This is a genomic window from Acinetobacter sp. V116_7, from assembly GCF_056735735.1.
Genome location: NZ_JBWZIF010000019.1, coordinates 1 through 49150, shown reverse-complemented (window position 1 = coordinate 49150; position 49150 = coordinate 1). Strand labels below are relative to the sequence as shown.

Annotated in this window: 44 protein-coding genes and 1 pseudogene; 26 read left to right on the top strand and 19 right to left on the bottom strand. The window is 38.3% G+C overall.

All coding sequences use genetic code 11. The annotated features are described in order from the left end of the window. Positions 1–321 precede the first annotated feature (321 nt). Both AC1PJP_RS08475 and AC1PJP_RS08470 read right to left on the bottom strand, forming a co-directional pair. On the bottom strand, positions 322–873 hold the full coding sequence (locus tag AC1PJP_RS08475; RefSeq protein ID WP_216070975.1) for a peptidylprolyl isomerase: 552 nt from the start codon (positions 871–873) through the stop codon (positions 322–324). Between the two features lie 149 nt (positions 874–1022). Continuing rightward, positions 1023–2093, bottom strand: coding sequence for an alpha/beta hydrolase (locus AC1PJP_RS08470; RefSeq protein WP_192835192.1), 1071 nt, complete (start codon positions 2091–2093; stop codon positions 1023–1025). A gap of 211 nt (positions 2094–2304) precedes the next feature. Between AC1PJP_RS08470 and AC1PJP_RS08465 the strand changes: the two genes are divergently transcribed. Further along, positions 2305–2673 carry a hypothetical protein gene (locus AC1PJP_RS08465; RefSeq protein WP_322905010.1) on the top strand — a complete coding sequence of 123 codons (369 nt, stop codon included), beginning with the start codon at positions 2305–2307 and terminating at the stop codon, positions 2671–2673. Between the two features lie 166 nt (positions 2674–2839). On the opposite strand, the gene AC1PJP_RS08460 is transcribed toward AC1PJP_RS08465, so the two are convergent. Both AC1PJP_RS08460 and AC1PJP_RS08455 read right to left on the bottom strand, forming a co-directional pair. Continuing rightward, complete coding sequence (locus AC1PJP_RS08460; RefSeq protein WP_000733015.1) at positions 2840–3070, bottom strand: hypothetical protein; 231 nt, start codon at positions 3068–3070, stop codon at positions 2840–2842. A gap of 392 nt (positions 3071–3462) precedes the next feature. Then, complete coding sequence (locus tag AC1PJP_RS08455) at positions 3463–4329, bottom strand: MBL fold metallo-hydrolase (protein WP_479766811.1); 867 nt, start codon at positions 4327–4329, stop codon at positions 3463–3465. Positions 4330–4436: 107 nt separating this feature from the next. Between AC1PJP_RS08455 and AC1PJP_RS08450 the strand changes: the two genes are divergently transcribed. From AC1PJP_RS08450 to AC1PJP_RS08425, 6 genes and pseudogenes are all read left to right on the top strand, one after another. Then, the gene (locus AC1PJP_RS08450; RefSeq protein WP_250629496.1) at positions 4437–5330 is read left to right on the top strand and encodes a LysR family transcriptional regulator; all 894 of its coding nucleotides are present in this window, start codon (positions 4437–4439) and stop codon (positions 5328–5330) included. A gap of 162 nt (positions 5331–5492) precedes the next feature. Then, positions 5493–6047, top strand: coding sequence for a nucleotide exchange factor GrpE (grpE, locus tag AC1PJP_RS08445; RefSeq protein WP_004795539.1), 555 nt, complete (start codon positions 5493–5495; stop codon positions 6045–6047). A 118-nt stretch (positions 6048–6165) separates the two neighbouring features. Beyond that, the gene (gene dnaK, locus AC1PJP_RS08440) at positions 6166–8106 is read left to right on the top strand and encodes a molecular chaperone DnaK (RefSeq protein WP_004795542.1); all 1941 of its coding nucleotides are present in this window, start codon (positions 6166–6168) and stop codon (positions 8104–8106) included. A gap of 331 nt (positions 8107–8437) precedes the next feature. Beyond that, a complete protein-coding gene (locus AC1PJP_RS08435) occupies positions 8438–9355 on the top strand; it encodes a matrixin family metalloprotease (RefSeq protein WP_479766810.1) in 918 nt (305 codons plus the stop codon). Positions 9356–9467: 112 nt separating this feature from the next. Further along, positions 9468–10448 (top strand): annotated as a pseudogene (locus AC1PJP_RS08430) (M57 family metalloprotease). 101 nt (positions 10449–10549) lie between these two features. After that, entirely contained in the window at positions 10550–10924 is a 375-nt protein-coding gene (locus AC1PJP_RS08425; protein ID WP_003656007.1) for a hypothetical protein, read from the top strand. A gap of 61 nt (positions 10925–10985) precedes the next feature. Here AC1PJP_RS08425 and AC1PJP_RS08420 read toward each other — a convergent pair whose 3' ends face one another. From AC1PJP_RS08420 to AC1PJP_RS08405, 4 genes are all read right to left on the bottom strand, one after another. Further along, entirely contained in the window at positions 10986–12278 is a 1293-nt protein-coding gene (locus AC1PJP_RS08420) for a lytic murein transglycosylase (protein WP_479766809.1), read from the bottom strand. A 702-nt stretch (positions 12279–12980) separates the two neighbouring features. Continuing rightward, on the bottom strand, positions 12981–14102 hold the full coding sequence (locus AC1PJP_RS08415) for a 5-(carboxyamino)imidazole ribonucleotide synthase (protein ID WP_032005992.1): 1122 nt from the start codon (positions 14100–14102) through the stop codon (positions 12981–12983). A 9-nt stretch (positions 14103–14111) separates the two neighbouring features. Further along, on the bottom strand, positions 14112–14627 hold the full coding sequence (purE, locus tag AC1PJP_RS08410; protein WP_002115451.1) for a 5-(carboxyamino)imidazole ribonucleotide mutase: 516 nt from the start codon (positions 14625–14627) through the stop codon (positions 14112–14114). A gap of 286 nt (positions 14628–14913) precedes the next feature. Beyond that, positions 14914–15276: a DMT family protein gene (locus tag AC1PJP_RS08405; RefSeq protein WP_014207671.1), complete on the bottom strand. Its 363-nt coding sequence runs from the start codon at positions 15274–15276 to the stop codon at positions 14914–14916. A 240-nt stretch (positions 15277–15516) separates the two neighbouring features. Between AC1PJP_RS08405 and mpl the strand changes: the two genes are divergently transcribed. After that, on the top strand, positions 15517–16890 hold the full coding sequence (gene mpl, locus AC1PJP_RS08400) for a UDP-N-acetylmuramate:L-alanyl-gamma-D-glutamyl-meso-diaminopimelate ligase (RefSeq protein ID WP_323739817.1): 1374 nt from the start codon (positions 15517–15519) through the stop codon (positions 16888–16890). Between the two features lie 70 nt (positions 16891–16960). Here the strand turns inward: mpl and AC1PJP_RS08395 are convergent, their stop codons facing one another. Next, the gene (locus AC1PJP_RS08395; protein ID WP_282496476.1) at positions 16961–18211 is read right to left on the bottom strand and encodes a low temperature requirement protein A; all 1251 of its coding nucleotides are present in this window, start codon (positions 18209–18211) and stop codon (positions 16961–16963) included. A 135-nt stretch (positions 18212–18346) separates the two neighbouring features. On the opposite strand from AC1PJP_RS08395, the gene AC1PJP_RS08390 reads away from it, so the two are divergent. The 6 genes from AC1PJP_RS08390 to AC1PJP_RS08365 all read left to right on the top strand — a co-directional run bounded on the left by AC1PJP_RS08390 (position 18347) and on the right by AC1PJP_RS08365 (position 24120). Next, positions 18347–18943 (top strand): phosphatase PAP2 family protein, encoded by a 597-nt coding sequence (locus AC1PJP_RS08390; RefSeq protein WP_005308403.1) that lies wholly within the window; start codon positions 18347–18349, stop codon positions 18941–18943. A 320-nt stretch (positions 18944–19263) separates the two neighbouring features. Next, the gene (locus AC1PJP_RS08385; protein WP_479766808.1) at positions 19264–20220 is read left to right on the top strand and encodes a TerC family protein; all 957 of its coding nucleotides are present in this window, start codon (positions 19264–19266) and stop codon (positions 20218–20220) included. A 297-nt stretch (positions 20221–20517) separates the two neighbouring features. Then, on the top strand, positions 20518–21573 hold the full coding sequence (locus AC1PJP_RS08380; protein ID WP_151989444.1) for an aromatic ring-hydroxylating oxygenase subunit alpha: 1056 nt from the start codon (positions 20518–20520) through the stop codon (positions 21571–21573). Between the two features lie 56 nt (positions 21574–21629). Beyond that, positions 21630–22952 (top strand): guanine deaminase, encoded by a 1323-nt coding sequence (gene guaD / locus AC1PJP_RS08375; RefSeq protein WP_151989445.1) that lies wholly within the window; start codon positions 21630–21632, stop codon positions 22950–22952. Positions 22953–23168: 216 nt separating this feature from the next. Beyond that, the gene (hpt, locus tag AC1PJP_RS08370; RefSeq protein WP_004795560.1) at positions 23169–23696 is read left to right on the top strand and encodes a hypoxanthine phosphoribosyltransferase; all 528 of its coding nucleotides are present in this window, start codon (positions 23169–23171) and stop codon (positions 23694–23696) included. Positions 23697–23868: 172 nt separating this feature from the next. Then, complete coding sequence (locus AC1PJP_RS08365) at positions 23869–24120, top strand: GlsB/YeaQ/YmgE family stress response membrane protein (protein ID WP_000269732.1); 252 nt, start codon at positions 23869–23871, stop codon at positions 24118–24120. Between the two features lie 50 nt (positions 24121–24170). Here the strand turns inward: AC1PJP_RS08365 and AC1PJP_RS08360 are convergent, their stop codons facing one another. Together AC1PJP_RS08360 and dmeF are read right to left on the bottom strand one after the other, a co-directional pair. Beyond that, complete coding sequence (locus tag AC1PJP_RS08360; RefSeq protein ID WP_479766807.1) at positions 24171–24869, bottom strand: DsbC family protein; 699 nt, start codon at positions 24867–24869, stop codon at positions 24171–24173. 95 nt (positions 24870–24964) lie between these two features. Next, entirely contained in the window at positions 24965–25930 is a 966-nt protein-coding gene (gene dmeF, locus AC1PJP_RS08355; protein WP_479766806.1) for a CDF family Co(II)/Ni(II) efflux transporter DmeF, read from the bottom strand. A 42-nt stretch (positions 25931–25972) separates the two neighbouring features. On the opposite strand from dmeF, the gene AC1PJP_RS08350 reads away from it, so the two are divergent. After that, complete coding sequence (locus AC1PJP_RS08350; protein ID WP_004795563.1) at positions 25973–26236, top strand: metal/formaldehyde-sensitive transcriptional repressor; 264 nt, start codon at positions 25973–25975, stop codon at positions 26234–26236. 49 nt (positions 26237–26285) lie between these two features. Here the strand turns inward: AC1PJP_RS08350 and mnmE are convergent, their stop codons facing one another. The 5 genes from mnmE to rpmH all read right to left on the bottom strand — a co-directional run bounded on the left by mnmE (position 26286) and on the right by rpmH (position 30385). Then, positions 26286–27641 carry a tRNA uridine-5-carboxymethylaminomethyl(34) synthesis GTPase MnmE gene (gene mnmE / locus AC1PJP_RS08345; protein ID WP_049838387.1) on the bottom strand — a complete coding sequence of 452 codons (1356 nt, stop codon included), beginning with the start codon at positions 27639–27641 and terminating at the stop codon, positions 26286–26288. 90 nt (positions 27642–27731) lie between these two features. After that, positions 27732–29492 (bottom strand): membrane protein insertase YidC, encoded by a 1761-nt coding sequence (yidC, locus tag AC1PJP_RS08340; protein WP_004795565.1) that lies wholly within the window; start codon positions 29490–29492, stop codon positions 27732–27734. Between the two features lie 5 nt (positions 29493–29497). Beyond that, positions 29498–29818, bottom strand: coding sequence for a membrane protein insertion efficiency factor YidD (gene yidD / locus AC1PJP_RS08335; RefSeq protein WP_003656027.1), 321 nt, complete (start codon positions 29816–29818; stop codon positions 29498–29500). A 10-nt stretch (positions 29819–29828) separates the two neighbouring features. Further along, positions 29829–30221, bottom strand: coding sequence for a ribonuclease P protein component (gene rnpA, locus AC1PJP_RS08330; protein ID WP_005308375.1), 393 nt, complete (start codon positions 30219–30221; stop codon positions 29829–29831). 29 nt (positions 30222–30250) lie between these two features. Continuing rightward, positions 30251–30385, bottom strand: coding sequence for a 50S ribosomal protein L34 (rpmH, locus tag AC1PJP_RS08325; RefSeq protein WP_000831329.1), 135 nt, complete (start codon positions 30383–30385; stop codon positions 30251–30253). 681 nt (positions 30386–31066) lie between these two features. Between rpmH and dnaA the strand changes: the two genes are divergently transcribed. From dnaA to AC1PJP_RS08295, 6 genes are all read left to right on the top strand, one after another. Then, positions 31067–32473 (top strand): chromosomal replication initiator protein DnaA, encoded by a 1407-nt coding sequence (dnaA, locus tag AC1PJP_RS08320; protein ID WP_005308372.1) that lies wholly within the window; start codon positions 31067–31069, stop codon positions 32471–32473. Between the two features lie 97 nt (positions 32474–32570). Further along, the gene (gene dnaN / locus AC1PJP_RS08315; protein WP_005308370.1) at positions 32571–33719 is read left to right on the top strand and encodes a DNA polymerase III subunit beta; all 1149 of its coding nucleotides are present in this window, start codon (positions 32571–32573) and stop codon (positions 33717–33719) included. Positions 33720–33733: 14 nt separating this feature from the next. Continuing rightward, the gene (gene recF / locus AC1PJP_RS08310) at positions 33734–34816 is read left to right on the top strand and encodes a DNA replication/repair protein RecF (RefSeq protein ID WP_199988171.1); all 1083 of its coding nucleotides are present in this window, start codon (positions 33734–33736) and stop codon (positions 34814–34816) included. 52 nt (positions 34817–34868) lie between these two features. Beyond that, complete coding sequence (gene gyrB, locus AC1PJP_RS08305) at positions 34869–37337, top strand: DNA topoisomerase (ATP-hydrolyzing) subunit B (protein WP_004795574.1); 2469 nt, start codon at positions 34869–34871, stop codon at positions 37335–37337. Positions 37338–37374: 37 nt separating this feature from the next. After that, positions 37375–37767, top strand: a complete 393-nt coding sequence (cybC, locus tag AC1PJP_RS08300; protein ID WP_005308364.1) for a cytochrome b562 — start codon at positions 37375–37377, stop codon at positions 37765–37767. A 135-nt stretch (positions 37768–37902) separates the two neighbouring features. Beyond that, the gene (locus AC1PJP_RS08295) at positions 37903–38829 is read left to right on the top strand and encodes a TolB-like translocation protein (protein WP_199988169.1); all 927 of its coding nucleotides are present in this window, start codon (positions 37903–37905) and stop codon (positions 38827–38829) included. Between the two features lie 50 nt (positions 38830–38879). Here AC1PJP_RS08295 and AC1PJP_RS08290 read toward each other — a convergent pair whose 3' ends face one another. Next, a complete protein-coding gene (locus tag AC1PJP_RS08290; RefSeq protein ID WP_479766805.1) occupies positions 38880–40811 on the bottom strand; it encodes an ATP-binding cassette domain-containing protein in 1932 nt (643 codons plus the stop codon). Between the two features lie 253 nt (positions 40812–41064). Here AC1PJP_RS08290 and AC1PJP_RS08285 point away from each other — a divergent pair, with 253 nt between their 5' ends. The 4 genes from AC1PJP_RS08285 (at position 41065) to erpA (ending at position 45149) form a co-directional block, all read left to right on the top strand. Beyond that, positions 41065–42069: a putative solute-binding protein gene (locus AC1PJP_RS08285; protein WP_199945741.1), complete on the top strand. Its 1005-nt coding sequence runs from the start codon at positions 41065–41067 to the stop codon at positions 42067–42069. A 255-nt stretch (positions 42070–42324) separates the two neighbouring features. Continuing rightward, positions 42325–43332, top strand: coding sequence for a putative solute-binding protein (locus tag AC1PJP_RS08280; protein WP_003656045.1), 1008 nt, complete (start codon positions 42325–42327; stop codon positions 43330–43332). A 352-nt stretch (positions 43333–43684) separates the two neighbouring features. After that, on the top strand, positions 43685–44689 hold the full coding sequence (locus tag AC1PJP_RS08275; RefSeq protein WP_013196508.1) for a putative solute-binding protein: 1005 nt from the start codon (positions 43685–43687) through the stop codon (positions 44687–44689). Between the two features lie 124 nt (positions 44690–44813). After that, positions 44814–45149: an iron-sulfur cluster insertion protein ErpA gene (gene erpA / locus AC1PJP_RS08270; RefSeq protein WP_003656048.1), complete on the top strand. Its 336-nt coding sequence runs from the start codon at positions 44814–44816 to the stop codon at positions 45147–45149. A gap of 59 nt (positions 45150–45208) precedes the next feature. On the opposite strand, the gene AC1PJP_RS08265 is transcribed toward erpA, so the two are convergent. Together AC1PJP_RS08265 and AC1PJP_RS08260 are read right to left on the bottom strand one after the other, a co-directional pair. Then, positions 45209–46051, bottom strand: coding sequence for an alpha/beta fold hydrolase (locus AC1PJP_RS08265; RefSeq protein ID WP_479766804.1), 843 nt, complete (start codon positions 46049–46051; stop codon positions 45209–45211). A gap of 127 nt (positions 46052–46178) precedes the next feature. Then, a complete protein-coding gene (locus AC1PJP_RS08260) occupies positions 46179–47306 on the bottom strand; it encodes an anhydro-N-acetylmuramic acid kinase (RefSeq protein WP_151768711.1) in 1128 nt (375 codons plus the stop codon). Between the two features lie 61 nt (positions 47307–47367). Here AC1PJP_RS08260 and tyrS point away from each other — a divergent pair, with 61 nt between their 5' ends. Further along, complete coding sequence (gene tyrS, locus AC1PJP_RS08255) at positions 47368–48600, top strand: tyrosine--tRNA ligase (protein WP_013196511.1); 1233 nt, start codon at positions 47368–47370, stop codon at positions 48598–48600. Positions 48601–49150 lie beyond the last annotated feature (550 nt).

Genomic DNA, 49150 nt, shown 5'->3' with positions numbered 1-49150 from the left:
CAATCAATCAATGATAATATTTCGATCAATCAATCAGTAAAAATCCACACAAGTTGTTCTTCAATTCTCTTAATGATTTTTCTGCTCTTCGTCAGAGACAGAATTCAACGCAATACTAAGTTTCATCTTAACCCTGTAAGCTAAGATATTCTCGTGTATCGCGTCGGGATGAGTGCATTATAGGGAAAAAAAACTGGTACGCAAGCACTTTTCTAAATATATGTGTTTGACCGACTCTTTTTTACCCAACCAAAAATCTAAAAAGCCAAAATTATTAGCTAACTTATTAATAATTAACAATAAATATTAAATCATTTATTTTCATTCTTTTTTGATTTTCACTTCTAGTATCTTAATAGGTTGTTTAGGAACGTTCTGATGCATGCCATCATTGGTTGTAGGTACCTTTACAATACGGTCAACCACATCCATTCCTTTAATTACTTTTCCGAAAACTGCATAACCTGGGTTACCAGCCGAGCGATTTAGAAAACTGTTATCTGCGACATTAATAAAGAATTGACTAGTAGCAGAGTCTGGATTTGCAGTACGAGCCATTGCTAAAGTTCCGCGGGTGTTAGCAATTCCATTTCCAGCTTCGTTTTTGATTGGTGCTCGGGTTGTCTTTTCCTGCATATTTGCAGTAAGTCCACCGCCCTGCACCATGAAACCAGGAATTACGCGATGGAAGATCGTATCTTTATAAAAGTTCGACTTTATATAGGTTTTAAAATTCTTTACGCTGATTGGGGCTTTCTCGTCATAAAGTTGTATTTCTATGTTGCCTAAATTTGTTTGCATTTCAACTAAAGTGTCAGCCCAAACTGAATGACTGCTTAGTCCTAAGCAACATAGCATTAATAATTTTTTCATATCTTCCTACAGTAAAATGCAAAACTTAATAGAGGTTAAATTTAATCGTCTATATAAAAGAATTCTAGTGAGTATTTATTATCTTTTATTTAAGGCCTAATATTTTGGATGTGTCCATGTTCCACGTGAAACATGGACCAAACTTTTATTTAGCTATTTTTATCCCAAAATTTTCTAAAGTTTTTACTGAACTCAATGGTGTACCGTTTGGCTTTTTTGGAAATAGGCGTCAAATTTATAAAACCATGAGTTTGATCTGAATATTCTTCATAATGCATTTTGACACCATTTTGGCGTAGCTTATAGCTATAGATTTTTCCTTCATCATGCAATACATCATGCCCAGCAGTAATCACAAAAGCCGGAGGATTCTTCTTCAAATTGCCGTAGGTTGGAGAAATAATTGGATCATCTAGTTCTACGTTATGCTCGGTTGCATAATATTGAGTGACATTATTGATATCATTATCCGTCAAAACCAATCCTTCGTTATATGCATAGAAGGAAGGATGTCGACTCTTGAAATCGACGGCAGGATAAATAAGAAGTTGGGCCTGAGGAGCATAAGGTTTATTTACTGATCTTTGAGCCACGACTGTACTAATGTTTCCACCAGCACTATCCCCCGCTACCGCAATTCGACCTTTTAATATTTTTAACTGTCTACGATTTTGATATACCCAAGCTAAAGCATCTTCACAAGATTGGATTAAATGCTGAGGAGAAACCTCAGGCGCTAGAGGGTAATCGATACTGAGGACTTGTACTTTTGCATATTTTGCCAATATACGACAAACCTCATCATGAGTATCTAAACCACCAACAACAAATCCTCCTCCATGATAGAAAACAATAAGAGGTAGTTTTTTATTAGGTGCTGGATGATAGTGTCTCGCAAAAACGGTTCCACTTTGGAGAGGTAAACGAATATCTTCTACTAAGTCTATTTCTGTTGACTTGTGGCGTATAGCCAGCATTTGCGTATCGAACTGCCTTCTAGATTCAATTGGGTCTGAACCAATGAAACCGATACGACCCTGTTTAATTTGTACAGCCATCATACATTTAGTAAATGAGTCGAGATCTGGATATTGGTAAGAATATCCAAGAATTTTAGCAAGTGATTCTTGAGCTAATCGAGGTAACTTATCAAGAGCTCGAGCAGCAGGCCCTTGGCCCTTATCTAGCAATGTTTGAATTTTTTGATTAAATGCTGTCATGCCTATCTCCATGAATCCCTCTTATCCTTCATATTTTCTACAGAATTCTGTTGTTATTTGACTATATTCGCATACAACTCATGTAATCAAGATACAAAGGTAAAACCCAAATTACGCTAATCTGATTTCAAGCAAATGTCATTAACAAATCTGTCACTTAAAACAGGACTTTTTTGCCAATTATTGTTAACAGACAAAAAGAGGTACGATTATGTCAACAAAACTAGTTGTTACTTTATTAGCAACCAGTCTTTTAACTGTAGGCTGTGTGGCTTATACGGACGACCCTTCTTATCGTGGTGGTTATGGTTACCATGATCATGATAGTAATCGCTATGATCGCAATGATGGACGTCGATATAACGATTGGGAACGGAAACGTTGGGAAGAACGTCAAAGAATATATGAACAACAACGAAGAGTTGCTCGCGAACAGGATCGAAATCGTCATGAATGGGATAAAAGACGCCATGACGAGGATAAGAAACGCTGGGATGACGATAAAAGACGCCACGAGTGGGATAAAAAACGGGTAGAAGATCGTGATCATAATCGTCGAGATTCTCGTCATGATGACTAAATTCATTACTATATAAAAAGCCCCAATAAGCTACGTCTTTTGGGGCTTTTTTGAGAATTCTAAACTCTCTTAATTATAGAGTAATGAGTAGCAGCTCACTTCATACATAAATCGGCATCTTAAATATATGACTCTATAATCTTTTAACTATTCTTATCACTAAGAATTACTGAGCTGTTGCAGAACCAGAAACAGAACCAGAAGCGCCAGCATCAACTTGACCTGGTTGTGCTTGGCCAGAAACGCCCGCATCAACACCTACACCAGCTTGTACGCCAGATGGGCTAGCACTTGTTTGAGCAGAACCTGATGCGTTTAAACCAGCTTCAGATGCACAACCAACAGCTGTAAAAGCAACACCAGCAAGTACTACAGAGATAAGACCTAATTTTTTCATAATCGCTTTCCTTTCATTACGACAAACACTTAAATGCAAAGATCATCTTCGCGCTGCCTATAATTCACAATTTTTTTTTCTGGCGTGCGTATCATTGGTTGTCTTTTGTAGTAATAGAAGTACAAATTGTGCAATTTTTTATTAAATTCGCTTCCTTACTCTTAGCTCTATCTTTTATATAAAACTAGCAACTTAAGCTTTTGTTTAATTTTATCAATTTTTAATTTTTATCTTAGCCTTTTGCTCTACTCAAAAAAATTCTCTTTATAGAAACGCTATATAAGGTGCGTAGAATGTTACAGAGGTTTTTTGCTTAAAAATTCCTCTTCCCATTAAAAAAAGCCGGGTTTAAACCACGGCTTCTCTAAAAATTTACGATATTTCGATTTAAATTACGGCCACTGCATCTCGCCTTTTACAACTTTTGCACCCAGCTCTAGGCTATCCACACTTTTTAATGTTAGATATTGTTTTTGCATGAGCTGACTTAGCTCACTCGCATTTTTACTTACTTTAACGGCTTTCTCATAGCTCTTGAGATAGTCAATCGAAAAGTTAACCGCATCCAAACCTTGTGGAGCTCCCTCAACCATATGGGCAGGAACAACCGTCTGAGGTTGAAGTGCTTTAATGTTTTCTAGCGTTTGAATTACTTCATTACGGTCTTTAACTTTTGGTGTATCTGCCATCCATAAATGAATGCCTGAAGATACAGGAATACCACCTACTACTGCCTTAGAAGAAGGAATCCATAAATAAGTGAGTTCTTTCTTACCTTTAATCTCGATTGACTCATTCTCTAGCTTTAAAGTTTTAGCAGTATAAGCTTGAGGCACAATAATTTGGCTAGGCGCATTTGCACCCATTTGTGGACCCCAATACTTCACTTTGAGCGCTTGAGTATCTTGAATATGTTTAACAGTTTCCGGTGTTGCGATGATTTGTACATTTGGGAAGTATTGTTTAAATACGTCTAAGCCAAAGTAATAATCTGGATCGCCATAGCTTACGAAAATTGTTTTTAGCGTTTTACCGCTATCGATAATGTCGGCAGCAATACGTAATGCTTCAGATTTTGAGAATTGCGCATTAACCAATAGAACTTCTTTATCGCCTTCAATTAAAGTAGACGTCACGCCAAAATGTTCGGGTTTAGCCAGAAAACTTTGGATTTTTAGATCTTGTGCAAAAGCTGAGGAAGCCATTGTCAAAGCTGTGGCAGTTGCTAGGGCTGAAGCAGTTAATTTAAAAAATTTCATTATGTATTCTCCAATTTCATGAGAAATACTTTAAATTGCAATTTCTGTAAGGTAAATGCACTAAATTAAGATAAACTGTTGCATATATTGTAACAATGATAATGCATATGGACACATTAAAAGCCATACAAGTCTTTGTTTCTATTGCTCAGCATGGCAATTTAACCAAAGCCGCAGAACACCTGAATTATTCCCGGGCAATGGTTTCTCGTTATCTTGAGCATCTTGAACACACATTCTCGACTCGACTATTTCAAAGAAATACACGAAAAATATCTCTCACGCCAGCAGGTGAAAAAGCCCTCCTCTACTGCGAAAATATTTTACAACAACAGCAACTTCTGCAAGAGTTAGCCGCACCCGAGCAACATAACGGTACGATTCGCTTTACCTGCGGTTTGTTTTTATTTCAATTAGGGGTTGGAGAATGTATTCGCCAATTTAAACAGCAACATCCACATATTCAATTTGATGTATATCTGACTGAAAATACGATGGACTTAATTGATGCTCAGGTCGATCTAGCTTTACGTATAACCCAAAAAGTTGCAGATGGTTTAATTGCACGACCTGTTTGCCAAATCGAGTCCGTTTTCTGTGCACATCCTGATTATTTAAAACAGCACAGCCCCCTCTCCCATCCAAGGCAACTTATTCAACATGAATGTTTAGCTCACCATAGCCAACATCAATTTTGGACACTTTTTGATGAAGAGCAACAACCCCAGAATTATCCTTTAAACGTGACCTTTAAAAGTAATGATGTAAATGCTGTTTATGACATGTGTGTACATGCTCAAGGTGTGGCAATGTTGCCCTCACTATTAGTTAAAAAAGATTTAAAAGAAAAAAGACTAGTTCCTTTATTTAAAAACTTTTCAGCTCCGGAATTAAGTTTGTCAGTGGTATATGCATCGAGGCAACATTTACCCAAAATAACGCAGGAATTTATTGCTTTTATGATCGAAAATTTAGATTTTTACTTAAAACCGCAAAATTAAAAGTTTTAAATTGCCGTGTACGCTTGAATTTTTAGGCAATGCCCATACTTCATCCCTATTAATGAATTACAGCATATGCATGGCAGTTCAGGTTTTACCCAGTAAATGCTGATGCCAAAAGGACTGTACATGTTTAAAAACCCATTTAAACGGAGATCATCAATGGCTAATGAGCAAAACGAGCAAGCTCAAGACATTCAACACGAGCAAGCAGAGCAATCTAATGAGCAAACTCAGGCTGAAGGTGTAGAGCAAGCAAACGACGTTACCGTTGAATCTTTACAAGCGCAAATCACCAAATTAGAAGAAAGCCTGAAACTTGAAAAGGCACGTACAGCAAATGCTGTTTACGAAGCACAAAAAAGTGTAGAGCGTATTCAACGTGAGTCTGATAAGCATAAAGAAACTGTGCTTGAAAAATTTGCAAAAGAACTACTTGATTCTGTAGACAATCTAGAGCGTGCAATTCAAGCAGCGGGTGATGAAGAAACCCCAGTACTTGAAGGTATCAAATTAACCTTAAAGTCACTGTTAACTGCGCTTGAGAAATTTGGCGTTGTAGAAGCTGATACTAAAAATGGTTTCAATGCAGATTTACATCAAGCAGTAGGTATTGATCCTAACGCTAAAGCAAATGAAATCGGTACTGTTTTACAAAAAGGCTATACGTTAAATGGCCGCTTATTGCGCCCTGCTATGGTTATGGTTGGTCAATAAGTAAATTTTTGAGAGTTTTTAGATTTTTTTTAGCTAAAACGCTTGAAAAAAATAGATTCACTCTCATATCGGATAACAAGCAAAAACATTGCAAAAGAATTTTTGAGGAAAACGTCACATGGCAAAAATTATTGGTATTGACTTAGGTACTACCAACTCATGCGTTGCTGTACTTGAAGGCGATAAAGTAAAAGTAATCGAAAACGCTGAAGGCGCACGTACAACTCCATCGATCATCGCTTATAAAGATGGCGAGATCTTAGTAGGTCAAAGTGCTAAGCGTCAGGCAGTAACTAACCCGAAAAATACATTATTCGCTATTAAGCGTTTAATTGGTCGTCGTTATGAAGACCAAGCGGTACAAAAAGATATCGGTCTTGTACCTTACAAAATCATCAAAGCTGACAATGGTGATGCTTGGGTTGAAGTAAACGACAAAAAATTAGCACCTCAACAGATCTCTGCTGAAATCTTGAAAAAGATGAAAAAAACTGCAGAAGACTATTTAGGTGAAACAGTTACAGAAGCAGTTATTACCGTTCCTGCTTACTTTAACGATGCTCAACGTCAAGCAACTAAAGATGCTGGTAAAATCGCTGGCTTAGACGTTAAACGTATCATTAACGAACCAACTGCTGCTGCACTTGCGTTCGGTATGGACAAAAAAGAAGGCGATCGTAAAGTTGCAGTTTACGACTTAGGTGGTGGTACTTTTGACGTATCAATCATTGAAATCGCAGACCTTGATGGTGACCAACAAATCGAAGTGTTATCAACAAACGGTGATACTTTCCTTGGTGGTGAAGACTTTGATAACGCATTGATTGAATTCTTGGTTGAAGAATTTAAGAAAGAACAAAGTGTGAACTTGAAAAATGATCCACTTGCGTTACAACGTTTGAAAGAAGCTGCTGAAAAAGCAAAAATTGAGCTTTCTTCATCAAATGCAACTGAAATTAACCTTCCATATATCACTGCCGATGCAACTGGTCCTAAACACTTAGTGATCAATGTAACACGTGCAAAACTTGAAGGTTTAGTTGCTGATTTAGTTGCTCGTACAATTGAGCCTTGCCGTATCGCGCTTAAAGATGCTGGTCTTTCGACTTCTGACATCTCTGACGTAATCTTGGTTGGTGGTCAGTCTCGTATGCCACTTGTACAACAAAAAGTACAAGAATTCTTTGGTAAAGAGCCACGTAAAGACGTGAACCCTGACGAAGCAGTTGCAATCGGTGCTGCGATTCAAGGTGCAGTATTGTCTGGTGACAAAACTGACGTTCTTTTATTAGACGTAACACCATTAACTTTAGGTATTGAAACAATGGGTGGTGTATTAACACCAATCATTGAGAAAAACACGACGATTCCTGCGAAGAAATCACAAGTGTTCTCTACTGCTGCTGACAACCAGCCTGCTGTAGATATTTCTGTTTACCAAGGTGAACGTAAGATGGCTCAACAAAACAAATTGTTGGGTAACTTCCAATTAGGTGACATTCCGCCTGCTCCACGCGGTGTGCCACAAATTGAAGTATCTTTCGACATCAATGCTGATGGTATCTTGAAAGTATCTGCTAAAGATAAGAGCACTGGTAAAGAGCAATCGATCCAGATTAAAGCAAACTCAGGTTTGTCTGATGCTGAAATCGAAGCAATGATTAAAGATGCAGAAGCGAATGCTGAAGAAGATCGTAAGTTTGAAGAACTTGCAAAAGCTCGTAACGAAGCTGATGCATTAATTTCAAGCTCGAACAAAGCAGTTAAAGATCTTGGTGACAAAGTTACTGAAGATGAAAAAACAGCTGTAAGCACTGCCGTTTCTGAACTTGAAGCAGCAACAAAAGAAAATGATGTTGAAGATATCAAAGCTAAAACTGAAGCTTTACAAAACATCTTGATGCCTATCACTCAACGTGCTTATGAACAAGCGCAACAAGCTGGTGGCGCAGAAGGCTTTGATCCAAATGCATTCCAAGGTGGCGATGCTGGTCAACAAAAAGCTGATGATGGCGTTGTAGATGCTGAGTTCACTGAAGTTAAAGATGACAAAAAATAATTTGTTTCTTTAATAAAAAAACCGCGCTTAGGCGCGGTTTTTTATTATTTACAAAAAATAACAATGTGTTTTTTCATATATTTTTAAATTATTTAATGTCAAAAAGGTCAACTATAAAAACTAATGTATTCATTATAAAAAAGATTTTCTAAACTAAAATCCATTGTTACTTATTACATTAATTATTCCATTATTGCCAAGTCTAAAAACATCTTTTTAAATTTTTCTACCAAGATCACAAAGCTCGCCCACTCTCCTGTACTTTTTATCATTTTGACGAATTAAATTAAGTAGCTAACAATAAGATTTTATTTATATTTTTTATTTTGCCATGAAAACATTTCTATGGTGGGGATTGAGCTTATATTTATGCATAGGCTTTCAAACGACAAGCTTTGCTCAAAATAATCTAGCAATGGGTTCCTCTAATCAACCTTTAAAGTATCGAATTGCTTTTATTGATCCACGATTTCAATTAACTCGTGAAAAATTTATTGAGGTTAGCCAACAAGCTGCTGAAATCTGGCACAAAGAGACTGGAAAAACCTATTTTATCTATGATTCAGAAGCTCAGTTGGCAATTAACTTAATTTATGATGATCATCAACTCATGAAAAGCGAGCAACAGGAAAATTTGAATGCACTTTTGCAAAAGCAGGAAGTATGGCGCCTTAAAAATGAAGAAATTATTTTAAATAAACAAGAGATTAATCAGCTATCGTCTGATTTAAACAAAAGAAAGATCAATCTGAAAGCTGAGTTTGAGCAATATCAACAAGACGTAATACGCTTTAACCAAGGAGAACATCAATACTATCGTGCTGATGAGCTAAAAGAGCAGCAAAATCAACTCCAACAAAAATCTGGAAATCTACAAAACGAATCAAATAGTTTAAATTATAAAATTCAACTACTTAATCTAAAAATTAGGGAGCTCAATCAAGAGCAAAATGATTTAAGCTCTCTAAAAACACGATTCAAACTTGAACAAAAAGCCAGTATTCAACCCTTCCATAAAGGCTTATTCAGCCAAAACCAAATTCAAATTTACGGTTACGCTTCTTTAAATGATTTACGTTTAACCCTTGCTCATGAGTTTGGCCATGCATTAGGACTAAAACATACTACTGATCCTAAATCATTAATGTATCCACGATTAAAAGAGCAAGATATCCATAATTTCAAATTAACAGATTCAGATTTAGAGTTATTAGGCTCAATTTATAGTTCAATTAAGGAAAATCATTAAAGTTAAATAATTAAAAAAACTAAATAAAACCAAACTAAATGAATTTTTTCTAAAAAATAATTTGGCATTTGGTAAAAAAATAACGAGACTAAAGTCTCATTTATTTATTTGAATCGTACGTTTTTTGATTGATTTTTCACTTTATATTCTTATAATACGTTTTTTTTAAAATCTCCCCCCTTCAATTATGCGTTTAACATCTTTGTTATTAGGCGTAGCCTTTGCTTTTTCTAATTTTCAGGCTAATGCTAATCTTGCTACTCCAGCTCACACTCAAATTCAGCAAAAAGCAGGTCAACATTTGACTTACAAAATTGCTGATATTGATCCACGTTTTGGTTTAAGCCAAGACCAATTAATTCAAATTAGCCAACAAGCTGCGGACATTTGGAAGCAAGGTACTGGACAGGATTATTTTACTTATGATCCAAATGCAAAGTTAGAAATTCGTTTAGTTTACGATAATAGCCAGAGTCGTTCTGAACAGCGTCAAAAAATTGCTGCTCAGTTTCAGCAAGAACAGCAACGTGTAATTGATGAACAGCAACAAATTAAGCAATTGAAACAAACTCTTGGCCAAACTCAATCTGACCTTGAAAATAAGAAGCAGATTTTGAATGGCAAATTGAAAAATCTTGACGAGCAAATGATGCAGCTTAACCAAGGCAAATTAGCACCTGAATACAGTGCTAAATCTTTGGCTAAAACTCAGAAAGATTTGCAAAAACAAACTGTTGCTTTAAAGAAAGAAATTGCTGCATATAATGAGCAAGCTAAAGATTTAAATGTCAAAGTTACTCACTTTAATCAGATTAACAATGAGTTCAACAATTCATTGACCCAATTTAAGCAAAATGCCCAAGCTGATGTCTTTAAAAAAGGTATCTATAATGGCAAGCAAATTGTGATTTATGAGTTTAAGTCTATTGATGATTTACGTTTAACAATTGCTCATGAGTTAGGACATGCGCTTGGTTTAAAACATAGCGATCAACCAAATGCATTAATGTACTCAGTACGTAAAGATGGTGATAGAAAAGTCACTGGTCTTACAGATGCTGATCGTGATCTATTAAGTGCTTTACCTCAATAATTAAGGACTTCATATAAAATGATGTATCTATTTCTAGGTAGATACATCGAAATTCATATCAAAGTCATGTTATTGTGGTCATAAGAGCTAACTAAAATAGAATGGAGATCAAGATGAGTTACTATCATATCCTGATTGAAGTAAATGATCATATCAGCACAATTGAACAAACACGTGATATTGAACTGTTTGATATTATTGAAATTAAACCATACCTCCATTCTATTCTAATTCCCTTTTTCAATGAGCATGAAATCGAGCTTGAAGATGAAAATATCGAATATAAAGATATTCTACATCTTGAAGTGAAACAGACTCTGTTACCGATTGAACATTTAATTGAAGAAGAACAAAAACAATTACCAAGTGATACAGATGTTACGATCACTGCGTATGAAATCTTTAATGATCGAGATTTAAGCCAAGATGTCACTTCAGTTATTTTTGATATTTTGGAAGCGGTAAAATTAGATTAGCAATCTAATACAAGTACTTATAAAAAAGGTCTGCATGTGCAGACCTTTTTATTATTTCAGTTTATTGCATCATTTTTTGGGCTTGTTCTTGGCGAAATGCGCGTAAGATTTGTTGCCCTGCCCGTCCTGTTGGATTTAAACCTAAACGAGTTTGCTCCTGACGAATAGCTACACGGGTTTTATCCCCAATAAGACCATCAACTGCACCAATATCGTAGCCGCGATTAATCAAAAACTGTTGAATTTCACGACGTTCCGCGCGTGAAGTTCCTGGATCATCAGTTGGCCAAGATGTTGCAAAAGGACGAGCGCCTTTTAAACGATCAGATAGATGGGCAATTGCCAGACCATAACTTTCCGCTGCGTTATAACTATAGATAGCATCAAAGTTCTTAAATACTAAAAATACTGGACCATTTACACCTGCTGGTGCCATTAAACCTGCTGAAGTACTGCCAGATAAAGCCCCTTGAACAAGTGGAGAGCCGTCAATTCGAGTTACACCTCGTGCACTCCAGCTACTTAATGCTTTCTTTGAGCGTCGCCCTTCTCCATCAATTGACATGCCTTGAGGAACTTTTACTTCAAAACCCCATGGCATTCCTGTTTGCCATCCAGCTTTATTCAAGAAATTAGCCGTTGATGCTAATGCATCTGCAGTACTTGATACCAAATCGCGACGACCATCTCCATCAAAATCAACAGCTAAACGTTCATAGGTCGATGGCATAAATTGCGTATGTCCAAATGCCCCAGCCCATGAACCTTTCAGTTGATCTTCGGTTAAGTCACCACGCTGCAAAATACGCATGGTGGCAAAAAATTCAGTACGGAAATAACTTTGTCGGCGACCTTCACAACTTAAAGTTCCGAGCGCTTGTAATAAAGGATATTTTCCAGAAATATCACCAAAATTACTTTCTACACCCCACACTGCCACAATTGTTTCTGGTGGCACGCCGTAGGTTTGAGAAGCTCGATTTAAAACATCGCGATATTGCGCCAGTTTTTGTTTTCCAAGCTCAACACGCTCTTCGTCGACTAAGCCAGAAAGATAATCCCAAATTGGTGTCGAAAATTCTGGTTGATAGTTTAATTTATCAATAACTGAATAATCTGGAGTTAAGTTTTGAGTATAACGGTCATAAGTTGTTCCCGAGACTCCCGCAGCAACTGCTTGAGAACGTAAATTTGCCAAACAACTTTGGAAATTATTATTAGGCATATAATCTTCGCTAGTTACTACTGGAACAGTAGCATTGCTAGATATTGTAGAACCATTAATTACGAGCTCTGCTTGAGCCTGAGTCATTGCTAAAAATACAGAGCCAACAATACAAGAAAAACGTCGCATATTATCCCAGTTTCAATTTTTGAATTTAAATTTTTAAGTACCATACCATTATGAGTCTAAAATTTCAGAGAGAAAACGTAAATTTGAATTCATAATCTCTTCTTTAAATTCATTTTCAGTGTTTTAAATTCAAATTTCCCACTTTATTTTAAATTTAAAACTTCCCCGATGTGCATCACCAGTTTTGAATTCAAAACAATAGCGCATAGTTTAAATTCAAAAGCCTTACTTTAAATTTAAACTATAACGCAGGCGTTTCTGTGGATAAACTTATCCACAATCAAGCAAAAACAGCACTATTTATTGATTCCATTCTATATTTCATTATTCTTGATGACACGAAAAATCCAATCACCCAAACAATCTATATTTTTAAATTCAAAAATCGCGCAATAATTTAAATTCAAACTTACCGCATTATTTTAAATTTAAAACACTTAAACAAACACCATTAATTTTTGAATTCAAAAACCATGAGATCTATCGTCAGCTACAAATCAAACGCTCTTGTGGATAACTAAATTTAAATTCAAAACAATTAAGCTTCACTTTTTAAATTTAAAAATATCATCAATATTTAAATTCAAAAATTTCTACAAAAAGTTATCCACAAACAAGAAATTACTCAGGATTTATTATTTTTTAAATTTAAAAGATAAAAAAAGCGATCCGAAGATCGCTTTTTAGAGAATTAGAAATGCTTTAGAGCGTCATATCTGCTGTTAAAGCGAGTGGTTCTGGCAAAATTTCTGCTAATTGACGGCATAAATTCGTCAATTCATTACTATCCACAGGCATTAAAGTGATATGGCCTAACTTACGGCCAGCACGTTCAGACTTATTATAAAGATGTAGATGAGCACCATTTAAGGCAAGTACATCTTCAGTTTTAGGATGCTGACCAATAATATTGATCATAACCGTTGGGCGAACAACTTCTGTTGAACCCAATGGTAGACCTGCAACAGCTCGAATGTGGTTTTCAAACTGAGAACAAACAGCGCCTTCAATCGACCAGTGACCTGAGTTATGCACTCGCGGTGCCATCTCATTTGCACATAAGCCTTGTTCTGTCACAAATAGCTCTAGAGTTAACACACCTACATAGTTGAGATGATTCAACAAACGAGTAATGTAGTCTTGAGCCACAGGTTGCAAAGCTTCGCTATTCGGTGCTGGAACAATTGAATGCGATAAAATGCCATTATGATGGTGATTTTCAGCCAGTGGCCAAGTTTTTACTTCACCATTTTGGCCGCGCACCGCAATAATTGAAACTTCACGAGAGAATTTAACAAAGCTTTCGGCAACTAAACTTTTTGCAGGACCAAGTTCAGCCCACGCCGTATCAATCTGGTCTTCTGAACGAAGTACAAACTGACCTTTACCGTCATATCCACCAGTTGCAGTCTTAAGCACAATCGGTAAACCAAGCTCAGCAACAGCCTTTTTCAAGCTTTCTAGACTATCTACAGCACGATACGGCGCAACAGGAATAGTAAGCTCATCAAACAGTGCTTTTTCTGACAAACGATTTTGCGCAGTTGCTAAAGCAACACGGGGAGGGTGCAATGCTTTGGTTTGTGTTAAAACATCTACATCTTCAACGGGCGTATTTTCAAACTCAAGACTAAAAACATCAGCACTTTCAATAAACTGCTTTAAGCCTTGCTCATCTTGGCTAGAAAAGACTTGGCCTAAAACACCTGCTGGACAATCTGTATTTGCTTCAAAAAAAGTACACTGAATATTTAATGGTAACGCCGCTTGAGCCATCATTCGACCCAGTTGCCCACCACCAAAAATACCGATAGTTTTATCCATCTCAGCCTCTTAAACCTGACCCGGAATATTTTTGCTTGCAACTTTATCAGTTTGCGCAGCGCGGAAATCAGCAACATTTTTTGCGATTTCAGGACGAGTTAAACCTAAGATTTGTGCCGCCATAATTGCAGCATTCGTCGCACCTGCTGGACCAATCGCTAAAGTACCTACTGCGATACCAGCTGGCATTTGTACGATTGAAAGCAAAGAATCTACGCCATTTAAAATTGATGATTTCACTGGCACACCCAAAACTGGTAAATCAGTTTTTGCGGCACACATTCCAGGTAAATGCGCTGCACCACCTGCACCAGCAATAATCACTTGAATGCCGCGATCACGCGCAGTTTCTGCGTATTCAAATAAACGGTCTGGAGTACGATGAGCAGATACCACTTCCGCTTCAAATGGGACACCAAGCTGTTTAAGCATATTGGCTGTGTTTTCGAGAGTTGCCCAATCAGATTGAGAACCCATAATAATTCCAACGAGAGGTTGAGCGTCTTGTGCTGCGGCCGCATTCATTGCTAATGTTCCAGAGACAAAAGTAAAAGAAGATAAATCTCGACGAGAGCCAAGTTTTAAATGGTTCGGAAGCCCATTATTATAGACTGATTTTTCATCTCACGAAAATTTAACTGACCAGCTCTGCGAATATTTTTAATATCATCAAAAAATGTCATGGTTTAACAATGACACATTCTCAAATTTTATTAATATTATTTAAACATCCTGCAAGATAAACAGGCATTTGGAAGAGCAATAGCTTATTGCAAAGTAGAATAAATCATTCAATGCAAGCCATTGCAGCTTACTGGCTTCTAAATACGAAGTAGACACAGCCAAATAAACATACCATCGCCCACAAATAATCCAGTTTAAATGGTTGTTTAAACAAGAAAAGCATAAACGGTACAAACACAATCAGTGTGACCACTTCCTGCGTAATTTTCATTTCACCAAGTAACCAGCCTTGCGCACTCAGCATACGAGTTGCTGGAATCATAAAACTATATTCAAGTAGGGCTATAATCCAACCAAATAAAATCGCTTGCCAAAGTGGAGCATGATGCAAAAATTTAAGATGCCCATACCATGCAAGTGTCATAAAGCAGTTAGAAATAATTAATAGCGTAAAAGCTAAAACCGTTGGGCTCAAAGGCACATCCTTCATCTTTACGATGATTTAAGTATTTTAAAGATACAAAACATTATAAAAGATAAAACTGTAATTCAGCTTAAATCGAAAAAATAAAGATGCGCTTTTGTTAGGGCCTCAAACACATAGAACAACAACGATTTTTGACTATCTTTTCGAGTTTAGCCTTGCTATCGTTGCTGGCAAATTTATCAATAATGCACACACAGTCATTCATACGAATATTGTGTACAAAAGCAGTGGAGAAGGCGAGCAATGCATCTGCATATCTTGGGTATTTGTGGCACTTTTATGGGCTCTTTAGCACTTTTAGCTCGTGATTTAGGACATAAGGTAACCGGTTCCGATTCAAACGTTTACCCACCAATGTCTACCCAGTTAGAAAACGCAGGCATTACCCTCATGCAAGGCTACGATCGTAGTCATTTACAGCCTCACCCAGATTTAGTCATTGTCGGAAATGCAATGAAACGTGGTATTGATGCCGTGGAATATATGCTGAACGAAGGCCTGCCATATATTTCTGGTCCTCAGTTCCTTGCCGATCACGTTTTACAAGGTAAACATGTGCTTGGTGTAGCAGGAACTCATGGTAAAACCACGACTACCACCATGCTGGCTTGGGTACTTGATCAGGCTGGTTTAAATCCAGGCTTTTTAATTGGTGGTGTTCCACTTGGTTTTAGTGAAAGCGCTCGTTTAGGTGGTGGAAAATACTTCTGCGTTGAAGCTGACGAATATGACTCTGCTTTCTTTGATAAACGTTCTAAGTTTGTTCATTATCATCCAAAAACGGCGATTTTAAATAACCTTGAATTTGACCATGCTGATATTTTTGATGACCTAGCAGCAATTCAAAAGCAATTCCATCATCTTGTTCGTACCATTCCAAGTGAAGGTCGTATTATTGCGCCAATTACTGAAACTCATATTGATGAAGTGCTTGAAATGGGTTGCTGGACACCAGTGATTCGCACAAGTTTAGAAGCGAATGAAAAAGCTGCTTTATCTGCTGAATTAATCTCAATTGATGGCAGCCATTTTAAAGTACTCGAAAATGGCAATGCCGTTGGTGAAGTTAAATGGACCATGACCGGGCAACATAGCGTAGCGAATGCTTTGGCAACCATTGCAGCCGCTCAACATGTAGGCGTTACACTTGAACAAGCTTGTGAAGCTTTGTCTAACTTTGGCGGCGTAAAACGTCGTATGGAGTTACTCGGTACGGTGAATGGTATTGAGGTTTATGATGACTTCGCTCACCATCCAACAGCAATTGACACCACTTTAGATGGTGCACGTAAACGCTTAGGTGAACGCCGTTTATGGGCCATTATTGAACCACGTTCAAATACAATGCGTATGGGCAGTCATAAAGATGGCTTGGCACATTCAGCACGCTTAGCAGACGATGTCATCTGGTACCAGCCAGAAGGTTTAGATTGGGATTTACAACCCGTGATTGCAGCTGCTTCTAACCATGCTCAAGTGAGCCGCTCTCTTGATGAAATTATTGAGCGTATTGTCAATGAAGCAGGTGAGGGCGATGCCGTTGTGATTATGTCTAACGGTGGCTTTGGTGGCTTACATCAAAAACTCATGAGCGCATTAAAAGCAAAAGCTGCTTAACTTCCGCTTTAGATGATTCAATAAAAAAACGGGTTTCAAATTGAAACCCGTTTTTTTATATCAATTGTTTTTAAACTTTTTCTGGCTCTATATTGGCCATAAATTTATTAGAAACCATCAAACGTAAACTATAGACAATACCCATCGCAAAAACGCTATATCCCACGTTATTACAAATAAATGGAATACATAAAATAATGAGCGCGGTAATCGGGTAAAACCATTTCGTGATTCCAGATAAACATTGGAACTCGTAAAGTATCCAAATACAGGTGGTATAGAGCACCACACTCACTGCAACCACTATTCCCATATATAAATCAGAAATATGTGCGTGATGGGTTGTGACATCCACTGCGGCAGCAAGCGCTGCACCCACCGCAGCAATACTGACAAAAACAAAATAATGGCCGTATCCCCAAACAAATGGGCGTACACCTTTAACATGATGATGTTGTTCACTACGATCAAAATAAGCCCACCACATTGCGAACATCAACATCAATCCACCGATCATTAAGAAAACGGCTGGGATATTCATTGACTGAGCGGCTAAGGCATCACGTATGGCATTAAAACTACCGACGATTGATTCACCCAGAACAATAATCGTGAGTAACGCATAGCGTTCTACAATGTGATGAGGATGCCACGGCGTTGGTGAATATTTTTCTGCATAGATAGGAATAAATAACTCCATCGCAACCAGAAATAAAAATAAAGGAACTGAAAGTATGTGCGCAAAATTAGCAACGAGCCAACCCACCTGAACCAAGACAATACCGATCGCATAGCGGTAAGCGGTAATTCGCCGCTCTGGATCATGTTTTGCTGCACGTAACCACTGGGTAACCAGTGCCATGCGCATAATCACATAACCAATAATGATGATGTCAAAATCCTGACTACGAAATACATCAGGAATACCGGCGGCCATCACCAATGACCCCACAATCTGTACAAAGGTAAGGCATCGATACAATGCATCATCGTTATCGTAGGCTGAAGCAAACCACGAAAAATTCATCCATGCCCACCACAGCGCAAAAAATACCATCAGGTAGCTTGGTAATGCATGCCAGAGGTGATTTTCAATAATCGCGTGATGTAACTGCTGACCTGCTGTTGCAATCGCGACTACAAAAATTAAATCGAACAATAATTCGAGTGGAGTTGCTGCTCTATGCGGCTGTTTTGGATCTCTTGGAGATAAAGGCCTCAAACTTAATTTTTTCTGTTTTTCTTGAGTAGTCATAAAATAACGTTCTCGAATAAAGTGCCAACACGTTAACACTTTAATATTAACGCCCAGAACACGCATTAAAAAATATCTAGACCTGCTGTTTAATCTTTACTCACAAACAAACTATATTTCATTTTTGTGACAATTCTTTATCAAGACAATAGGCTTAATTCTTTATCATAGCCCACGTTTTTGTTCTTGTTTGGAATATGAATGTCTTTAGAAACACTCAACCTTAGCTTATTCCATGTGATTAATGGGGCTCAGGATGCGAGTCAATTTATCATTCGTCTTGCTATCTTTTTTGCTAATGATCTCCTCTATATTCTTTTATTCATCCTTACATTTTTATGGTTCTATGGTGATCAAGATTTAAAAAATAGAGTCATTAAATCTGTCTTTTTAACCTGCATATCCCTTTTAGTAGGTTACGTTATTTCTCTGTTTTATCATCACGCAAGACCGTTTGTCATGGGTGTTGGCACCACGTTTATTGAGCATGCGCCAACAGCATCTTTTCCAAGTAATCATATGCTGATTTTCAGTACCATTGCTCTGTCTTATTTGTTTGCTCAGCGCAAAATGATTGGAATCATTCTTTTATTCTTATCATTTGTGGTGGCATGGTCACGTATTTATTTAGGTGTGCATTTCCCGTTAGACATGTTGGGGGCTTTTATTGTTGCGCTACTGGTCAATACGGCAGGTTATTACTTCTGGAATGCTTACGGTACAAGTTTGACCGCATTCTTTATTCACCTTTACCAAATTATATGCAAACCGCTTTTAGACCGCGGTTTGATTAAATAATCCGTAGATCTTTTTTTATATTAAAACCACGAGATTAAGTTCAGTTGCGTAATATATAAAAATCTGCCATTCTATGTGAAATTGGATATGTTTTATCCAAAACAGAATTTAGTTTGACAAGGGGAGTAGCCTCCTCCAAACATAACAGCAATGTTATGTGTCAGATATCGTCAATACACTTTTATTAAAAAGTCGGTATCTGAGCATCGTGAAATTCATGATGTAGGCAAGACCTTGATCATGTTGATACAGATGTTTTAATTCATCTGGCAACTGGTCGAGGTTTTTTTATGCCCAATTGCCGGATGTGAGGAGGATTTATGGAAACAATCGGCAATCTATGGCTGTACATAGCATTCTTTGGCATTGTTATTGTCATGCTTTTAGTGGACTTTTTAGGCTTTAAGCAAAAGCAAGGTCAGGATGTCTCAATTAAGCAAGCTGCTTACTGGAGTGGGGCTTGGGTAAGCGTCGCGGTCTTATTTGGTGGTGGTTTATGGCTATATCTACAGCAAACGGCTGGTGTGACCTTAGCAAATCAAAAAACCATGGAATACTTCGCAGGTTACTTACTTGAAAAGTCCCTCGCAATTGATAACGTTTTCGTCTGGTTAATGATTTTTGCGGCATTTGCTATTCCAGCTGCACTACAACGTAAAATTTTACTATACGGCGTATTAGGCGCAATCGTATTACGTACTCTGTTTATCTTTATTGGCGCATGGTTTGTTCAAGAGTTTTCATGGGTGCTTTATATCTTTGGTGCATTCTTGGTATATACAGGCTTCAAATTCTTAAAGGGCCAAGAAGAAGAAACCAATATTGAAGATATCAAAGCTCTAAAATGGTTACGTAAGCACATGCGTATTACGCCACAGCTTGAAGGTGACAAATTCTTTGTACGTCAAAATGGTTTATTGTGGGCAACGCCGTTATTTCTAGTTTTGATTTTGGTTGAAGCTTCAGACGTGATTTTCGCGGTAGACTCTATTCCTGCTATTTTCGCGGTAACCAGCGATCCGTTTATTGTTTTAACAGCAAACTTAATGGCAATTTTAGGTTTACGCGCAATGTTCTTCTTACTCGCTGGCGCTGCTTCTAAACTGCATTACTTACAATATGGTTTAGGCATCATCTTATTGTTCATTGGCGCGAAAATGTTGTTGCTTGATGTATTCCACATGCCAATCTGGATCTCCTTAAGCTTTATCGTAATAGTGTTGGCAATTACCGCTTATCTCTCTTTACGACACAACAAAAAGCAATTGCAGTCTTAATTCATCCTATAAAGGGATCTACATAAAAAAGCACTTTAAAAGTGCTTTTTTATTGGGTCTTGCTTGCGATCAATCAGTGCATTTTAAGTATATAACGAATAATAAAATTTCCTTTTCAAAGCTAAATTAGAACAAAAATTCAAAAATACAATTTAATAAGTCTATATATTTTAATAACTTTACTCTTATTTTCCTCATTAAAAATCAATATTGGCAAGCTCTTTGCATTTCCTAAAAAGAAAAAAGCCTAGATTTTAAGGGCTCGCGAGAGCCCTGATTTTTTTAAGGAGTGATGCCATGAATGCGATTCCAACTTTAACGCCCCTTGCAATGCCGTGTAACAGCAGTTTTGAAGCAAAAGATTGGGAAATTTTATCTACTCACTGGTATCCGGTTGCCCGTATTCAAGATGTCTCTACTGCACCACAAAGAGTGACGTTATTAGATGTGAATATGGCCCTATATAAGACAGAAAGTGGCGAAATTCACTTAGTTCGAGACATTTGCCCACATCGTGGTGTGCCTTTAACCAAAGGGTGGGTAGATGGTGAAGAAATTGTGTGTCCCTATCATGGTCTACGCTATAACACCGAAGGGAAATGTACCCAAATACCAGCTCAACCTGAGTTAACCAAAATTTCTGATCGTTTTTCTCTAACCAAATTTCCAGTTGTTGAACAATATGGCCTGATTTGGACCAGTATTCACAGTCGGGATGTTACTCAAGCCAATATTCCAGTATTAGATACTTGGGAGCATGCCGAACATCAATCAATTTTACCGCCTTTTGTCGATATTGGCGGTTCTAGCGGACGTCAACTCGAAGGATTTATTGATGTCGCACATTTTGCATGGGTACATCACAATGCCTTTGCGGATCGAGAGAACCCTGTTGTACCCAAATATCATACTGAACGCACCAGCTACGGCCTAAAAACAGTCTATATCAGCAATGTCAGTAACTATCCACACGAACTAAAACATCTCGAACCAGTAGGCTTTTTGTGGAAGCGTACCTTTGATGTCTATCCACCTTTTTCAGCAGTACTTACGGTCGATTTTCCAGAAGGTGGGGTTTTAAAAATTTTAAATGTCTGTTGTCCTGTTTCAAGCAATAAGACCCGTTTATTTGTTCCACTCACCCGTAACTTTGACCAAACTGGCGATTTAGAAAAGGTATATGCATTTAATGCGCAAATTTTTGCTGAAGACCAGGACATGGTCGAATCACAAAAGCCAGAAGACCTTCCGCTTGATTTAATGATGGAAGCACATTTTGAAGCAGACCGTTCATCAACGACTTATCGACGGATTTTGGCAGAATGGGGACTAAGTAAACGTTATACCGTTTAAATCTTGGCTAAGTGGGGTACAATCAATCGAAAAAAGTGAAAATATAAAGGCTTTCCATGTCATTGATCGCAAATACCACCGTTGTGCGTGGTCGTTTTTTAGATATTCAACAAACTGTCTCTGAGCCAACTGATATTCCAAATCAAGTGCGTTATTTAGAAGATGGCGTATTGATTAGTGAACATGGAAAAATCAAATGGTTTGGTGCATGGGAAGAAGCTCAACAGCATCTTCCTACTGGAGTTGAGGTTCAACATTACCCTGAACAATTGATTGTACCTGGCTTTATTGATACCCATATTCATTTTCCGCAAACCGAAATGGTGGGAGCTTACGGTGAACAACTTTTAAGCTGGCTCAATACCTATACTTTTCCAACTGAAATCCAATTTCAAGACAAAGCATATGCAAATGAAATTGCCCAGTTCTTTGTTCACGAACTCTTAAAACACGGTACAACCACGGCCCTCGTTTTCTGTACGGTTCATCCTGAGTCTGTTGATGCCTTATTTGAAGCCGCAGAACGCGTTCAGATGCGTTTAATCGCTGGTAAGGTACTCATGGACCGCAATGCCCCTGAAGCGCTTTGTGATACCCCAGAAACGGCTTACAGTGACACTAAGGCACTCATTGAAAAATGGCATGGCAAGGGTCGTGCTCTGTATGCGATTACACCACGTTTCGCACCAACCTCTACACCTGAACAATTAGAAAGAGCAGGGCAGTTAAAACAAGAATTTCCAGATGTTTATGTACATACCCATTTAAGCGAAAACAAAGATGAAATTGCTTGGGTGAAATCTTTATTTCCAGAACAAGCGGGCTATTTAGATGTTTATCAACATTATGGCCTAACTGGTAAACGTTCTGTTTTTGCTCATTGTGTTCACTTAGAAGATGAAGAATGGCAATGTATGCATGATACGCAGTCGGCTATCGCATTTTGTCCAACGTCGAACCTGTTCTTAGGTAGTGGTTTATTCCCATTGAAAAAAACTTGGGAAAAACAAGTGAAAGTAGGTTTAGGGACAGATATCGGTGCTGGTACATCGTTTAGTTTGCTTCAAACTGTTAACGAGGCTTATAAGGTTCAACAGTTACAAGGCGATAAACTTTCAGCTTATGAAGCGCTCTATCACGCGACGTTAGGCGGAGCAAAAGCGCTTGATTTGCAGGACAAGTTAGGCAATTTCAACATCGGTAAAGAAGCAGACTTTGTGGTACTCAACCTTAAGCCAACTGCACTACAGCAACTTCGCCAGTCTAAATCTAAATCTGTTGAAGATTCGTTGTTTGCATTATTCACTTTAGGTGATGACCGTAATATTGAGGCGACTTATATTTATGGAAACCGTGCTTATCAAAAAGAAACAGCCTAATAAAAATCGGGCCGTTAAGTTTTTGTTATTATTTGGAATATGTGTTCTTGTATTAAAGCGGGATCGACATATTGCTCAAAATGATAAAACTTCAGAGTCATCAAAGGGTGCATGAAACATCATTTTGCTTTAAAATTTTACCATTAACTCAGATTTTAGAGGTGTTGCAGGTCAACACCTTTTTTATTTTTCTTTTATATCTTGTAGGAATCTGACATGACTGTTGCAATGAGCATCATGATTTCAACCGAAGAAATTCAAGCAAAAGTCAAAGAGCTCGGCGAGCAAATTAACGCTCACTATGCAAATAGCGACAAAGAGTTAGTCCTGATTGGGCTACTGCGTGGTTCTGTTATTTTCATGGCAGACTTGTGCCGAACGATTACCAAACCGCATGAACTCGACTTTATGACAGTGTCTAGCTACGGCGGCGGTACGACTTCAAGTCGAGATGTTAAAATCTTAAAAGATCTTGATGGTGAAATTCGCGGTAAAGATGTACTGGTCGTTGAAGATATTATCGACTCAGGTAATACCTTAAGCAAAGTTATGGAAATGCTGCAAACTCGCGAACCAAATTCGATTCAATTGTGTACGTTAGTGAGTAAACCATCTCGCCGTGAAATTGATCTCGAAGTGAAATTCTTAGGTTTTGAAGTTGAAGACAAGTTTATTGTGGGTTATGGATTAGACTACGATCAAAAATATCGCCACTTACCATTTATTGGCGAAATTGGTTTATAAATTTCAAAAAAATAGCACCGCGAGGTGCTATTTTTTTATATAAAACTTTAGCTTCGAACAAAAAAGACACAAAAAGTCGCAATCTGCTACAGACAAAATAGATGACTCTGCCGCACGATAGAATATGAAGCAAAATCATTAACTTCATCAAAAAAACAACTGGAGAACAAATATGTGGTCACTCATTGTCGCTATTGTAGTTGGTTTCTTTGCTGGCTTAATCGCTCGTGCCTTACATCCAGGGGATGATAAAGCAGGTTTCATCGTAACTACCCTAATTGGTATTGCAGGTTCACTTCTCGCCACTTATGGTGGACGTTTACTTGGCCTTTATGGAGAAAATTCAGCTGCGGGCTTTATCGCATCTGTAATTGGTGCAGTTATTATTCTCTTTATTTACAATTTAATTGCACGAAAAAGTTAATGACTTTTAGGCAATAAAAAAGCACCTGATGGTGCTTTTTTTAATTCATTTTATAGACCTAATTCTTTCCAAACGGCTTGAATTTCTTCAGCAGATCGAGCGCCTACCAGTTTAAATCCATTTGCAAAAATTAAGGTAGGAGTACCATTAAAACCTAGTTTCTTTCCAAGCTCTAAGTTACGGTCAATTGGATTAGCACAGCTTGCCACTGTTGGTTTAACACCTTGTTGAATCAGTTTTTTCCATGAATAGGATTGATTTGGTGCACACCACACCTGTCTAGAAACAACAATCGACTGGGGTTTTAGAGGATAAATGAACGTGTAAATAGTCACATCTTTCAGCTTATCGAGTTCAGGTTCAAGCTGCTTGCAATAAGGGCAGTTTGGATCAGAAAATACGGCTAAAACATGCTGTCCATTACCTTTAACCGTTTTAATCGCATCTTTTAAAGGGAGTTGTTTCCAATCAATTGAATTCTGTCCTAACACCAGATCTTTGGTTAAGTTTTTCTGGTCTTTTAAACGAATCATAGAGCCTACAAACATATGTTGCCCATCTTCGCCAACATAAATGATTTGCTGATCGAGATTAGCGCTATATAGCCCAGGCATTTCGGTTTTCTGAATATTGCTAATTTTCAAATTAGGATATTGTTTTTTAATATTTTCCCTAACAGTATCTACATTAGCGAAACACACACTTGCAGTTAAGCTAAATAACGCCAATATTCCTAATTTTTTAAGCATAAAACCGACTCATAGGTAGGAGAGGAGATCATTTTAATCAGTTCAGCTTTCAAAAACAGAACTGATTACCGAGTTATAACCAAACTGCCACTCATTTATGCCAATGTTTCACGTGGAACATAAGCATATTTTAGAATATTAATTTCTACCGATATATGCACAATTTCATCATGAATTGATAAAGCCTGACGAATCTGATCTGCGGTTAAAGAAATATCATCAGTTTCGAGTGCTAAAATACAAGAAAACTTACCTTTTGCGACTTTCCAGACATGAATATCCGTAATTTCAATGTGTTTAGGAAATTCAGCAATCACTTCACGAATTTCTTCAACCACAGGATGGTCCATTTCTGCATCTAAAAGGGTTTTTCCTGTCTCTTTCATTAACCCAAGAGACCATTTTGCAACCAAAATAGCACCTAAAATCCCTAAAAGCGCATCTAAAAAATCCCAACCGAAATATTTACCCGCACAAAGCGCAATAATTGCAAAAACGGAGGTCACAGCATCTGCAACTACATGTAAAAATGCAGCTTTTTGGTTTAAATCGTGATGATGCCCTTCATGATGGTGATGGTGATGGTGATGGTGCCCATCATCGTGAAGTAACCATGCGCAAATCAAATTAATGACCAAACCTAAAATTGCAATAGGAATAGCTTCATTATAAAAAATCTCAACTGGATTAAATAAGCGTTGTATCGACTGAAAAGCCATAAAAATGGCAACAACCATCAGCAAAATCGCACTGCTATAACCCGCTAAAATCTCGATTTTCCAAGTTCCAAAACTAAACCTACGATCTTTGGAATAATGACGAGCTGCACGATAAGCAAAATAGGCTAAACCGAGTGCCAACATATGTGAACTCATATGCCAACCATCAGCCAGAAGCGCCATTGAATTGAAAAACCATCCACCGAATATTTCTAACACCATCATAGATGCCGTTAAAATCGTTGCAATCAAAATACGTTTTTGTGCAAGTGGATTTCCTTCATCAAACTGATGTTGATGATGACGTGATACACTATAATCCTGCATAAAATTTAAACCCAATATACTCCCTACCAGTATATTGAATTATACAAGAGAACACAGATGAGTCACATTGGTCAGGATAAAAAAATAGTTAATCGCGTAAAACGACTAAAAGGGCAAATTAATAGTATTGAGCATGCCGTTGAACAGCCTGATATTTCATGCATAGAAATACTGCAACAAGTTGCTGCAATTAAAGGTGCGATAAACGGTTTAATGAGTGAATTAATGGAACAACACTTACATCACCATGTGCTCAAAGAAGCACAAGTTGATCAGAATGAGTTAGATGAGTTTTTAAAGGTTCTAAAAAGATACGGCTAACGAGGTAACTGAATGACACAGCCATGTGCATCATTCAGAGTTTTTTTAATTATTTTCCAATACAAAACGAACCAAAGATTTTGCCTAATAGATCATCGGCGCTAAAGTCACCAGTAATTTCACCTAAAGCATTTTGAGCAAGGCGTAATGATTCAGCAACCAGTTCACCTGCGTTAAACACAACAAGTTGCTCATGTGCTTCTGAAAGATAGAGCTGTGTGCGCTTCATTGCGTCTAAATGACGTGTTCTCGCAATAAAGGTGTCTTCCTCAGGGTGAAAGCCTGCATGCGCTGTAATCGCATCTACGAGGCCTTGTACGCCCATCTCTTGTTTTGCAGAAACGGTTATATGACGGAACCCTTGAAAATCGTTTATTTCCGCTAACTGGCCAGTTAAATCGCATTTATTACCAATTAACATTAGGCGACGAGGTTCAATGTGTTCAGCAAAATATTCTTGGGCAAGTTTTAATGGATCATCGCCTTGATTTAAATCATAAACCAGCAATAACAAATCAGCTTGTTCAATTTCTTTAATTGCTCTGCGAATCCCTTCTTTTTCAACAATGTCACCTGTTTCACGTAGGCCAGCTGTGTCTGTTAAGGTGATTGGTAGGCCATTTAAGCTAATTTTTTCATGTAAAACATCGCGAGTTGTACCAGCAATATCGGTCACAATTGCGCGTTCAACGCCAGCTAGTGCGTTTAACAAGCTCGACTTACCTGCATTTGGTTTACCCGCAATAACGACTTGCAAGCCTTCACGTAGTAATTGACCTTGTCGTGCAGATGTTTGAACGGCATGTACTGACTGCTGAACATCTTCAAGTAAAGCTAAAATCTTACCATCTGCTAAGAAATCGATTTCTTCTTCAGGAAAATCAATTGCAGCTTCAACATGTAAGCGTAAATGAATCAGTTTTTCTAAAACGGTATTAATTTTTGTTGAAAAAGCGCCTTGTAAAGAACGAACGGCAGAACGTGCTGCAGCTTGTGAAGTTGCATCAATCAAGTCGGCAATTGCTTCTGCTTGTACCAAGTCCATCTTGCCATTTTCAAAAGCGCGCATGGAGAATTCACCAGCTTTTGCAGCAATTGCACCCAGCTCAAATAGACGTCCCAGCAAGGCATTTTGGATGACTGGACCACCGTGACCTTGTAGCTCTACAACATCTTCACCTGTAAACGAGTGGGGATTGGGAAAGCATAGAACAATCCCTTCATCCATAATGCTGCCATCAGCATCATAAAACTTACGAAAACCTGCCATACGTGCTTCAGGCAAGTTTTTCTGTGTCAGGTTTTGAGCAATCTCATAAGCTTTAGGTCCCGATAGGCGAATCACGCCCACACCACCACGCCCTGGTGGCGTTGCAATTGCGGCAATCGTGGTTTGACTTTGCATATTATTCACCTAAAAACCTAAAATCCAGCCAAAGAAAAATCCGCCTAAGATTACCATCTTAAGCGGATTTATTCAGCAAAAGTTCAACGATTAAGAAGCTGATTCAGTCTTATTTATACGACTTTTTTCAACGCTCTTATTAATAAACGACTGCTGTAAAATGGTAATACTGTTGTTCACAATCCAGTACAGCACGAGACCTGCTGGGAAGAACAACATAAATACCGTGAACATAATCGGCATAATGCGGAACACTTTTGCCTGCATAGGATCAGCGGGTTGCGGGTTCAACATTTGCTGTGCAAACATGGTAGCACCCATGATTAACGGCAAGATGAACCAAGGATCCATTGCTGACAAGTCTTGAATCCAGCCTAACCACGGTGCGTGACGTAATTCCACACTTTCCATGAGTACCCAGTACAAAGCAAGGAAAATTGGCATTTGTAGCAACAACGGTAAACAACCTGAAAGTGGATTCACTTGTTCACGTTTGTATAAAGCCATCATTTCTTGCGAGAAGCGCATACGGTCTTCACCGAATTCTTCTTTCATGCGTTGCATTTCTGGTGCAATCACACGCATTTTCGCCATAGAACGATAACTTTTTGAAGATAAAGGCCATAAAATCATCTTCACCATCACGGTAAGTAAGATGATTGACCATCCCCAGTTGCCCACAATGCTATGGAAGAATTGAAGACCTAAGAACAATAACTTGGCAATCGGCCATAACCAGCCATAATCGACAGTCTGATTCAAGCCAACCGCTAAATCTTTTAATTCAGATTGTACTTTCGGACCTGAATAAAGTTTTGCGTCCACTTCCATTGAAGTGCCTGCCGGAACATTAATCACTGGTGAGGTAAAACCAATGATATTCATATGATCAGCAGATTGACGAGATTCAAGTTTAGCTACATAAGGCTGACCATTTGCTTGAGTCAGTTTAAGATTCCCAGGAATCCAAGCACTTACAAAATAATGCTGAACAATCGCAACCCATCCACCTTTCGCTTCAGTATTTACTTTTTCTTCTGAGAAATTAGCAAACTTAAGCTTGTTGTAGTGTGAATCAGGTGTTCCCCAAGCTCCACCTAAGAAAGTTCCTAGAGTGAAAATACCTTGAGAAGATTTACCAGGATCATCAGAGTTATCACGCTTTAATTGTCCAAACATCTGACCTTGCCAGCTTTGTTGGCTACGGTTAATCACTTGATGTCTTACAACAATTGGATATTGCCCTTGGGTAAAGGTGAAAGTTTTAATAATTTCAACGCCTTCAGGTGTTTTAAATACCATCGGAACGTTTAAAACTTTTTCAGATTGACCCTTTTGATCCTGTACACCCTTAGCATCAGCCAAAGTATATGATGTTTTTTCAACCGCATATAATGGACGACCACCACGACTGCTATCTGGTCCATTCAAACCAATTAAGCCAGATTGAGCAACATATGTACGCTTGGCATCATTTTCAAGCATAACAAATGGCTGATCGCTGTCTTTGCTTTTGTCGTGTGAGAGTAATTCAATACGAACAATATCACCACCTTTTGGATTGATCCAAATATGGTAAAGGTCAGTTTGTACTGAAATAAGCTGTTGATTCACAGGTGCAGTTGCATCTGTGGTTTGTGACTGCGCAATATTTGCTTGTGGCACATCGGAAGCCACTGTTGCATTTTTAGCATTTGGCAAATCAGCAGATACTTCATGTGAACTTACAGCCGCCGCTTGTTTTTGCGGTGCAGTTGCAGCATTTCCATAATCTTTTTGCCAAGCCAAAATGAGCAAATATGCGGTGACAAACATGGCCCCGAGAATTGCAAACCTGGCCCATTGTTGCATATCTATTACCCCAAATGGTTAGAGAGATTTTGCTTCAGTAAACGATCACGAAAGGGTACAGCAACATGATGCGTTTGAGAATCTATTTGATGAAACGAAATAAAACGAATTGCTTTTGGCGGTACCGGATCATATCCAGATCCGCCCCAGGGATGACAACGACAAATTCGTTTAGAAGATAACCAAACGCCTTTGATTGCACCATGAGTTTGCAATGCTTCTATCGCATATTGGGAACAGGTCGGGATATAACGACAACGGGGTCCAAGAAGCGGACTAATCGCAATTTGATACAGTCGAATCAACCAACGTAGAAAACGAACCATTGGCTATCTCTTAATTCTGCGAGGTTGTGCCAACTTTAGAATGTTTTTTTGCTAAGCGTTGTAATTTTTGCCAAGCAAAATCTAATTGTTGATATAGCTCAGCATTCGTAATCGCTTCTATACCGACTTTCGGCATTACCACAATATCTATATCTGATCCAAAATTCGGCTGATGTAGACGAAAGCTCTCACGAGCAAGACGTTTTATTCGATTTCTTTCATGCGCACGGCGCACTTTTTTCTTAGCAACAACAATACCCAAACGGCTATGAGGCTGTTCGGTTAATTTTGCAAGAAATAAAAAATGGGGTTGATGCACTTTAAAAAGCGCACCATCGAATACACTTTTATAATCTGCAGCACAGCGTATTCGCACATCTGTGCTAAAATTGTAAAGTGTCATCACACCCAAGTCTGGTCAGCGTAACAGTATTAAACAGTTAAGCTATGACGACCTTTTGCACGACGACGAGCTAATACTTGACGACCAGCTTTAGTTGCCATACGAGCACGGAAACCATGAACGCGTTTACGCTTTAATTCAGATGGCTGGAAAGTACGTTTCATATCGAAACTCCCAAAAATGATCTTTCTATAAAGGTCCGCGATTTTATTGTGCAATGTTTACGCTGTCAATGAAAAACCAAGAAAGTTTTGTATTTAACCCAAATTTTTAATCTCTCTACTTCTTTTTATGATTGTCATAATTCAGTGCAATATATAGCTTTTAAAGTTATACACAAAGTAATTGTCTATTTTTATTAGAACTTTTATTATATACACACCTTATATACATATTTATCAACAAAACAAGATATGATCTTGGCTTTGATTTGCTGCATTTGAATTTAAATTCATATTTTGTAGTTATCCACAAAAGATCACACCCCTATTAAATAAATTCAAATTTTAAAATTTATATTTATTCTTATTAGGAGCGGTTTTTTCTGTGGATTTCGTACTTTTAAATTTAAAAAACATGTATTTGGGTTGTTGATAACTCTGTTTTTATTATATTTATGGATTGTGGATAAGTTTGTGTGATAATTTATCCACAGGTTGTGCAAAAAGTTATACACAAGTGGTTTTGAATTTAAATTTATTCACAAGAGTTTTCTTTTTAGACAAAATCACTCGAATTCGTCATGACAGATGTGGATAACTTGGTTAGAATGGCGACCCCTTCTCATATGGAAGGGTGAATCTTTAGATTGTTTGAATTTAAAAACGCAAAAATAGGGGATACACATGCTTTGGACAGACTGCTTAACTCGCTTGCGACAAGAGCTCTCTGATAACGTCTTTGCGATGTGGATTCGCCCATTAGTTGCTGAAGAAGTAGAAGGGATACTACGTCTTTATGCTCCTAACCCTTATTGGACGCGTTACATTCAAGAGAATCATTTAGAATTAATTTCTATATTGGCTGAGCAGTTGTCAGAAGGACGTGTACGTCAGGTTGAGATTTTAGTTGATTCTCGTCCTGGCAGTATCTTGTCATCGAGCGAACAACCAGCAACCACTACAGCTGCTTTGCAAACTGCACCACCACAAAGTATTAAAGTAAAAAAAGAGCCTGAGTCTGTTTCTAGCCCACATGCGAATAGTGTCGTCAATCCGAAAACATCAAAAAAGAAACTACTGAATCCTCAGTTTACTTTTTCTTTATTTGTTGAAGGCCGTTCGAACCAGATGGCTGCTGAAACATGTAGAAAAGTATTAACTCAATTAGGTGCTTCACAGCATAACCCTTTGTTTTTATACGGTCCTACAGGATTAGGTAAGACACACTTAATGCAAGCAGTTGGTAATGCTTTATTACAAGCCAAACCAAATGCTCGTGTGATGTATATGACTTCTGAGAGTTTTGTTCAGGATTTTGTGAGTTCTTTACAAAAAGGCAAAGTAGAAGAATTTAAGAAGAACTGCCGTTCTTTGGATTTATTATTGGTCGATGATATTCATCTCTTAGCAGGTAAAGAGGCGAGTCTAGTTGAGTTCTTCTATACATTTAATGCTTTACTTGATGAATCTAAACAAATTATTTTAACTTCAGACCGTTATCCAAAAGAATTAACAGAGTTAGATCCACGTTTAGTTTCCCGTTTTTCTTGGGGACTTTCAGTAGGTGTTGAACCACCAGATATTGAAACTCGTATCGAAATTTTATTAAAAAAAGCGGAAAATAGCGGCGTTGATTTACCTCGAAATTGTGCACTATTTATTGCACAACAAGTCGTTGCTAACGTACGTGAACTTGAAGGGGCACTTAATAAAGTCGTTGCAATTTCTCGTTTTAAAGGTGCTCCAATCGATCTTGACGTTGTGCGTGAGTCTTTAAAAGATGTGTTGGCTATCCGTGCACGAACGATTAGTGTAGAAAATATTCAGCGTGTGGTGAGTGAGTATTTCCGTATCCCATTAAAAGAATTAGTAGGGCCCAAACGTACGCGAATTTATGCTCGACCACGTCAGTTAGCAATGGGACTTGCTCGTGAATTGACCGGTGATAGTTTTCCTGAAATTGGAATGGCTTTTGGTGGACGTGACCACAGTACCGTGATGCATGCTTGTGAAAAAGTAACCAGTCTGCGCGGAGAAGATCCAATTTTTGACGAAGATTATAAAAATCTACTGCGTCTACTTCAGAGTTAATGAAATAATAAGACATTGTTGCAAAGTCTACGTAAGTGCAGCATAGTACACAGCTAAAAAATGAAATATTTGCTCCAAGTTGCTAGAGGAATGAATCGTGCGTTTGAAAATCGCTAAAGAAAGTTTACTCAATGTTTTATCGCATGTTGTCGGTGCGGTAGAACGTCGTCATACATTGAATATTCTTTCAAACGTCAAAATTCAGACTAATGCTCAGGCGCTCACCATTACTGGTTCCGATTTAGAGGTCGAACTGGTTGCGAGCACTGTTTTAACAGAAGGGGCATGCCTTGAAGCAGGGGAAACCACAGTCCCTGCCCGTAAATTAATGGAAATTTGTAAATCATTGCCTACAGCTGCATTAATTGATTTACAAATTACTGAAGATCAAAGATGTATTTTAAAATCTGGTAATAGCCGTTTCGTATTAGGAACTTTACCAGCAGAAGATTATCCATTATTGACGACTGAAAATAGTCAAGGTACTCAAGTACAGGTAACTCAACGTGAGTTAAAGCGTTTATTTGAAAAAACTGCTTTTGCGATGGCTGTACAAGATGTACGTTTCTATTTAACAGGTACTTTATTGGAAATTGATGAAAATCAATTACGTGCAGTAACAACAGATGGGCACCGTTTAGCACTTTGTGAAATTACGGCTTCTTCTACATCATCTCAATTGGTTCAGGCCATTGTACCTCGTAAAGCTGTTGGTGAATTACAGCGTTTACTAAGTATTGAAGATGAACAATTAACATTGTTGATTGGTCGTGAGTTGTTAAATGTAACCATCAATACGCCAAGTCGTGACAAAGAGCAGGGTGATATTACTGTTCGTTTTACAACAAAATTGATTGATGGAAAATTCCCTGATTATCGTCGTGTAATTCCACGTGGTGGCGATAAACATGTATTAATTAGCCATGATGTATTTAAGCAATCATTACAACGTGTTGCAATTTTGAGTAATGAGAAATTGCGTGGTGTTTTCTTGAATTTTAATCAAGATTCTTTACAGCTTCGTGCGAATAACCCTGAGCAAGATGAGGCTATTGAAGATTTAGCTATCCAATATCAAAACGTGCCACTTGAAATGTCATTTAATGCGCAATATTTACTTGAAGTATTAGGTGTGCTTGATGGCGATGACGTAAATATGAGCATGAGTGAGGCGAATCAGTCTGTTTTGGTTCAAGACCCAGCACATACTGATCAAACTTATGTAGTTATGCCGATGCGTGTATAGTCTGGCTATCGAATATGCATCTTACGCGCTTAAACATTGAACGTGTGCGTAATTTAAAAACGGTTGCACTCCAAGGGTTGCAACCGTTTAATATATTTTATGGCGCTAATGGTTCAGGAAAAACCTCAATTCTGGAAGCAATTCATTTGCTTGCAACTGGACGATCGTTCCGCACTCATATTCCTAAAAATTATATTCAGTATGCTGCCGAAGATGCGATTGTCTTTGCACAGTCTAGTACTGAGAAAATTGGCATGCAAAAGTTAGCATCTGGTGAGCAGTTGATGAGGGTCAATGGCGATACCGTAGCTACCCAAGGCCAACTTGCTAAATTGCTTCCTTTGCAGCATCTTGATCCACAAAGTACCGACATTATTGACCATGGTGCAAAACCACGACGCCAACTTTTAGATTGGCTGATGTTCCACGTGGAACCTGAGTTTTATTTTGCGTGGCAATACTATTCGCGTGCATTAAAACAGCGAAATACGTTACTTAAAACTCGAAGAAATTTGTCGTTGGCTGATTTAGAGCCGTGGAACAAAATGCTGAGTGATTATGGTGAAATTTTGCACTCTCAGCGCTTGGGTATTGTGGAACAATGGAATGTGTTTTTTCAAAACGATTTGAGCCAATTACTCCCTGATCTTGAAATTGAACTGGAATACAGTCCAGGTTTTCATACAGAGCAGGGACTCATGCAAGACCTGCTTAATCAACACCAAAAAGATATCGAAAGACGGTATACCGAATATGGTCCACATCGTGCAGATTTGCGCTTAAAAACCCCGTTTGGACACGCTGATGTGGTTTTATCAAGAGGTCAGAAAAAACTGCTGATTATTGCTTTAAAACTGTCACAAATTGCAATGTTACATGCGAGTAATAAGGAAACTGTGGTATTATTAGATGATCTGACAGCAGAATTAGACTTAACCGCACAACAACGTTTAATTGAACGATTAAGCCAACTTGGTAGCCAGGTTTTTATGACAACTTTAGATCATGCATCGGTAAAAAAACACTTACATGATCTGTCTATTTCATATCAATTATTCAATGTTGAATCCGGTCAAGTTAGTCTTGCTTCACCATAATTTTTTGATGTTAACCATCTTTGAATAAACCTATATTTGCTAGGGAGAAACCATGAGTTCAGAGTCTCAATCAGCCTCTCAAACAGAACAAACCAATGAAAAGGCTTATGATTCCTCTAGTATTAAAGTATTACGTGGATTAGATGCAGTTCGTAAACGTCCGGGTATGTATATTGGGGATACAGACGACGGTACCGGTTTACACCATATGGTATTTGAGGTAGTCGATAACGCAATCGATGAAGCTTTAGCTGGGCATTGTGATGAAATTATTGTCACTATTCATGAAGATGAGTCAGTAAGCGTTTCTGATAATGGCCGTGGTATTCCAACCGATATTCACCCTGAAGAAGGTGTTTCTGCAGCGGAAGTAATTCTTACCATTCTGCACGCAGGTGGTAAGTTTGATGACAACAGCTATAAAGTTTCAGGTGGTTTGCACGGCGTAGGTGTTTCTGTAGTAAACGCACTTTCACGTAAATTACATTTAATGATTTCTCGCGCTGGTCAAGTGCATGAGCAAGAATATCAACACGGTGATCCGCAATATCCATTACGTGTGATTGGTGAAACAGATAAAAGCGGTACAACAGTACGTTTTTGGCCAAGTGCAGAAACTTTTAGCCAAACTATCTTTAACGTAGAAATTCTAGCGCGTCGTTTACGTGAGCTTTCATTCTTGAACGCGGGCGTGCGTATTGTTTTACGTGATGAACGAATTAACCTTGAACATGTGTATGACTACGAAGGTGGCTTATCTGAGTTCGTAAAATACATTAACGAAGGTAAAACTCATCTGAATGAGATTTTCCATTTCACTGCGGATACAGATAACGGCATTGTTGTAGAAGTAGCCTTACAGTGGAACGAAAGTTATCAAGAAAACGTTCGTTGTTTTACTAATAACATTCCTCAAAAAGATGGTGGTACGCATTTAGCAGGTTTCCGTGCAGCGTTGACGCGTGGTCTTAACCAATATCTTGAAAATGAAAATATTATCAAGAAAGAAAAAGTCAATGTAACCGGTGACGATGCACGTGAAGGTTTAACTGCTATTATTTCGGTAAAAGTACCTGATCCGAAGTTCTCATCTCAAACCAAAGAAAAACTGGTATCGAGTGAAGTAAAACCAGCGGTTGAGCAAGCAATGAACAAAGAGTTCTCTGCTTACTTACTTGAAAACCCGCAAGCTGCAAAATCGATTGCAGGTAAAATTATTGATGCTGCACGTGCGCGTGATGCTGCACGTAAAGCACGTGAAATGACGCGTCGTAAAAGCGCACTTGATATCGCTGGTTTACCAGGTAAGTTGGCAGATTGTCAGGAAAAAGATCCAGCACTTTCTGAACTATATCTTGTCGAGGGTGACTCAGCAGGTGGTAGTGCTAAGCAAGGCCGTAACCGTAAAATGCAGGCTATTTTGCCGTTGAAAGGTAAAATCCTGAACGTTGAACGTGCGCGCTTTGACAAAATGATTTCTAGTCAGGAAGTTGGTACTTTAATTACTGCACTTGGCTGTGGTATTGGTCGTGAAGAATATAATCCCGATAAGCTACGCTATCATAAAATCATTATCATGACGGATGCTGACGTTGATGGTTCGCACATTCGTACTTTGTTATTAACGTTCTTCTTCCGTCAAATGCCAGAATTGGTTGAGCGTGGGCATATTTATATTGCACAGCCACCTTTGTATAAATTGAAAAAGGGTAAGCAGGAACAATACATCAAAGATAATGATGCATTGGAAACTTATTTAATTTCAAATGCGATTGATGAGCTGTCTTTGCATACCAATGCTGAAGCACCTGCTATTACGGGTGAAGCACTTGCAAAAGTCATTCAAGACTATCAAGTTTCACAAAAGAGCTTACAGCGCTTAACTTTACGTTATCCAGCTAGCTTATTGGATGCTTTACTTGAAGTAGAAGCATTCAAGAGCGATCAAAATCATGATCAGGCTTATGTACAACAATGGGCTGATCAAGTAAAAGCTATCATTACAAGATTACAGCCAAGTTTACGCCCAGAAATTACACTAGAGTCATTTGAGCGTGAAAATGCTCAAGGTGAAAAATCTGCGCATTATTGGCCGCGTATTACGGTATATGTTCATAACTTGCCACATGCATATTTGCTTGATGCAGCTTTATTGAATTCAGCTGAGTATGCACGTTTGCTGAAAAACTCGAAGAGCTGGTTCAGTTTGCTTGAAGATGGTGCTTATTTACAAAAAGGTGATCGCCGTATTCAAGTGGCTAACTTCCATCAAGTTTGGCAGCATATTTTGCAAGATTCGCGCCGCGGTATGATGATTCAGCGCTATAAAGGTCTTGGCGAGATGAACGCTGAACAGCTTTGGGAAACGACAATGGACCCTGAAAACCGTAATATGTTGCAGGTAACTATTGACGATGCGATTGAAGCAGATCGTATGTTCTCTTGCTTGATGGGTGATGATGTGGAACCACGTCGTGCATTCATTGAAGAAAATGCTTTAAATGCGGATATTGATGCTTAATTGATAACGCGATTCTAAATCAGTCTAGGGAGAGAAGATGATGGGTCAGAAAGTATTAGCTAGTTTGTTAATCTCATGTGCGTTTTTAGGAAGCTCTGCTGTTTGGGCAGCTGATTTAGAAACAAATATGAAAACTTTAGCTAAGAGCACTAAAGCATTTGCTGAAGCGAAAGATGCTGCTAATGCGAAACAACAACTTGTTGTAATGCGTGAAGCAGCAGTTTCTTCTAAGCAATATTTGCCGCATAAACTCGAAGGTTTACCTTCAGGAAATGTACAGGTAAAAGAGTACCAAGCTGGTTTAGATCAGCTTGTTACTGAGATTGATAAAGTAACTGCATTAGTTGAGCAAGGACAATTAGACCAAGCAAAAACTGAAGCAATCAATTTAGTCAAAATTCGAAATGAAAATCATAAAAAATTTAGATAATTGATTTTTTATGAGAAAGGGCTAATCATCATTAGCCCTTTTTTTGTATCCAGAAAAGCATTTTGTTTAACACCTAAACTATTGAAAGTTATATTCTCTAGGCGGTACTTACTAATAACAATAGGCAATATAATTATGAAAAAGATTTATAAACTTATATTGGGTAGCATTGTTTTTGTCACTAGTGTGTTTCAATTGCATGCTGCTACAGTCCCGACCTTTTATGGCAAATTAGTATTTCATCGTTATAGTGATTATGACGCATGGGACAGTAAGCTTTATCTTTATAACTTCACAACGCAGCAGACTACATTGCTGGGTACAAACTGGAAAATCGACCATATGATGAATGGTCATTTTTCCCCAGATGGTAAATGGTTAACTTTTATGGGGGTTAACTCTGGGCAGCATTATGGCGATGCATGGGATGTGTATGCTTGGAAAGTGGGTAGTAGTGAGTTACCCATTAACTTAACTCAGGGAAATAATAAACGGGATGAAGATCCAAAATTCATAGATAACCAGCGTATTATTTTTAAACAAAATGGCGATTTAAAAATCGTTAAAATGACGGATCGGACGATTACTTCTGTCACTCAAAATGGTTGGGACATAGAAGAATCAATGCCTTATCCGATGGTAAATACTACTCAAATCTTGTATGCGAAAGGTGCTGGAAATAATTCTAGAGTTTTCAGTATTGATCAGTCGGGTGCCTATGATACACAGCTAACCAATATCGCCTCATATTATCCAGTATGGTGGCAGGGAAGTCGGTTTTTATATGTGCGCTGGTATAGCTCAACAAATGCCCATGATCAGATTTATGCTTATGATATGGCTAATAAACAAAACACACGTTTGCCATTCAACAGCATTAATTATGATACTTCCGATCCAGCGCCTTTAGATCAGCGTTACATGGTGGTGTCTCTTACAGGGCAAACAGGCAGTCGAGGCGGTTATGATCTATATATCGCGGATAGTCTATCAAGCAATGTTTGGCCTTTACCTGTAAATAGCAATTTAAATGAATTAGGGGCTTTTTATACCCCTTATTAATTAATAAAAAAGCCGATTAAGAAATCGGCTTTTTTATTTTAGAAAACAGATTAATCAAAAGAAGCTTCCATTTCTTCTAACTCCATCATGAGTTCTAAAAGCTGCTCTTCGTGTTGCTCAAGTTTAGCCTTCAGCTCAGTCTGTTCATTCATAAGTTTGAGTAAATCATCTTTACGTGCAGCCTCATATAGAGATGTGTCTGCTAGAGATTCTTCAATTTTGGCAAGCTGCGGTTGAAGCTTCTCAATTTGAGACTCAACTTTTTCAATGTTTTTACGAATAGGTCGAGTTTGTTCACGACGGCGAGCTGCTTCTTTACGCTGTGCTTCTTTATCAACTTTAGCTGGGACGGCAGCAGTGGTTGAGGACGAATTATTCTGCGCCACAGCAGTTTGAGCATTGATAAGTTGCTGACGTGCTTCACGTAGCCATTTTGCATAATCCTGTAAATCACCTTCGAATTCGGTACATTTACCGCCGTGTACTAAAAGAAGCTCGTCACAAACACTTGCAATCAGTTGACGTTCGTGGGAAACCAGTACAACAGCACCCTCAAAGTCTTGTAATGCCATGCTCAGTGAATGACGCATATCTAGATCTAAATGGTTCGTCGGTTCATCGAGAATTAAAACGTTTGGACGCTGCCATACAATGAGTGCGAGGGCTAAACGAGCGCGCTCTCCACCAGAAAAGGTTTCACATGGCGTATCCATGCGTTCACCACTAAAGCCAAAACTACCTAAGAAAGAACGGAGGGTGGCTTCACTAATTTTTTTATCTGCTATACGAGCAAGCTGTAACATTGGAGTAGCATGGCCATCTAAAGCATCCATTTGGTGCTGCGCAAAGTAACCAATGTTAAGCAGTTCAGAAGCTTTACGTTCACCTGCTAAGAGTGGTAAATCACCAACTAAGCTCTTAATCAATGTTGATTTACCTGCGCCGTTCATACCAAGTAAACCAATACGTGAGGTTGGTGTAATTTGTAATCTGATTTTTTCGGCTATTTGTTTATCACCATAACCAATGCTGGCATTGTCTAAAGTCAGCAAAGGAGAACTCATTTTGGTGGGTTCACGGAAACTAAAAGTAAATGGCGTATCTACATGAGCGGGTGCAAGTTGCTGCATGCGCTCAAGTTGTTTAATGCGACTCTGCGCCTGACGAGCTTTAGTCGCTTTTGCTTTAAAACGGTCAATAAACTTTTGTAGGTGAGCGCGCGTTTCTTCTTGTTTCTCAAAAGCTTGTTGTTGTTGGGCAAGACGTTCACTACGCGTAGTTTCAAATGTAGAGTAGTTTCCGGTGTAAAGCGTGAGTTCCTGATTTTCGATGTGAAGAATATGATCAGTAATCGCATCTAAAAAGTCGCGGTCATGTGAAATGAGGATGAGTGTACCTTCATAGGCTTTAAGCCAATCTTCTAACCACAGAATTGCATCCAAGTCTAAATGGTTGGTTGGTTCATCTAGTAATAATAAATCTGAACGACTCATAAGGGTACGCGCCAAATTTAAGCGCATACGCCATCCACCTGAGAAACTCTCAACGTTTAAACGTAATTGATTTTCTAGAAAACCAAGACCAGCCATGAGTTGGGCTGCTTTTGATGGTGCTGAATAACCATGAATTTCATCAAAGCGGCCATGCAATTTAGCCAATTCAAAATCAGTCAGTTGATCTGGTTGAGCAAGCTTATTTTGAATATCCCAAAATTCTTCATCACCTGAAAGAACAAAATCAATTGCAGGCATATCTAAGGCTTTTATTTCTTGAGCCATATGCGCTACGGTCCAGCCTGTAGGACGAGTAAGTGAACCTTCATCGGCACCTAAACTTCCAAGTAATGCAGCAAATAATGTCGACTTACCTGCACCATTTACACCAGTTAGACCAATCTTCCAACCTGGGTGTAATTGCATAGACGCTTTTTGAAATAGAACACGTCCACCGCGGCGTAAAGAAACTTGGTCAAATTGAATCATCTTATTGTATCGAGGTGAGTTAGGGATGCTGTATTTTAAAGAGAACTGCCGATGAAAACAAAACTTTCCGGATTTTAGTGAGCAGCTGTTAATAATTACATATATCAAGACATTCTAAATTTCGCTATTCATCCGAAATTCTCAAAATATTGAACAAGATAGAACACATTTAAAAAAATATGGCTAAAATAAAAACAGTTTAAAATTTGGTTGATTAATGAGCTACTAATAAAACTAGACTAAGGAAAGTCAAATGAAAAAAAGATTGGGGATAATTGGCACAGCATTTTGCTGTGCGATGGGAACAGCACATGCGGGACAAAATGTGTGTGTGTTTGATTTATTAGGAAAGTCAGGTGAATCCTATAAACTGATGGAAGAATGGGCGCTTGCAGCGAAAGAGTGGCAAGCAGATATCACTTTAATTCCATTTCAAGATGAAGCTTTGGTTGACCGTAGGTTGCGTGAAGGCAAGTGTGATGCTGCTTATATGACTTCCATGCGGGCGAGAAATTATAATAAATTTGCAGGTTCGATCGATGCGATTGGTGGGGTCACCAGTAATGCTATTGCGCAAAAAGCAATTAGTTTTGTTCTCGATAAGCGCAATAAACATCGTATGGTAACTGCACAAAATGGAGCTAATTACGAAGTCGTCGGGATTGTTCAGATTGGATTGGCTTATTTATTTGTAAGAGATAAAAACCTGAATTCAATTGAAAAAGTACGCGGTACTAAATTTGCTATTTTGCAATATGACGCAGCACAGAAAATTATGGTGGAAAGTGTTGGAGCGCAGGCCATTCCATCAGAAATTACCGATTTTGTGAAAAAGTTTAATAGTGGACAAGTCGATGCAATTGCTGCACCAGCTTATGCTTATAAACCTTTAGAGATTGGTAAAGGGGTGGGAGGGAAAGGGGCAATGTTTACTTTCCCTGTGGTTAACGTTACGGGAGATTTAGTTGCTCGAAGTGATAAATTTCCCGCAGATTTCGGTATAAAGTCACGTGCTTGGTTTCTACAGCAACTACCTCAGAACTTTGCCATGATAAAACGGCTAGAAATGGGCGTACCCTCAAAAATTAAAATGAATTTTTCAGCTGAAGACAAAATTAAATATCAAAAAATTTTACGTGAAGGTCGCCTCAGCTTAACAAAACAAGGTGTATACGATGCAACAATGATGAGTGTGCTGAAGCGTGCTCGTTGTACGGTTGAAAGAACTAATTTTGAATGTACCCTTAATGGAGAATAGTTTGTTTTTTAAACACAAAAACGCTACATATATTTCAAAGCTGAATATGGGTATGAAAATTGTGAATATAAAAAGTAACTTACGGAAACTTAGTGATTTTTACTACTAATAAATAATTTAAATTGAACAAACAATGGTTCAATGAGATAAAAATATTTGAGTAAAAGCTCTATTTTTTTCTAAAAAACATGATTAATATCTGTCTTTGAAAGGAAACTTCAAACAAAAAATCTGTTCCGTGGAAGGATGAAGAAAATGAAAAAAATCGTACTTGCTATGGCTGCCGCTTCTGTTGTTGGTTTTTCTGCTTCAGCGCAAGCAGCGAGTACCGTATGTGTATTCGACCTCTTAGGAAAAGCAGGCGACTCATATAAAATGATGGAAGAATGGGCTCTAGCTGCAAAAGGCTGGGGTACTGAAATTAACTTAGTTCCTCGTCAGGACGAGGCTGTTGCTGATAATGATTTTAAAGCAGGCAAATGTGATGCTGTAGCAATGACAGCAATGCGTGCGCGCCAATATAACAAATTCGCAGGATCTATCGACTCACTCGGTGGTGTTCCAAACAACCAAATCGCTCAACGTGCAATTACCTATGTATTAGATGCGCGTAATGCAGCTAAAATGACCACTAATATGGGTGGTAAAAAATATGAAGTTGCTGGTATTTCTCCGCTAGGTTCAGCATTCATTTTCGTACGTGACAAAAACATCAACTCTGTTGAAAAAGCTGCGGGTAAAAAATTCGCCGTACTTGGCTATGACGATGCACAAAAAATTATGGTGCAACGCGTAGGCGCTCAAGCGGTTCTTTCTGATATTTCGAACTTTGCCGCGAAATTTAACAATGGTCAGGTAGATATGGTAGGTGCGCCTGCTTATGCTTACAAACCATTAGAGTTAAATAAAGGTTTAGGTGCAAACGGTGTAATGTGGAACTTCCCTGTATTACACGTTACAGCAGATCTAGTATTACGTTCTGATAAATTCCCAGCTGGTTTTGGTCAAAAATCTCGTGACTGGTTCGTTAAACAGTTGCCTAAGAACTTTGCAATGATCAACCGTTTAGAAGCGCAAATTCCTGGCAAATACAAAATGAACTTAAGTGCAGAAGATAAACTTAAGTATCAAAAAATGTTGCGTGATGGCCGTATGGACTTAACTAAACGCGGTGTTTACGATGCAGGAATGATGTCTGTATTGAAAAAAGCACGTTGTTCTGTAGACAAGGCTAACTTTGAATGTTCAATGCCTGGTGAATAATCTTAATTTCTTTCAGAAAGCCTAGACCTAGTTCTAGGCTTTTTGTTTTATATGTGCTGTCAATTCTGCCATTGTGGTTAGTTAGAAAGAGGTTAAGCTAAATTTAGATAAAAACTTCATAAGGAAACATGAAGGTATAAAAATGGATCAAGGACTTGAGTGATTAAAATAATTGCTAATAGGTAGGTTAATCGCTATCTATTTTTCATGGAAATAAAATCATAAAAGTAAATAGGGTCTATACGAATATTCCATCATGATTTTTATTTGAGGCCTATCCGATTCATACCTGATCGGTATGAAATTTCTTGGTATCGAAAAACAAAAACTCCACAAGGAAAGGAAAAAGAATATGCAATTTTCCAAAATGCTATTACTTGCGATGGGACTTACTACAGTTTCTTTTGCAGCTCAGGCTAAACAAACAGTATGTGTTTTTGACTTCGTTGGTAAAAATGGCGATGTGTATGCACTAATGAAGGATTATCAACTTGCCGCTAAAAACTGGGGAGCTGATATCGAACTTAAAGTAAACCAGAATGAAGCTGTGATTGCTGAAGATTTTAAAGCAGGCAAATGTGATGGTATTAGTGTGTCAGGGATGCGTGGACGTCAATTTAACTCATTTACTGGGTCATTAGACGCAATCGGGGCCATTCCTGACCTCAAGCTTGCTGTAAAAATAATGCAAGGCTTAGCGAGTCCGACTTTTAGTAAATATATGGTTAATGGTCGCTATGAGGTTGTCGGTGTTATTCCAGTTGGTGATGCTTACCTTCTAGTAAACGATCGCAGCATCAATACAGTAGCGAAAGCCGCAGGTAAGAAAATTGCTGTTCTTGACTATGATGAAGCACAAAAAATTATGGTTCAGCAGGTAGGAGCACAGGCTGTTAGTGCTGACGTAACCAATTTCGGTGCGAAATTTAATAACCATCAAGTTGATATTATTGGTGCACCAGCAGCAGCATTTAAGCCTTTAGAACTACAAAAAGGTTTAGGAACAAAAGGTGCGATCGTGAACTATCCGATCTTACAGGTCACCGGAAATATTATTATCCGTCCTGATAAGTTCCCAGCTGGTTTTGGTCAGAAATCTAGAGAATGGGTTTCAGGTCAGCTACCACGTGCCTTTACCATCTTGGGTAAAATGAAAGCTGATATTCCGCAAAAATACTGGATGGATGTTCCAGCAGCCGATAAACCAGGCTACCAAAAGCTTATGCGTGAGTCTCGAATTAACCTTACACAACGTGGTGTGTACGATAAACGTATGATGAAACTCCTTTGGCAATTCCGTTGTAAACAAGACGCTAAAAACTTTGAATGTGGCTTACAAGACGAGAATTACAAATAATCTTGATAAAAATACTCAAGATTCGCTTTAAACTTCGAAGACAGACCCTATATTGATTATGCTATACTCAATATAGGGTCTTTTTTATTTTGAAAGGCACAGCAAAATCCGAGGAACAATCATCATGAATGCCCAAGCTCTAGTTTTGACAGATAATGCTGCCAATAAGGTACGCCAACTCCGTGATAGTGAAGGGAATGACGATCTCATGTTACGTGTATATGTAACAGGAGGCGGGTGTTCAGGGTTTTCGTATGGCTTCAATTTTGCTGAAAGCGTAAATGAAGATGATGCAGAATTCGTAAATGGCGATGTAAAAATGCTTGTTGACTCACTTAGCTATCAATATTTAATTGGCTCAGTGGTTGACTATGTAGAAGGTCTTGAAGGGTCACGTTTTATTATCCAAAACCCGAATGCAACAACAACATGTGGTTGTGGTTCTTCGTTCTCGATTTAAAAAGAATTTTAAAATAAAAAAACCTCTCTATTTTGAGAGGTTTTTTATTGGTCAGATCATTATCTTTTACAGACAGATTCTAAAAAATATTGCACAAGTTCAGGTGCATTCTGATATGGAATCCAATGCGACGCATCCATAAAAACTGCTTCATAACTATTTTTAAAATAACGTGAGTTTAGCTCCGCACTTTTTTCTGTAACGGCAATATCATGTTTACCCCAAATAAAGAGAGCAGGGACATCTATGGCTTTAAACGGATTTTGAGGCTTGTCCCAAAAAAAGCCACGATACCAATTCAACGCCGTAGATAATCTATTTTCTTCTATAAACTCAGCCTCGAATATCGCAATTTGCTCTTCGGTCATACCTGATGACTTAAGAAACTTACGGCCCAATTTAGGTATCTTTTTAAATAAAAGTTCGGGCAGAATCGGTAGCTGAAAAATTGCAAAATAATAAGATTTAAAAAGTTGTCTGCTGCTTAAACAGGCTTTTAGAAAAGCAGCTTGGTGAGGCACAGAAACTAAAGTGAGATGCTGAATATATTGTGGATACTTCATCGCAACGCCCGAAGCGATTGCCGAGCCCCAGTCGTGCCCAATTAAATAAACTGGCTGACCAAGCTGCTCAATTAAACTTGTCACATCCTCTACAAGTTCACTCAGTGAATATTGAAATCGGCTTTGAGGCCTAGCATTTAAACTATAACCACGTTGATGAATCGCAAGCGTTCTAAATTGATGCTGATGCAATAATTCAGAGGTTTGCTCCCAACTATGAGCAGTTTCTGGAAAACCATGCAATAAAACAACGAGTGGACCATCTATAGGGCCTGAATCAATCACATCGAATGTCCAAGCCCCACGTGTGTATTGAGAAATACGTTTAGTCAGATTCATACAAACATGCCTTAAATTATTTTTGTCGGCATTTATCATGAGTTTTTATGCTCATTTAAATAACAGCATTTCGGGTCAGTAAATGTGTTATGAGGTCGAATCTGACCAATCAATCAATAAGTAGTTTTTATACTACTGTGATTGTACCTAGAATTCTGAAATCCGAAGCACCTGTTACTGCTGGCAAATTACCACTTAAACTATTTACAAAACGCATTGCTAACCACGCAAATGCTGTAGCCTCCACCCAAGTAGGGGAGAGCCCTAAAACATCTGTAGGTTGAACAGACCAATTGTGCTTACGAAGACGCCAGCGCAATTGTTCTAATAAATAAGAGTTATAAGCACCACCACCACATACATATACTTCACCTGTTTCCATCTCAGAGCGATAAATCGCTTTTTGAATGGCACGCACAGTAAGCTTTAATAGGGTAGCTTGGATGTTTTCAGGTGTATCTTCTAACTCATCGTAAGTTAAATCATTTCGCCAATCGATTAACTGATCATCTAACCAGTCAATATTAAAGTCTTCACGACCTGTGCTCTTAGGGGGTTCTTTAGAAAAATACTCATGCGCATGAAGACGGTCGAGTAAAGAGCGAATAGGATGACCATAGGCAGCCCAGTCACCATTTTCATCATATGGATGACCTGTATGGCGATGGCACCACGCATCCATCAAAATATTTGCAGGCCCTGTATCAAAACCAAATACGCCGTCAGCATTATTGGCAGGCAACATACTCACATTAGCAATACCACCCAAATTCAAAATCACACGATGAATACTTGGATGTTGAAATAGTGCTTGATGGAAAGCTGGAACCAATGGTGCGCCTTGACCGCCTGCTGCCATATCTCTACGACGGAAATCTGAAACAACCGGAATCTGAGTGATTTCAGTAATGATGTTGGGATCACCAATTTGTAAAGTAAAACCATGTTCAGGACGATGACGAATGGTTTGTCCATGCGACCCAATTGCTTTAATTTGACTACGATCTAACTGGTTTTTTTCAATGAGAGTATTAATCCCATGACCAATCATTTTGGCTAGAGCAACATCAGCTTTACCCATGCGGTCAATTTCATTGTCATCAGGCAAAGTTAACGCCATAAGCTCATCACGTAACTCGGGTTCAAATGGAACTGTAAGAGTGGCATGAAGTTGTAGTGGCTCAAATGAAGCCGCAACAATATCCACACCATCCATACTAGTGCCAGTCATTACGCCGATATAGATTGCGCTCATATGCAACTTCCCCTGCAAGACGCTGAAAAAATGTTAGTATATCGCACAAATTGAATAACTGATGTGTTTAGGTTTTGTGATGTCAAATTTCTTGCCCGCCGAAGAACAGCTTGCCCTCATCCAACGAGGCACGCACGAAATTATTTCAGAAGAAGATTTACTGAAAAAGCTCAAAGAGAATCGTCCTCTTAAAATTAAAGCTGGTTTCGACCCTACAGCGCCAGATTTACATTTAGGACATACGGTTCTTATTAATAAATTAAAAACCTTCCAAGATTTGGGCCATGAAGTTACCTTCTTAATTGGTGACTATACAGCGATGATCGGTGACCCAACTGGTAAAAGTGCAACTCGTCCGCCGTTGTCACGTGAACAAGTGGAAGCCAACGCTAAAACTTATCAAGAACAAGTTTTCAAAATATTAGACCCGAATAAAACAAAAGTACGTTTTAACTCAGAATGGTTTAATCAAAAATCTGCTGCTGACCTTATTCAGCTAGCAAGTCAGCAAACTGTATCTCGTATGTTAGAGCGTGATGACTTTACTAAGCGCTATAGCAATCATCAGCCAATTGCAATTCATGAGTTTTTATATCCTTTAGTTCAAGGTTATGACTCCATTGCGCTTGAAGCTGACGTTGAGTTAGGTGGTACAGACCAGACCTTTAACTTACTTATGGGTCGTACTTTACAAAGTCGTTATGGCCAAGAATCGCAAGTGTGTATCACTGTACCGATTCTAGAAGGTTTAGATGGCGTAAATAAAATGTCTAAATCTTTAGGTAACTATATTGGTGTATTTGATACACCAGGGGCAATGTACCAAAAAGTTTTATCAATGCCAGACTCTTTAATTGAACGCTATTTCGATTTATTAAGTTTTAAATCTCTAGATGAGATCAAAGCTTTATTAGAAGAAATTGCTGCTGGTCGTAATCCACAAGAAGTAAAGCGTATTCTTGCACTTGAGCTAGTTGAGCGCTTCCATGATGCAGAAGCTGCCGCTAATGCACATAAAAGTGCTGGCAACCTTATTACAGAAGGTGAAGTACCAGAGGACACCCCAGAGGTGACTATTTCGCGTGGTGAGTTTGGTGGAGAAATCTTTATTGCCACGATTCTACGTGTAGCTGGATTAAATCCAAATGCTGCAGCTGCAAAAGATGCAGTAGCTCGTGGTGCAGTAAAAGTTGACTGGAATGCTGTTGATGCTGGTTTCTCTGTAAAAGAAAACGGTACTTTCATTATTCAGTCAGGTAAAAAAGCAATTGCACGTGTAACGTTCACTGACTAATAATGTTCTGTAGTGATAAAAAGCAGGAGTAATCCTGCTTTTTTTATTTAAGGATTAAAAAAAACAATTCAACGTTCCACGTGGAACAATTTATAGATCAGTAATAATGAAAAGTAATCAAAGCAAATAACAAGATAGAGCGAAATATAGCTTGAGAGTAGAGCATTTGCTCTAATATTCCTTTGGAATCTTTGGAATCTTTGGAATCTTTGGAATCTTTGGAATCTTTGGAATCTTTGGAATCTTTGGAATCTTTGGAATAGAGAATACTATATATACCTCTAACGACTATATAAGAATAAGAAGACATCAAAAATCTAAGATGAACTGTATTTTTCTAAAAATAAAATTAATAAAAGTGGTGAAAATGCCTAAAAAAAAGCCATATATATCACTTTTTTTGCAAAATAGTAGAAAAAAACGGCACTCAATAGAAAAAGGCTGAAATACCCCTTGCAAAGGGATGTTAATCCTCTATAATGCACATCCATCGGCGGTGATGCAGATAAGAACTTGTTGAAAAACAGTTACTTGGAATTAGATTGGTTGC

Coding starts and splice junctions, on each gene's coding strand:
- AC1PJP_RS08435 (WP_479766810.1), top strand. CDS start 8,438: ATGAAAACATTTCTATGGTGGGGATTGAGCTTATATTTATGCATAGGC.
- rpmH (WP_000831329.1), bottom strand. CDS start 30,385: ATGAAACGTACTTTCCAGCCATCTGAATTAAAGCGTAAACGCGTTCAT.
- AC1PJP_RS08360 (WP_479766807.1), bottom strand. CDS start 24,869: ATGCTTAAAAAATTAGGAATATTGGCGTTATTTAGCTTAACTGCAAGT.
- AC1PJP_RS08260 (WP_151768711.1), bottom strand. CDS start 47,306: ATGAGCGCAATCTATATCGGCGTAATGACTGGCACTAGTATGGATGGT.
- AC1PJP_RS08390 (WP_005308403.1), top strand. CDS start 18,347: ATGTCTTTAGAAACACTCAACCTTAGCTTATTCCATGTGATTAATGGG.
- AC1PJP_RS08455 (WP_479766811.1), bottom strand. CDS start 4,329: ATGAAATTTTTTAAATTAACTGCTTCAGCCCTAGCAACTGCCACAGCT.
- recF (WP_199988171.1), top strand. CDS start 33,734: ATGCATCTTACGCGCTTAAACATTGAACGTGTGCGTAATTTAAAAACG.
- yidC (WP_004795565.1), bottom strand. CDS start 29,492: ATGCAACAATGGGCCAGGTTTGCAATTCTCGGGGCCATGTTTGTCACC.
- AC1PJP_RS08385 (WP_479766808.1), top strand. CDS start 19,264: ATGGAAACAATCGGCAATCTATGGCTGTACATAGCATTCTTTGGCATT.
- AC1PJP_RS08395 (WP_282496476.1), bottom strand. CDS start 18,211: ATGCGTGTTCTGGGCGTTAATATTAAAGTGTTAACGTGTTGGCACTTT.
- AC1PJP_RS08365 (WP_000269732.1), top strand. CDS start 23,869: ATGTGGTCACTCATTGTCGCTATTGTAGTTGGTTTCTTTGCTGGCTTA.
- AC1PJP_RS08450 (WP_250629496.1), top strand. CDS start 4,437: ATGGACACATTAAAAGCCATACAAGTCTTTGTTTCTATTGCTCAGCAT.
- AC1PJP_RS08425 (WP_003656007.1), top strand. CDS start 10,550: ATGGAGATCAAGATGAGTTACTATCATATCCTGATTGAAGTAAATGAT.
- purE (WP_002115451.1), bottom strand. CDS start 14,627: ATGAATGCGGCCGCAGCACAAGACGCTCAACCTCTCGTTGGAATTATT.
- AC1PJP_RS08470 (WP_192835192.1), bottom strand. CDS start 2,093: ATGACAGCATTTAATCAAAAAATTCAAACATTGCTAGATAAGGGCCAA.
- AC1PJP_RS08290 (WP_479766805.1), bottom strand. CDS start 40,811: ATGATTCAATTTGACCAAGTTTCTTTACGCCGCGGTGGACGTGTTCTA.
- AC1PJP_RS08295 (WP_199988169.1), top strand. CDS start 37,903: ATGAAAAAGATTTATAAACTTATATTGGGTAGCATTGTTTTTGTCACT.
- dnaA (WP_005308372.1), top strand. CDS start 31,067: ATGCTTTGGACAGACTGCTTAACTCGCTTGCGACAAGAGCTCTCTGAT.
- AC1PJP_RS08380 (WP_151989444.1), top strand. CDS start 20,518: ATGAATGCGATTCCAACTTTAACGCCCCTTGCAATGCCGTGTAACAGC.
- AC1PJP_RS08405 (WP_014207671.1), bottom strand. CDS start 15,276: ATGAAGGATGTGCCTTTGAGCCCAACGGTTTTAGCTTTTACGCTATTA.
- yidD (WP_003656027.1), bottom strand. CDS start 29,818: ATGGTTCGTTTTCTACGTTGGTTGATTCGACTGTATCAAATTGCGATT.
- AC1PJP_RS08350 (WP_004795563.1), top strand. CDS start 25,973: ATGAGTCACATTGGTCAGGATAAAAAAATAGTTAATCGCGTAAAACGA.
- erpA (WP_003656048.1), top strand. CDS start 44,814: ATGAATGCCCAAGCTCTAGTTTTGACAGATAATGCTGCCAATAAGGTA.
- AC1PJP_RS08265 (WP_479766804.1), bottom strand. CDS start 46,051: ATGAATCTGACTAAACGTATTTCTCAATACACACGTGGGGCTTGGACA.
- AC1PJP_RS08285 (WP_199945741.1), top strand. CDS start 41,065: ATGAAAAAAAGATTGGGGATAATTGGCACAGCATTTTGCTGTGCGATG.
- AC1PJP_RS08465 (WP_322905010.1), top strand. CDS start 2,305: ATGTCAACAAAACTAGTTGTTACTTTATTAGCAACCAGTCTTTTAACT.
- AC1PJP_RS08460 (WP_000733015.1), bottom strand. CDS start 3,070: ATGAAAAAATTAGGTCTTATCTCTGTAGTACTTGCTGGTGTTGCTTTT.
- cybC (WP_005308364.1), top strand. CDS start 37,375: ATGATGGGTCAGAAAGTATTAGCTAGTTTGTTAATCTCATGTGCGTTT.
- gyrB (WP_004795574.1), top strand. CDS start 34,869: ATGAGTTCAGAGTCTCAATCAGCCTCTCAAACAGAACAAACCAATGAA.
- AC1PJP_RS08415 (WP_032005992.1), bottom strand. CDS start 14,102: ATGGATAAAACTATCGGTATTTTTGGTGGTGGGCAACTGGGTCGAATG.
- dnaK (WP_004795542.1), top strand. CDS start 6,166: ATGGCAAAAATTATTGGTATTGACTTAGGTACTACCAACTCATGCGTT.
- grpE (WP_004795539.1), top strand. CDS start 5,493: ATGGCTAATGAGCAAAACGAGCAAGCTCAAGACATTCAACACGAGCAA.
- AC1PJP_RS08280 (WP_003656045.1), top strand. CDS start 42,325: ATGAAAAAAATCGTACTTGCTATGGCTGCCGCTTCTGTTGTTGGTTTT.
- guaD (WP_151989445.1), top strand. CDS start 21,630: ATGTCATTGATCGCAAATACCACCGTTGTGCGTGGTCGTTTTTTAGAT.
- mnmE (WP_049838387.1), bottom strand. CDS start 27,641: ATGCAAAGTCAAACCACGATTGCCGCAATTGCAACGCCACCAGGGCGT.
- AC1PJP_RS08420 (WP_479766809.1), bottom strand. CDS start 12,278: ATGCGACGTTTTTCTTGTATTGTTGGCTCTGTATTTTTAGCAATGACT.
- AC1PJP_RS08475 (WP_216070975.1), bottom strand. CDS start 873: ATGAAAAAATTATTAATGCTATGTTGCTTAGGACTAAGCAGTCATTCA.
- hpt (WP_004795560.1), top strand. CDS start 23,169: ATGACTGTTGCAATGAGCATCATGATTTCAACCGAAGAAATTCAAGCA.
- mpl (WP_323739817.1), top strand. CDS start 15,517: ATGCATCTGCATATCTTGGGTATTTGTGGCACTTTTATGGGCTCTTTA.
- AC1PJP_RS08275 (WP_013196508.1), top strand. CDS start 43,685: ATGCAATTTTCCAAAATGCTATTACTTGCGATGGGACTTACTACAGTT.
- rnpA (WP_005308375.1), bottom strand. CDS start 30,221: ATGACACTTTACAATTTTAGCACAGATGTGCGAATACGCTGTGCTGCA.
- tyrS (WP_013196511.1), top strand. CDS start 47,368: ATGTGTTTAGGTTTTGTGATGTCAAATTTCTTGCCCGCCGAAGAACAG.